Here is a 57,359-nt window from a genome sequence, read left to right on the forward strand (position 1 = left end):
GTACGTGGCCGTGCTCGATTTCTTCGGGCGAGGCCTCGCGGACTTCGACGATCTCGATATCGAACGCCAGGTCCTTGCCGGCCATCGGATGGTTCAGGTCGACGTCGACCACGCTCATGCCGACCTTCTCGATCGTCACCGCGCGCGGGCCGAAGCTGGTGTTGAGCACCACTTGCTGGCCGACGCTGAGCTTCTGGTCACCGAAGTGCTTCTTGGGCACGCGCTGGGTCATGCCCTCGCGGCGCTCGCCATAAGCCTCGGCGGCAGTGACGTCGGCCTTGAAGCTCTCGCCGGCCTCGCGGCCTTCCATCGCCTTCTCCAGGCCCGGGATGATGTTGCCGTGGCCGAACAGGATCGCCAGCGGATCGCGATCGCGCGACGTCTCCACCGGCGCCTGGCCAGCCTCCGCAACGCTGTAGTGGAAACGGACGACGCGGTCTTTCTCGATCTTCATTGGGGATCCCTGGTGGGGCGGCCGCAAGGCCGCTTGAGGACGGTGGCGCACATGCGGCACGATGCCGGGATTGGCAGGTGGAATGACGTATATGCAGGCAAGTCCGCATTATCCCGACTCCGACGCGTTCGCGCCAACCGCACGACGCCGCGGAGGGTGCGTGCTGGCCACGGCAATTGCGCTGCTCGCGCTGGCCGGCTGCGGCGGCCGCGATGTCCGTCCCGCCGCGCCGGCCGCCTCTGCGCCGACCCCGCAACGCACCTGGCACGCGGTGTCGCCGACCGACCCGGCGGCAGCCAACGCCGTGCTGATGCGCGCGATCAGCCTGGTCGGCACGCCCTACCGGTATGGCGGCAATACGCCCGAGGGCGGCTTCGACTGCAGCGGCCTGGTGAACTACGTGTTCCGCGACATGCTCGACGTACGGCTGCCGCGCTCATCGCGCGAGCTCTACGCCTACCAAGGGCCGAAAATCGACGCCGAGCGCCTGGCACCCGGCGACCTGGTGTTTTTCGGCAGCGGCGGCACGGTGTCCCACGTGGGGATCTACGTCGGCGAGGGCCGGTTCGTCCATGCGCCCAGCACAGGCGGCACGGTGCGCCTGGACCACCTGGACGGCAGCTACTGGCGTCGCAACTACACGGGTTCACGACGCATTCTTCACTGAATAGCGAACACAAACAGGCACTTGCGCGCATTCAGTAACTTTCGTTTAACAACTCCTTCGCGCAAACCCGGTAGCTTCCCCCGCTGGTCCGGAAGATGTGAAGCACACGTGACGACGACAGACGCGTCTCTGAATGGCGCTGGCGCCTCCCGCAGCCTTCTCCGCAACACCGCCGCCACGCTGCTCCTGGCGCTGGCCGCCGCTCCGGTTTTCGCAGGTCCTGGCCTGGCCGCCGACTCGGCCGACCAATTCGATCAAACCACATCGGTCGCCAAGGCAATCGTCACACCCGCCGCCCAGTTGCAGCAGCCGCAGATGCTCCTGGCCAGCGATATCAACCAGCTCATCGCGATGGATGTCGACAAGCCGGTGCAAGTCGCCGATGGTCGGGTCGAATCGCTGCTCAAGCGCGCCCTCACCCTGCTTGGCACCCCCTACCGCTGGGGCGGCTCCAGCCCCGACAGCGGGTTCGACTGCAGCGGTCTGGTCGGTTACGTGTTCCGCACCGCGCTGGGCATCGAACTGCCGCGCGTCTCGCGCGAGATGGCCCAGAACGGCGAACGCATCGACCGCACCGCGCTGACCGCCGGCGACCTGGTCTTCTTCGGCCGCCGCGGCAATCGCATCGACCACGTCGGCATCTACCTGGGCGAAGGCCGTTTCGTGCACGCCCCGCGCAGCGGCAAGGACGTCATGGTCTCCGACCTCGACTCCGGCTACTGGGCCACCCGCTTCCAGGTCGCCCGCCGCGTCTCCGGCGTCTGAGCCACCGCCACCCCCACCCCCCCCAAAACGGGGGTCAGAGCCACTTTTCTCCGGAAAGCGACTCTGACCCCGGTTTTTTTGTGGGCGCACGGCCCGCGTCGGAACGACGATCACCTCCAGCCAAACCGGGGTCAGAGTCGAATTTCGATCCATCGACCGGGGCCGTCTGCTCCGACCCCGGCGAAAAATGGACTCTGACCCCGGTTTTGGGGTGGATCAGTATTGGGCGGTACGCACCAGCAGATGCTTGGCGATCGCGCCGTGCAGGCGGCCGATGCCGCGGCACAGGTGCAGGGTGGCGAACAGCAGCAGCACGCCGATGCCCGACAGCAGCGGCAGCAGGAACGGGGCCTGTCGCGGTACGTCGATGCCCCCGATCCAGACGTTCAGGTTCAAGCCGGGCAGCAGCGACAGCGGGGCCGCGATCAGCGGCAAGGACGCGCTGATCAGGGTCACCACCAGCGTGAAGTAAACGATGCCCAGCGGCAGCATCAGCAGCATGTACAGCAGCGTGCTCCAGGTCCGCGCGTCGGTGAACATTTCGCCGATGCGGCTGGTCCAGCTGCGGCCGTGGGCCGCGTACAGCGGTCGGCGCGGCATGCGCTCGCCGAGCATGACCTCGACCAGCCGGCCCTCCACCAGCGACAGCACCCGCACCGAGCCCAGGAACAGGATCAGCAGCGGAATGCCAACCAGCACGATCACCAGGCCGCCGGAGATCGACAGACCCAGCACCACCCACAGGAAGTAGAAGATGCCGGTCGCCAGCGACAGCAGCATGTAGAACAGCGACGACCAGGTCCGCGGGTCGGCAGCGACCCCGAAGAAGCGGCCGGCCAGTGAACTGCGCGGCGCCGGTGCCGGCGGCCGCAGCGCGGTCTGCACCTTGACCTCGGTATCGCGGTAGATGTCGGCCACCTCGTCGGGCGCGCCGTAGCTCGAGGCGACCGCGGCGATCACCTCGGCCTCGCTGCGGCTCGGATGCTCGGCCAGTTCCGAGCGCAGGTATTCCTCGGCGTCGTATAGCGCGTCCTGCACCAGCGCCGGGTCGGCGCCGGCCAGCGCGCGGCGCAGGTGTTCCAGGTACTCGGGGATGCTTTGCGGCAGACCTTGGGTGTTCATTCGATCATCCCCTCCAGGACGGCGTCGACGGAATCGCGGGTGGCGCGCCAGGCGGCGGCCCAGTGGCGCAGGGTCGTCCGCCCTGCCTCGGTGATGCGGTAGTAGCGACGCGGCGGCCCGGCATCGGAGGGCGCGACGTGGCTGTCGAGCAGCCCCGCAGCACCGAGATTGCGCAGCACCGGATACAGCGCGCTCTGCTTGCCGGCGAGTACGCCATCGAACCGTTCGAGCCGCTTGGCGATCTGGTAGCCGTACATCGGCTCCGCACTGGCGGCCAGTACCGCCAGCAGCGCGAGCGAGACCGTGCCTGCGCTCAGCTCCTTCTGGAACTTGCGCAGACCCGCGTCCTCCGCCTCGTCGCTTCCGGTCAATGCCCGCCCTCCACGTGCTCGATCGGGACTCTATTGCGAACTTCGCTATAGCGAATGTGCCGCTAGTCATGCGGGCCGCCACGTCAGCCACAATCGGCGCTCCACTCCAATGGACTTCGCCCATGCGCCTGCCCCCGTCCCGACTGCGCCGTCCCGTCGCCGCCTGCGCTGCGGCACTCGCGCTGCTGATCGCCGGCTGCGCCAGCACGCCCGCGACCGACGTCGCGAACTCGCGCGCAGCCGACCCGCGCTCGACCCAGGACCTGCTCGACGCCTCGACGCCCGCGGACTGGCGCACGCCCGACCCGCAGAACACGCTGTATCTCGATCTGGAGACCGGCCGGGTGATCATCGAGCTGGCGCCGGACTTCGCGCCCGCGCACGTGGCCAACATCCGCACGCTCGCGCGCGAGGGCTTCTGGGACGGGCTGACGCTCTACCGCGCGCAGGACAATTTCGTCGTGCAGTTCGGCGACATCGTCGAGGACGGCGCCCCAGGCAAGCCGATCGGCAGCGCACGCGCGCACTTGCCGGCCGAGTTCGACCGCCCGGCCGCGGGGGTGGCCTTCCACGCCCTGCCCGACCGCGAAGGCTGGGCGGCGCAGACCGGATTCACCGCCGGCTTCCCGGCCGCGCGCGATGCCGATGCGCAGGCCGGCCGCGGGCGGCGCGCCTGGCTCGCGCACTGCTACGGCACGCTCGGCGCCGGCCGCGACACCGCGCCCGACTCGAGCAACGGCACCGAGCTCTACGTCGTCACCGGCCAGTCGCCGCGCCAGCTCGACCGCAACATCACCGTCGTCGGCCGCGTGCTGCAGGGCATGGAATTGCTCAGCGTGCTGCCGCGCGGCACCGGCCCGCTGGGCTTCTACACCGATCCGGCGCAGCGCACGCCGATCCGCGCGGTGCGCCTGGCGTCGGAACTGCCGCCCGCGCAGCGCACCCCGCTCGAGGTGCTGCGCACCGACACGCCGCTGTTCGATGCGGTGGTCGAATCGCGCCGCAACCGCCGCGACGCCTGGTACCTGCATCCGGCCGGGCACATCGACCTGTGCAACATCACGGTGCCGGTGCGGACACCCGTCGCGCAGCCCTGAGCCGCGCAAGGCAGACCACGGAGACCGTTGACAGCGTGGGGAGGCCGCCCGCCCCCCATGCCGAGCGCGTGCATACGAATGCACGATGTTGCACGTTTACACCGACTGATCCAGACTTCGCGCTCTCATGTGACGGGAGTGCCTGATGTCTCAGCGCAGGGAGTTGGAGGGTCACCACGCTTGCCTGGCCGCGTCGATGCGCCGCGACGCGCCCTCGGCGCGTGACGCGAGCGCCCAGGGCGCGCACACAGCCCCTCTCATCGCTGGCGGTCACTTTCGATGACCGCGTCCGGCGATGCGTTGCCGCAGGAGCGCCAGCAGACGATCCTGCGCCGCCTCGCGGCCGAGGGCCGGGTCGTGGCGACCGAACTGGCAGCAGAGTTCGGCGTGTCTGAGGATTCGATTCGGCGCGACCTGCGCGAACTGGCCGCGCGCGGTCTGTGCCGTCGCGTCTACGGCGGCGCGCTGCCCCCCACGCCCGACTTCCCGCCACTGGCGCGACGCCACCACGAGCACGTAGCAGGCAAGCGCGCGCTTGCGATCGCCGCCGTAGCGGCCGCCCGGATCCGCCCCGGCCAGATGCTGCTGCTCGACGCCGGGTCCACGAATAGCGCGATCGCCGCCGCCTTGCCCGAACGCCAGGCGCTGACCGTCGCGACCAACGCCCCCGACATCGCCCAGACGCTGATGGCCCGCGACGGCTTCGAGGTCCTGCTGATCGGCGGTCGGATCGACCCGCGCAGCGGCGCGGCGCTCGGTGCGCAGGCCATGGCACAGCTGCGCGACCTGCGCGCCGACCTGTGCTTTCCCGGTGCCTGCGCGATCGATGCCGACCACGGCCTGTGGAGCGTCGACGGCGAGCAGGCCCGCTTCAAGCGCCTGATGATCGAGGCCAGCGGCGAGGCCGTCGTCGTGGCGACCAACGCCAAGCTCGGCACGCAGGCCGCGCACCGCGTCGCGGCCCTCGAAGCCATCGCCACACTCGTTGTCGAACACGATGCGCCGCCTGCACAACGTGCACGCTTCGTTGCACGCGGTATCGCGGTGCACGTCGCGGCCCCGCCCTGAGCGCCACCGGCCTTCCCCGTCCTCCTCCCACGTCGTCCGCCATGCCCGTCCCCACCTCTTCCCCCCGCGCGCAGCAACATGCAACGCGCGCCGCGTTCTTCATTCCCGGGTTCGCGATCGCCGCCTGGGCGCCGATCGTGCCGTTCGCCAAGGCCCGGACCGGGCTCGACGAGGCCTCGCTCGGTCTGGTGCTGCTGTGCCTGGGCACCGGCTCGCTGCTGGCGATGCCGGCCGCCGGTGCGCTCGCCGCACGCCAAGGCTGCAAGCGCGTCATGGTGGCCGCGCTGCTGCTGATCTGCATCACGTTGCCGATGCTCGCGATGGCCGCAACGCCCTGGCTGCTGGCGGCTGCGCTGGCGGCGTTCGGCGCCGGTATCGGCGCGATGGACTGCGCGATGAACCTGCAGGCAGTGGCGGTCGAACGCGACAGTGCACGCCCGATGATGTCCGGCTTCCATGCGTTCTACAGCGTCGGCGGTTTCGTCGGCGCCGCCGGCACGACCGCATTGCTGAGCGCGGGCCTGGCGCAGTGGCTGGCGACCGGACTGGTCGCGTTGATCGTGCTGGCGCTGTACGTGCCGTCGGCACGGCACTGGCGCAGCGAACGCGTGGCGCGCGACACCGCCGCCTTCGCCTGGCCGCGCGGCGTGGTCGCGTGCATCGGCGTGCTGTGCTTCGCCGCGTTCCTGGTCGAAGGCTCGATGCTCGACTGGAGCGCGGTGTTCCTGCACGAGGTCCGCGGCGTGGACGCCGACCGCGCAGGCTTGGGCTTTGTCGTGTTCTCACTGGCGATGACGGTCGCGCGGCTGTGCGGCGACGGCCTCGTCCGCCGCCTGGGCGATCGCCGCGCGGTCGTGCTCGGTGCGCTATGCGCCTGCGTGGGCCTGGGCATTGCCACACTGGTGCCCAGCGGGGCGATCGCGCTGGCCGGCTATGCGCTGGTGGGCGCGGGCTGCGCCAATGTGGTGCCGGTGATGTTCTCGATGGCCGGACGGCAGACGACCATGCCCGAAGCGCAGGCGATCCCTGCGATCAGCACGATCGGCTATGCCGGCGTGCTCGCAGGTCCGGCGTTGATCGGATTCGCCGCGCAGGCGACCGGACTGGTCGTCGCGTTCCTCGGCGTCGCCGCAGCGATGGTCGGTGTCGCGCTTTCGATGCGTTGGCTGCGCGTCTAGGTCTTGCGCCCGGTGCGTGCAACGCGATCGTGGCGCGCTCGTCACGCAGGCTTGCCCCCGGCTCTCCCAGCCTCACGGTTCCCGCCCGACCGAACACGAAGAGGAACCGCCATGCCCATGCTCCGCATCCGCCTGACCGGCAGCGACGACACCGCCCGCACGGTCATCAACCTTCTGCAGAGCATCGATGGCATCGAGCATGTCGAAGAGATCGACGACCTGATGCCGCACATGGACGACGCCGACTCCAGTTCCGCCGGCCTGAGCGACGTCAACGGCCCGCAGATGCACGAAATCGAGGTCGAGGCCGGCAACGCCGCGACTGCGCGCAAGGTGCGCGAGGCGGTCGAAGCGATGGCGTTCGATCTCGATGCCCTGGTGGAGTTCGAGGAAGAAGAGGAAGGCTGAGCCACAACATCGTCGCTGCGCACGCGCCGGCCGGCCTTCCGGCCGGCGCCGAGGTGGAGACGACAACGCGCAGCCAAGGCTGTCCGCTCGGCTGGCTATCCCGTCCGCAGCGATCGCCGCACAGCCAAGCCGTATCCGATCAGAATCGAGCACCGTCGATCTGCACGATCTTCAGTGATGCCAGGTCCAATCCGTCGATGCAGCGCACGTTGACGCAGGTCATCGGCGCCCCATCGGGAGCGATGCCGCGACTGTAGGGCGCGATGCCGCAGACCGTGCAGAAATGATGGTCGATCCGGTGCGTATTGAAGCGATACGTGCCCGCGCTGCCGGTCCCGGTCTCCCGTAATGCCTCGGCGGGCGCGAACGCCAGCAGACCGCCGCGCCGTTGGCACATCGAGCAATTGCAGTCGTAGACCTCAGCGATCTCGCTGTCCAGTTCGAAGGCCAGACTGCCGCAATGGCAGCGTCCGCGATACGTCATCGCCGTTCCTCCGTCGTCAGGCCGAAAGATTAGGCGATCCTGGCGGGGTCAGCTGTACGCGCCCCAGCCGTGCACGGCCGAGCGCCCAGAGCGCCGCGGTCGCCAACAGCCAGGCCAGCGCCCAGGGCCAGCTCGAACCGGGCGCGGTGGCCTGCGGTGCAGGGTCGCCCGCGGGCGCGCGCACCAGCGCCTGTGTGCGGGCACGCTGCTGCGCGGCCCACAGGCCCGAGGCCTCGTCGCTGGCGCGCACGCGCAGTGGCCAGTGCCGATCGGCATCGACGATCCGATACCAGCCGGCGGCGCGCGGCCACAGGCCGGCGCAGTCACGCGCCGCCGGATCGCGCAACAGCGAGATCGCACGCCCGTCCGGGGCGATCGCCTGCGCGTTTGGAGCGAGTCCGCACAAAACGACACGTTCGCCAGCCCAGGCCGGCCGCTCGACCGCGACTGCGGCCTGGTCGCCAACACGTGCCAGCGTGCCGGCCCAGCCGCTCCACAGCGCCGCGTGCAGGTCGGCGCGGCCGGCCAGCGGCAGGCGCCAACTGTCGGCCAGCGTCACCAGACCGATGCGGCCGCGGCCCCAGGCCTGCCAGCGCATCATGTCCGGCGGGCTGTCCTCGCTGCCCGGCAGTCCTCCGGCCAAAGGCCGGTAGGCCAGCGCCGGTGGCGCCTCGCCCGCCAGCAGCGGATCGAATGGCGCATCGTCGCTGCCGGGGCCGGTCCACGCGCGCAACCGCGCCGCATCGGTCGGACCCGGGTCGGGACGCCAGGTGCGGGCCGGCCCCGCTTCGATCGCCAGGCCGGTACCGCGCAGCCAGTCGCGTAACGCCCTCGACGGTGGCTGCGGTGCATGTACCAGCACGCCAAGGCCATTCGCCACCGCGCTGCGCAGCGCGGCCCGCGCGCCCGCGCTCAAGCCGTCGAATGCGCGCGCTTCGAGCAGCACCAGATCCTGTTCGGCCAAGCTGGCCGCACCGAGCGCCGGCGCGTCGCCGACGCCGGTGCCGCCGCCCAGGGCCACCCGCCAGCGCAGGCGCAGGCCCGTGTCCTCGGCCCAACGTCGCAGCGCGCGCAGGTCCGGGTTCGGCGCGCCGGCCAGCAGCAATAGGCGTATCGGGACCGCGTCCTCGACCACCATCGGCACCTCGACCTGCGACCGCTCGGCGTCGTCGGCATCGCGCACGCGCACGACGAACAGGTCCGCGCCGACACCGCGCGCGGTACCGGCCAGGCGGAACCCATCTGCCTCGTCCAGGGCCGAGGTATCGACGATGCGGCCGGCCGGGTCGACCAATGCGACCTGTGCGCCATCGAGGCCGGCGACACGGCCACGCACCTCGAAACGTGCGCCCGGCGCGACGTCGCGCGGCACCTCGAGGGCGACGATGCCGTCAGGCAGTGCCGCGGGCACGAACGCCAATGCGCGATCGCCGACCGCGTCGCGGTCGCGCGCCGTCAGGCCGGCGCCGACGATCGTCAGCGCCTGCACCTCGGGATGACGCCGCAGCGCGGTCGCCAGATCGGGCATCCGCAGTGCCCCGGCGGGCCCTTCGCCGGCCTCGGGCAATGCGATGACCGGTTGCGACGCGGGCAGCGGCAGGTCGTCCCAACTCGCGGTCAATACCACCAGCGCGCCGCCTGCGGCCGGTACCGGTGGCGGCTGCAACGTGAGCGCCAACAATCCCGCCGAGACCGCTGTCAGCGTGGCGAGCGCGCAGGTGCGCCAAGCGGCGGGCCGGGCCTCGCGCGGCGCGCGCAGGTGCGCGGTCGCCAGTCGCAGGATCGACAGCGCGGCGGCGGCACAGAGCAGCGGGAGCAACCAGCGCTCGGGCGTCATCGGGCATCCTCCCGCAACGCGTCGAGGTAGCGCGTGCCCATCGCGTCGATCGCAGCGCGACGCGGCGGTGCGGGCAGCGGACGCTGCAAGACCTGCCACAGCTGCCCGCGCAGGGCCTGCCGGCACGCGGTACAGGCAGGATCGCGCTGCAGCGTGTCGATCGCGGCCAGCAACGCAAGCGGATCGTCGAGCGCACGCGGCTGCGTCTGTGCCCAGGCGACGAGCGCCGCCGGATCGAAGGCCTCGTTCCAGGCCAGCGCCTGCCAGGCCGCCGTCGGGGCGTCGAGCGCGACCGTCGCCGGACCTGGCACCGCGCGGGGCGCGATGCCGTCGCGGTCGCCCCCCAGCCGCCGGGCGAAATCGACCGGCGGCAGCGCCGTGCCCACCCGCGCCAGATAGATGCGGTCGGCCTGCTGGACTTCCTTGATCAGCACCAGCGCACGGTTCGCAGGTGCCAGCGCCTCGCGCGGCGCGGCCTGGCGCAGGTGCAGCTCGGATTGCCACATTTCGCGCAACGCGCCGCGCAGCAGTTCGCGCGTCTTCGGGTCCAGCAGGGTCGCCGCTTCCGGCAGGTCGTGGGTGTGGCCGAAGGTCTCGAGCACGTCGTCGGCACGGCCGAACGTCGTCGCGTCGCGCGGCGTGTGGTCGTGGTCGTGGTCGTGGTCGTGGTCGTGATCATCGTGCGCCGCGTCGTGCCCCTGTGGCGCCTGCGCCGACACGTCATCGGCAGGCGGATCGCCCTGGCCGAAGTCGTCGATCGGCAAGGGCTTGCGCGGGGGCGCGGGCGGCGTGTCGTCGGCATCGGCAGTCGGCGGCGGCCGCGCATGGCCCTCCGATTCCTCGCCCAGGAACTGCCCGTAGCGCAGCCGCAGCAAGCGCTGATCGACACCCAGCGTGTCGGAGCGCGTCTCGAACGTCTCGCGCGCCAGTCGCGGCTGCTCGGCGATCAGCGCTTCGGCATCGAGGATGATCTGGCGCTGACTGCGGAAGTACGCCGGCAACACGTCGCGCGCCAGGCCCTCGAGTCCGTCGGCATCGGGCGGTATTGGCGGCGGCCAGCGCAGGATCAGGCTGGCGCTGCGGGCGACCTGCGGGGCCGGCACGCGGTGGTCGCGGACCTCCAGTTGGGCGACCAGATCGCCGCCCTCCTCCAGGCCCAGCGCGATCGGGTCGAGCGTCGCCGCAAATGCGCGCGCGCGCGCATCGCCGCTGCCGCGCAGCGTCCGCGTGTGATCCTCGAACGTGATCGCCTCGCCGCTGCCGCGGGTCACGGTGATGCGCAGGCGCGCGTCCGCCGCGACGCCGAAATCATCGGTCGCCTCGAACGCCAGCGCCCAGGCGCGTTGTCCGCGGGTATACGTCGACAGGGTGGTCTCGGGCGCACGCACGCGCACCTCAGGCGGGCGGTCGGGCACGGCCTCGAGCCGCCAGGGCTGCGCACGCGCGAGAATGCCGTCGGTGTCGCCATCGACTGCGATGCGGTACAGCGCCGAGTGGTCGAGCCGCAGCGTGGCCGTCCAATCCTCGCCCTGGCGCACGAACGCCAATTCGCGGCCGTCGTGGAACTGCAGGGCCACGCGCTGCGGCTGCGGCGAAAAGCGCAGTGTCCAGCGCAAGCTCGCGCCGGTCGTGGCCTGCGCGTCGAACTCGGCCTGCGTCCGCGGTGCCAGGCCCGTGTAGGCCGGCGCGTCGATGCGCAGCGCCTGCGATCGCACCACCGGCGCGCCAGCGGCTCCGGCCCGCGTGGACACGCTGTCGCTCGTCCCAGGGGGGGCCCGCGTCGGCCATGCCAGCACGGCGACGGTCAGCAGCGCACCCACCGACCACGCCAAGAGCACCGCGCGCCACGGCCAGGGCGCCGGCGGCGGGTGCCAAGGCTGCGCGGCGAGTCGGGCCTCCAGCCGCGCACGTTGCAGTTGCGCCAGTGGCGCAAGCGCGGCGGGATCGGCGAGCAGCAGTGCGGCGCTGTCCTCCATGTCGCGGCGGTCGGCATCGAGCCGGCGCACGAGCCAGCGGCGGTCGGTACGGCGGACCCGGCGTGCGGCGATGACCGCGGCGAGCGCGCCGACCAACAACGCTGCCACGACCGCCGCCGGTCCGTCGGCCATCTGCCAGGCGAGCGCGGCCAACCCCATCGCCAAGGGCGCGGCCACCAACGCGACGCCGATGACCGCACGCCGACGCGCCGCGGCGCGCACGCGCAGCAGTGCGGACACGACGCTCATGCGGCCGTACTCCGACGCGCGGCGGCAGCCAACCAGCGCTCGAGCGCGAACGCCAGCGCCACCAGCAGCGCCCACCACGGCCGCAGGTCGCGCGGCACTGGCGGATACGCCGTCAGCCCGCTGGCGGGCGCCAGGTCCGCCGCGGCGATGCGCGCCGGCATCGGCCCCGGTCGCAGACGATCGTGCAACCGTGCGGGAAAGCCCGGATCGAGCAGTTCCGGGTCGCGCGCCGGATCGAACGCGCCGCGCCAGCGCACACAGGTCGACGCGCCGCAGGCCGCGCGTTCGAAGGCCGCGTCGTCGGCACTCGGCTGCCAGTCCGTGCCCTCGGGCAGCGGCGCCGCCGGGCCCAGCAGCCAGGTGCGGCCGGCCGTGGCCTCGAGCAGCGCGGGCGGCGGTGCGCTGGCGCTCCACCAGGCGAGCGCGGCTTGCGCGCGCGGCGTCTCGCCGGACGTTACGCGTCGCAGCGCATCGGCATCGTCGGGACGCCAGGCGCGGGCGACTGCGGCCAGGATGCGCAGCGCCGGATCGTCATCGGCGATGCCGAACACATCGAGCTGCGGCCAGGACGCATCGGAAGCCATGCCCGGCGATGACGCCACCGGCACGACCTGCCAGTCGACGGCGCGCGACAAGGTCACCCGCCCGCCATCGGCGCCGTCGACGGTCTCGGGCACGACCACGGTCAGCGCGGTGCCGCGGGGCAGCATCGCGTCCAGTTCGCGCAGCAAGCTGGCGATCGGCGCCGCACCGGTCGGTGCGACGGTGCCGCTCGCTTCGGGGAAGCCCGGCGCCAGCCAACGCACCGGCGCATCGGGATCGGCTGGCGATAGCGCGTCGGCCGCCGCGCCCGGCATCACGACCGTCCAGCGCGCCGGGGCCGCGCCGCCGTGCAACACCGGCCACGCCAGCCACAGCGCGAACACGGCCAGCAGCAACAGGCGGGCCGACAGCAGCGGCCAGTCATCGAAACGCAGGCGCCGATGCGGCTTCGGCCGCTCCCGCAGCCAGCGCAAGGCCGCGAACGGCGTCGGCCGCGTGGCGTCACGACGCGCCAGGTGCAACAGCAGCGGCAGCAACAGCGTCGCCAGCATCGCGAGCGCGGTCGGCGCGAGCAGGCCGAGACTCATCGCGGGCGATCGCCGAACAGCGCGCGCAGCACGCCTTCGGGCGGCGTGTCGACGACGTGGCTCGCGAACGCGACGCCGTCCGCGGCCAGCCGCGCCGCCAGTGCGCGTTGCGCCGCAGCGAAGCGCGCGAGGTAGTCGGCGCGCAGTGCCGGCCCGTCGCCGAGCAGCGCCTCATCGGTCTCCGGATCGACGAACCGGCGCCCATCGCGAAACGGAAAGTCGCGCTCGTCGGCGGTCAGCACCTGCAGCGCGACGACCTCGCGCCCGGCGCGCGCGAGTTGCAGCAGGTCCTCGACCGCGGCCATGTCGAACCAGTCGCCGATCGCGACGACCAGGTCGCCGCGCGCGATGCGGCCCCAGGCCGGCACGAGCGTCGCGGCATCGGGCCAGTCACCGACGGCCCTCGCCTGCGCCAACGCGTGGCGCAGCCCGTCGCGCTGCCGCGGGCCGGTCGCGGGCGCGACCAGCGTCAGGCCGGTGCCGCCGCAGGTCGCCAGCCCGCAGGCATCGCCTTGGCGGTGCGCGATCTCCACCACGCAGGCCGCCAGCAAGCGCGCGACGTCCAGGCGTGTGCGCTGCGGCGCGGCGTCGTCGGCCTGGGCCATCGACGCGGTGGTGTCGAGCAGCACCCAGGCCCGGATCGGGCTCTCGCGCTCGGACTCGCGCACGAAAAAGCGATCGCTGCGTGCGTAGAGCTTCCAGTCGATCTGCCGTGGTTCGTCGCCCGGCTCATAGGCGCGGTACTGGGCGAACTCCAGGCCCGCGCCGCGATTGCGGCTGGCGTGTTGGCCCGGGCCGTCGCGCCCCCGCGCGTAGCGCGGGCGCAGCCGCAGCGTCGCCAGGCAGGCCCGCAGCGCAGGCGTCAGCCCGTCACCGGACGGCGGACCGTCCGGCGACATCGGCGGTGCCGGGCTCGCGGCCACCACGCTGCGCTCAGCGGTCCGGTGCGGGCAGCGCGCGCAGCAGCCCGGCGACCACCGCATCGGCGTCGATCTGCCCAGCCTCGGCCGCGAACGACAGCACCAGCCGGTGACGCAACACCGGCGCGATCAACGCCGCCACATCCTCGCGCGTCGCCGCAAGCCGGCCGCGCAGCAGCGCGCGCGCCTTGGCAGCCAGCACCAGCGACTGCCCGGCACGCGGCCCGGCGCCCCAACGCACGTACTCGCGCACGATCTGCGGCGCCCCGTCGCCCGGTCGGGTCGCGCGCACCAGCGCGGCGATCCAGGCCAGCAGGTCTTCGCCCAGGTGCACCTGGCGCACCAGCGCCTGCAGCGTCAGCACCACGGCGGCGTCCATGACCTGCGGCACCTCGGCCTCGGCAGCGCCGGTCGTGCGCGCGAGGATCGCCTGCTCCTCATCGGCATCGGGATAGCCCAGCGCGACATGCAGCAGGAAGCGGTCGAGCTGCGCCTCGGGCAGCGGATAGGTGCCGGCCTGCTCGATCGGATTCTGCGTGGCCAGCACGAAGAACGGCTGCGGCAGCGCGCGGGTCACGCCGGCATGGCTGACGGTGCGCTCGGCCATCGCCTCGAGCAGCGCGGCCTGGGTCTTGGGCGGTGTGCGATTGAGTTCGTCGGCCAGCAGCAGCTGGGTGAACACCGGCCCTTCCTGAAAACGGAAATGCCGCCGCCCGGTGCCATGGTCCTCCTCGAGCAATTCGGTCCCCAGCAGGTCGCTGGGCATCAGGTCGGGCGTGAACTGCACGCGCCGGAAGTCGAGGTCGAGCGCCCGGCCGAGCGTGCGTACCAGCAGCGTCTTGCCCAGCCCCGGCACGCCTTCGAGCAGCACGTGCCCGCCGGCGAGCAGCGCGACCAGCAGTTGTTCGACGACATCGGCCTGGCCGACGACGGCGCGCGCGATCGCATCGCGCAGCGCATCAAGCTGCGCCAGGCGCGCCTGTAGGTCGGCTTCGGTGGGGGTGGTCGCGGTCATGCGGCGGGTCCTGCGAAAGCGGAAGTCATGCGGTCAGTGCGTACATCACGATATTGACCGCGAACTTGGTGTTGTCCTGCGCCAGGAAGCGCTTGTTGCGCCAGTCGTAGTCCCATTCGCAGCCGTAATCCTTGTTGCTGTAGAGCACCGCCAGCCGGCCATCGATCTCGATGCCCTTGAGGTAGTCGTGCACCAGGTCGTCACCCCAGCCATTGAGCTCGAAGCCGGTCGCCGGCGGACCCTCGGGGAAGCGGAAGAAGCTGTGGTAGAGCGCATGCGAATTCGGCAGCTTGCGCATCGCCGACGCGCCGAAGATCGCGGCCATCTGCGCCTCGAACGACTTGGCGAACAGGCCGTCGATGTCGTGGTTGCAGTCATCGACGAACACGAAACCGCCGCCGCGCACGTAGCGCTCGAAGTTGCGCCGCTCGGCCGGGCTGAACTCGACCAAGCGGTGGCCGGCGAGATAGCAGAACGGCGCGGCGAGCATCTTCGGGTCCGACAGCGCGACCACATGCTCGGTCGGATCGACACGCAGGTCGGTGTAGTCGATCAGCGAGGTGATCACATTGGACGGCATCCGCGCATCGACGTCCCAGTCGCCCGACTCGTAGCGCAGCCGGGTGAACCAGAAATCGTAGCGCGCCGACTGCGCCAGCACCGGCGGCAGGGCCAGCCCGGCCGCCGCGCCCAGCACCCACTGCAACGCGTGACGCCGATTCATCGCCCCGCCCCGCCCCAGCTCGGGCGGGGTCGCGCCTGCGGCACGTCCTGCCCGAGCGGCGGGCGCCGCCCGGGCACCGGCATCACCCGCGATGCGGACGCCTCAGACCGCATCCGACAGCGAAGTGAACGTGAAGTCGCGCAGCCGCATCGGCGGCAGCATCATCACCATCGACGACTCGTCGCCGCCCACGCGCACTGGCCGACCGAGTTCGTCGATGTTGTTGAGCATGATCACCGGCGATTCGTTGAAGCGGAAGTTCTTCAGCGGGTACTTGATCTCGCCGTTCTCGATGTAGAAGGTGCCGTCGCGGGTCAGCCCGGTCAGCAGCACGGTCTGCGGATCGACCATGCGGATGTACCAGGTACGCGTGACCAGGATGCCGCGATCGGTGCCTGCAATCAGGTCGGCGGTCGATTTGTCGCCGCCCGCCATCAACAGGTTGCCCGGCCGGCCGACCGCGCGTTTGCCCTGCTGCTGCGCCCAGAACCGCGAATAGTCGAGATTGGCGACCTTGCCGTTTTCGATGATCGCCATCTTCTCGCGCGGCAGCCCGTCGCCGTCCCACGGCAGCACCGGCGCTTCCGGGTGCCACGGGTCGGCGACGATGTTGACGCGCGGGTCGTAGACCTGTTCGCCGAGCTTGTTGCCGCCGCCACGCTTGGACAGGAAACTGCGGCCCTCGTCGGCGGTACGCGCATCGAAGTAGCGCATCATGAACGAGATCAGCCCGGCCGCCGCGGCCGGCTCCAGGATCACGGTGTACTTGCCCGGCTCCAGCGCCTGGGCCTGCGCCGAATCGCTGGCCTTGCGCATCGCGACCCGCACATCGCGGCCGGCGTCGAATGCGCTGGCGTCCTTGAGGTTGCGCCCCACCCAGCCCGACCCGCGGCCGTCCTCGGTGCGCACGGTGCAGGTGTAGTTGAAGTTGGTCGCCTGCTGGTAGCCGAAGTTGCCATTGCTGTTGGCGAACGCGACGAAGCTGCGACCATCGTCGAGGAAGCCGGCGGCGATCAGCTGCTCGGCCCGGCACGGGGCGATCGAATCGGCTGCGACCTGCGCGCGGAACTCCGGGGTGATCGCCGCGGTGGATTCGCTGAATGTCGGACTGGCGCGGTAGTCCTGCTTATCGATCGCCGGCAGGAACTCGGGGTTCTCGGGCGCCAGGCGGGCGAGGTCTTCGGCGCGCTTGACCACATTGCGCAGCGAGGCCTCGTCGAAGGCGTTGATGCTGGCCGTACCCACGCGCTTGCCGAAGGCGACCTGCACGCTGAGTTCGGCATTGCTGACGATGCCGCTGGTGGACACGTTGTTGAGCGCGAAACGGATGTTGCCGTCGATCGAGCCCGACAGTGTGGCGGTGCACTCGTCGGCGGTCGACAATGCGACGGTCTTCTCGAGCAGTTCGCGGGCCTGGGCTTCGGTGAAGATGGTCATGGTCGGGACTCCTTAGCCGAGCGAACGCGCGGTGTTGATGACGTTGATGCCGTTGAAGCGTGCGGTCGCCGAGCCGTGCGAGACCGCCGAGACCTGGCTGGGCTGGCCCTTGCCGTCGAAGAACGAGCCGCCGAGGCGGTAATCGCGCTCGTCGCAGACCGCGACGCAGGCGTTCCAGAACTCCGGCGTGCGGATCTGGTAGGCGACGTCCTCGATCATGCCGGCAATCTTGCCGTTGCGGATCTCGTAGAACAGCTGGCCGCCGAACTGGGCGTTGTAGCGCTGCTGGTCGATCGAGAACGACCCATCGCCGACAATGTAGATGCCGTTCTCCACGTCGCCGATCATCTGCTCCACGCTCAGCGGCGTGCGGCCGGCGGCCAGCGAGACGTTGGGCATGCGCTGGAACTGCACGCTCGACCAGGCGTCGGCGTAGCTGCAGCCGTCGGACTCGGTCTTGCCCAGGATGTGCGCCTGGTCGCGCGTGGCCTGGTAATCGACCAACTTGCCGGCGTCGATCAGGTTCCAGCGCTTGGTCGCCACGCCTTCGTCGTCGTAGGCCACCGCGCCCAGGCTCCCGGGCTGGGTCTTGTCGGCGAACACGGTCACCTGGTCGCTGCCGTACTGGAAGCGCTGCTCGCGCTTGTCGAGCGTGGCGAAGCTGGTGCCGGCGTAGTTGGCCTCGTAGCCGAGCACGCGGTCGAGCTCGAGCGGGTGGCCGATCGACTCGTGGATGGTCAGCCAGGTGTGCGAGGGGTCGAGCACGAGGTCGTAGCGACCAGGCTTGACCGATGGCGCACGCAGCTTCTCCTGCGCCTGGCGCGCCGCGGCGATCGCATCCTCGCGCATGTCGTAGGAGGTGCTGTAATTGACCACGCCATTGGGCGAGACGATCTTGCCTGCGGCGGCCCCGTCGAGGTACTCGAAGCCCATGCCCATCGGCGCCGACAGGCCCTCGCGGGTGCGGAACTTGCCGCTGGCCTTGTCGATCGCGGTCACCGTCATCGGCGCCCAGATCCGGTGCACGTCCTGGTCGATGTACGAGCCATCGGTGCTGGCGAAGTACTTCTGCTCGTTGACCAGGAACAGCGTGGAATTCACGAAGCTCGCGCCGGCCGACAGCGCCGCGGCGTTGACGCCCAGCAGCAGGTCCACCTTGTCCTTGACCGGCACCTCCATGCCGTTGCGGGCGATCGGGGTGCGCCAGGCGACCTCGCCCACGCCCTTGACCGGCGCCAGCTGCACCGGCGCGGTCTGCACCTTGGCGTTGGCCAGCGCGATCGCGACGGCCTGGCGCGCGGCCTCGGCCACGCCCTGCTCGGTCAGCGTGTTGGTCGCGGCGAAGCCCCAGGCCCCGCCGGCGACGACGCGCACGCCCACGCCGGTCGACTCGGTGCTGACCACGTTCTGGACCTTGTCCTCGCGGGTCATCACGAACTGGCGCAGGTAACGGCCCACACGCACGTCGCAGTAGCTTGCGCCCGCGGCGGTCGCTGCATTCAGGCCGGCATCGGCCAACCGCTTCTTGACGCCCACATCGAGCGCGGACAGCAGTTGCTCGGCGGCAATCACCTTGCCGAAGACGGCGGGCAGCAACAAGCCGCCCGCGCCGACACCAGCGAGGGCGAGGAAATCGCGTCTATGCACAGCAGCTCTCCCGAAAAGCGAGGGTCCGCGGCGGGTGCGGACGTTGGCGATGAGATGGCGACGCGTCCCCTACGCGCCGTCCGGATTGATGACATGCCACGCCGGCCGCGTCCAGTGACGAATGGCACAGACCCGCCAGCGGATTCGGATCCGGCGCGCCGGCGACTCGGTGGTCACGCAGGCCGAACCCAGCACACGACCGATGCCCGCGGCGGGCAGCCACGGCGACCCTGCACGCCCGCATCCGCGACCGGGTGCATCGACATCAGGAGACACCGCAATGCCACTGACCCCGACCCAAGCGAGCGCGGCCGTCGCCGCCCTGCTCGACGCGAGCGCCGAGCTGTTCTACGGCGGCGACCGGCCGACCGTGTTCGGCGAGGCGATGGTGCCGATCGTGATCGAAGTGCCGGGCGCCCAGCCCAATGGCAACCTGGCGCCGGCGCCCGGCGGCTACGGCATCGAGGCCAGCCAGGGCCTGCTCGGCCTGGACGACGACGTCGCGATCAAGTTCGCACTCGCCCACGAAGCCGGACACGGCATGAGCGAACGCATCCTCGCCGACATCGGCCTGCACGGGATCAGCGGGCCGGCCACCGAGGTCATCGCCGATCTCGCTTCCGCCTACCTGCTGACGCGGATCGGACACGGCTGGCCCGAGGTCCTGACCAGCGCACGGGCCTGGCAACAGAACGGGATCTTCGACGAACACGCCAGCGGCGACCACCCCGCCGGTGCCGACCGCGTCCGTCATGTCGAGACGCTTGCGCACGCGATGGCCGGGCAGCCGCCGCCGTCGTTCGGCGCGGCCGCGCTCGCGATCTGCCAGTCGCTGTAGCGGCCCGGCGTCGGGCGATGCAGACCCCGCATCGCCCCGACGCCCCCGCTCGCCGCTACAGCGAGCGTGCGGTGTTGATCACGTTGATGCCGTCGAAGCGCGTCGTCGCCGCGCCGTGCGACACCGCCGAGACCTGGCCGGGCTGGCCCTTGCCGTCGAAGAACGACCCGCCCAGGCGATAGTCGCGTTCATCGCAGATCGCGCTGCAGGCGTTCCAGAACTCCGGCGTGCGGATCTGGTAGGCGGCGTCCTCGACCATGCCGGCGATCTCGCCATTGCGGATCTCGTAATACAGCTGGCCGCCGAACTGGGCGTTGTAGCGCTGCTGGTCGATCGAGTATGAGCCGCGCCCGTGGATGTAGAGGCCACGCTCGACGCCGGCGATCATCTCGCGCACTGTCAGCGGCGACCTGCCCGGCGACAGTGAGACGTTGGGCATGCGCTGGAACTGCACGCTCGACCAGGCATCGGCATAGCTGCAGCCATCGGATTCGGTCTTGCCCAACAGATGCGCCTGGTCGCGTGTGGCTTGGTAGTCGACCAGGATGCCGTCCTTGACCAGGTCCCATTGCTTGCAGCGCACGCCTTCGTCGTCGTAGCCGACCGCGCCCAGGCTCCCGGGCTGGGTCTTGTCGGCGACGAAGTTCACGATCTCGCTGCCCCAGCGGTAGCCCGCATCGCGCTTGTCGAGCGTGGCGAAGCTGGTGCCGGCGTAGTTGGCCTCGTAGCCGAGCACGCGGTCGAGCTCCAGCGGGTGGCCGACGTTCTCGTGGATGGTCAGAAACAGGTTCGACGGATCGAGCACGAGGTCGTAGCGGCCGGGCTGGACCGAGGGCGCACGCAGTTTCTCGCGGGCCTGCCGAGCGGCGGCGATCGCGTCTTCGCGCATGTCGTAGGCGCGGCCGTAGGCGACCACGCCGCCCGGCAGGTCGAAGCGCTGCGCCGGGTCCGGCGTGAGGTATTCGTAGCCCAGCCCCATCGGCGCCGACAGGCCGTCACGGGTGCGGAACTTGCCGCTGGCCTTGTCGATCGCGGTCACCGTGAACGGCGCCCAGATCCGGTGCACGTCCTGGTCGATGTAGGACCCATCGGTGCTGGCGAAGTACTTCTGCTCGTTGACCAGGAACAGCCGCGAGCCGACGAAGTCGGCACCGGCGGCGATCGCGGCGGCATTGACGTCGAGCAGCAGCGCGACCTTGTCCTCGACCGGCACGGCCATGCCGTTGCGCGCGATCGGCGTGCGCCAGGCGACCTCGCCTACGCCCGCAACCGGTGCCAGCTGCACCGGCGTCGTCTGGATGCGGGCATTGGCCTTGGCGATCGCCACCGCCTGGCGCGCGGCCGCGGAAATACTGTCGGGGTCAAGGGCATTGGTCGCCGCGAACCCCCAGGCGCCGTCGGCAAGCACGCGGATGCCCGCGCCGATCGACTCCTCGTTGACCACGTTTTCCACCCGCGCCTCGCGGGTCATCACGTACTGGCGCAGGTAGCGACCGATGCGCACGTCGCAGTAGCCGGCGCCGCCATCGCGCGCGGCCTGCAAGGCGACATCGGCAAGCCGCTTCTTGAAGGCCGGATCGAGCGCGTGCGTCAGTTCCTCGGCCGCGATCGCCCGGCCGATGCCGCCGGGCAACAGCAGGCCGCCCAGCCCGATCCCGCCCAGGGCCATGAAGTCACGACGCCGCATTGCACTCTCCCCCGCGGCGATGGCCGCACAGCGCCTGATTCTTCTGCGCGCAGCGCTGACGCGTCAAATCAACCCCAAAACCGGGGTCAGAGTGCATTTCTTGCCACGTGACTCACACAAGGCCGCGCGACTTGCGAAAAATGCACTCTGCCCCCGGTTTTGGGGCAGTGCGCCGAGCCGACACGATCGGCACATGCGGCGCGGTGGCGGCGCCTCTATGCTTGCGCGCTGTCTCCATGCCTGGAAGTTGCCGCATGCGTCGTTCCCTGCTCGCCGTTGCCGTGCTCACCGCCGCCCTTGCCGGCTGCAACCGGGAGGCGCCGAGTGCCCCCGCCAACGCGCAGGACGGCGCAGTTGCCACGGCGCCCTCGCCCGCCGACGCGGCGTTCGCCGAACTGTCGAAGCGCTACCTCGACGAGGTGATGGCGCTGTCGCCGGTGTCGGCCACGCAGATCGGCGACCACCGTTTCGATGCCGAGGTCGACGATCTGTCGGCGGCGGGTCGGCAAGCGGCCCTGGACTTCAATCGCCGCTACCTGGCCGAGCTCGGCGCGATCGACGTCGACAAGCTCTCGCGCGAGAACCACGTGGACGCGCTGATCCTGCGCAACCAGCTCGAATACGGCATCTGGGACACCGAGGTCATGCAGAGCTGGGCCTGGGATCCGCAGACCTACAGCGGACTGGCCGGTGGCGCGATCTACGGATTGATGGCACGCGAGTTCGCGCCGATGCCCGAGCGCCTGAAGTCGGCGACGCAGCGCATGGAGAAGATCCCGGCGATCCTCGCCCAGGCGCGCGAGAACCTGGATCCGGCGCGGGTGCCGCCGACCCACGCGCGCACGGTCGCGGCGCAGAACAAAGGCGTCCTGGCGCTGATCGAGACGTTCATTACGCCCAATGCCGACCAGTTGCAGGGACAGGATCGCGCGCGTCTGGATGCGGCGGTCGAGACGCTGCGCGCCGCGGTCGAGGAACACCAGACCTGGCTCGATGGCACGCTGGTGCCCAATGCCAAGGGCGAGTTCCGCATTGGCGCGGAGAAGTACGACCAGAAGCTCAAGTTCGCGCTCAACTCTTCGCTCTCGCGCCAGGACATCCGCCAGCGTGCCGAAGCCGAGCTGGCCCGCATCCGCGACGAGATGTATGCCGTCGCGCAGACGGTGCTCGAAGGCCGCGACGGCGCGCCCGAGACGCCCGCGCAGCCGACCGAAGACCAGCGCCAGGCGGCGATCGAGGCGGCGATGGAAGTCGCCTATGCCGATCGCCCCGGCCGCGACGAGGTGGTCGAGTACGCCCGCCACACGCTGGACGTGGCCACCGAGTTCGTCCGCAAGCACGACCTGGTGACGGTGCCCAACGACCCGGTCAAGATCATCCTGATGCCGGAGTTCCAGCGCGGCGTCGCGGCGGCGTATTGCGATTCGCCCGGTCCGCTCGACAAGGGCCTGGACACCTACTACGCGATCTCGCCGATTCCCGAAGACTGGAACGACGCCCAAGTCGATTCGTTCCTGCGCGAGTACAACAAGCACATGCTGCATGTGCTGACGATCCACGAAGCGATGCCCGGCCACTACCTGGAAGGCGCGCATTCGGTGAATCACCCCTCGACGCTGCGCGCTGTGTTCCGCTCCGGGCCGTTCGCCGAAGGCTGGGCGGTGTACACCGAGCGGATGATGGCCGACGCCGGCTACGCCGACAGCGACCCGCTGTTTCGACTGATGCAACTCAAGTTCTATGCGCGCGCGGTCGCCAACGCGATCCTCGACCAAGGCATCCACGTCGACAACTGGACCAAGGAGCAGGCGCTGGACCTGATGGTGCGCCAGACGTTCCAGCAGCAGAGCGAGGCCGAGGGCAAGTGGACGCGCGCGCAGCTGTCGTCGACCCAGTTGGCGACCTACTTCGTCGGCGCGCAGGAGCACTTCGACGCCCGCAAGGCGGCCGAGGCCGCACGCGGCGAGGCGTTCAACCTCAAGCAGTACCACGACGACATGCTCGCCCAGGGCGCACCGCCGGTCCGCTTCGCGCGCCAGCTGATGCTCAACGAAGACATCCAGTAACCCGCAAAACCGGGGTCAGAGTGCAATTTCGAATGCAGGATCGACATGCAGCGCGATCCCTCGAAATTGCACTCTGACCCCATTTTCTAGACCCCATTTCTATTGACCCCATTTTTTTATTGCACTCTGACCCCTGTTTTCAGACCCCGATGTTCAGGGGCGGGCGGCGGCGAAGGCCTCGGGCAGGGTCTGCACCTGGCCGCAGCGGCTCGGGTCGTAGCCGGGCAACAGGCCGAGTTCGCGGCCGAAGCCGTCGCTGCGCAGCAGGGCGAGCAGCCCGCGCAGGCGGCCGGACTCGAGTACGTCGTTGTGGCACAGGAAGAAGTAGTGCTCGGTGACCAACGGGTGGAAGTCCAGCCCGTAGCGCCGCGCCGGGGGCTCGAGCGCGAAGCCGACATCGGCCAGGCCGCTGGCGACGTACGCAGCGACCGCGGCATGGGTCAGTTCCTCGACGTCGCAGGCGCGGATGCGGTCGAAGGCGATGCCGTGATTGGCCAGCATCGTCTCGAACAGCAGCCGCGTACCCGAGCCGGGCTGGCGGTGGATCACACGGATGTCGGGACGCTCCAGGTCCTGCAGCGTGCCGATGCCCAGCGGGTTGCCGGCCGCCAGCACCAAGCCCTGGCGCCGCATCGCCAGGTGGATCACCCGATCGGCGTCGAGGTCGAGGCGCGGACGGTAGTGCGCGAACAACGGCGCCTCGAGCATGCCGATCGGCAGGTGCAGGCCGGCGATGTCGCAGGCGCCGGTCCGTAGCGCGGTCAGCGCGTCGTCCGGGCTGCGGTATTTGAGGTCCAGCGCCACGTCCGCTGCCGCCATTTCACGGCGCAGCGTCTCCACGCCGAAGCCGTGCGAGGCGTGCACGCGCAGCGGCCGCGCATGTGCGCCCACGGTGCGCTCCAGTTCGGCCTCCAGTTCGGTCGCCAGGCTGTCGAGCAGCGGCGACAGGCGCGCGGCGATGCGGCTGTCGGCCCAGACCAGGCGCTCGCCGATCGCCGTCAGCGACGCCCCTCGCCCCCGGCTCATCCGCAGCAGCGGTTGCCCGAATACCGCTTGGGCGTCCTGCAACCGTCCCCAGGCGTAGCGATAGGAGACGCCGGCCTGGCGGGCCGCCGCCGCGAGCGAGCCGGTCGCCCGGACGGCCAGCAGCAGCTCGACCAACTGCGACGATAGCGCGACACCGTCGGTGTTCTCGAGTGTCCACTGCGGTCGGATCCGGACCTTGTACATCGCGACTCCCGCCCGCGCAGGCGGGCCATATAGGCTCTTGGAAGCCGATTATTAGACCAATGGCGCTTCACTGACAGCCCCGATGCGGCTACCGTTGCGACACTTTGTCGCAGCCAATATGCATTTCACAGCATATTTGCCGGCGGCGCCGCATCCGGCTGACCGATTCGGGAGGATCCATGGCCAACAGCACCTCAGTTCCGCTTCCTGCCGCCGCGGCGCCATCGGGCGGCCTGCTGTCGAAGGAACGCATCATTGCCAGACCCGGCTTCAACCGCTGGCTGGTCCCGCCGGCCGCGCTGGCGATCCACCTGTGCATCGGCATGGCCTACGGCTTCAGCGTGTTCTGGCTGCCGCTGTCGATGGCCGTGGGCATCCATGCGCCGGTCGCCTGCGGGCCGGAGATGGGCTTCTTCGCACGCATCACCTCGGCCAGCTGCGACTGGCAGATCAGCGAACTGCAGTGGATGTACACGCTGTTCTTCGTGCTGCTGGGCTGCTCGGCCGCGATCTGGGGCGGCTGGCTCGAACGCGTCGGCCCGCGCAAGGCCGGTTTCGTGGCCGCGCTGTGCTGGTGCGGTGGCTTGCTGATCTCCGCGCTGGGCGTCCACCTGCATCAGATCTGGATGCTGTGGCTGGGCTCGGGCGTGATCGGCGGCGTCGGGCTGGGCCTGGGCTATATCTCCCCGGTGTCGACGCTGATCAAGTGGTTCCCCGACCGCCGCGGCATGGCGACCGGCATGGCGATCATGGGCTTCGGCGGCGGCGCGCTGATCGGCAGTCCGCTGGCCGACATGCTGATGCGCCACTTCGCGACCCCGACCTCGGTCGGCGTCAAGGAGACCTTCCTGGTGATGGCGGTGGTCTATTTCGTCTTCATGATGGCCGGCGCCTTCGGCTACCGCGTGCCGCCGACCGGCTGGAAACCCAAGGGCTGGACGCCACCGCCGGCGTCGAACAACGCGATGATCACCCAGGGCCACGTGCACGTGAAAAAGGTCTGGGGCATTCCGCAGTTCTGGCTGGTGTGGGCGGTGCTGTGCCTGAACGTCTCGGCGGGCATCGGCGTGCTGGGACTGGCCTCGCCGATGCTGCAGGAGATGTTCGGCGGCCGGCTGATCGGCGTCGACGCCGGCTTCGGCGACCTCACCGCCGAGCAACTGTCGGCGATCGCCGCGATCGCGGCCGGCTTCGTCGGCATGCTGAGCCTGGCCAATATCGTCGGCCGGTTCTTCTGGGCGTCGATGTCCGACAAGTTCGGCCGCAAGCTCACCTACTCGATCTTCTTCGTGCTCGGCATCGCGCTGTACGCCGCCGCACCCACCCTCGGCAACGCCGGCTCGATCGCACTGTTCGTCATCGCGTTCTGCGTGATCCTGTCGATGTACGGCGGCGGTTTCGCCACCGTGCCGGCGTACCTGGCCGATCTGTTCGGCACCCAGCACGTCGGCGCGATCCACGGCCGTCTGCTCACCGCATGGGCGGCGGCCGGCATCCTCGGCCCGCTGGTGATCGGCTACATGCGCGAGTACCAGCTCGGCCTGGGCATGCCGCCCTCGCAGGTCTACAACACCACGATGTACATCCTGGCCGGCATGCTGGCGCTGGGCCTGGTGTGCAACCTGCTGGTGCGCCCGGTGAACGCGAAGCACTTCATGACGCCCGAGGAACTGGCGCACGAGAAGCAGCTGGCGCACGAGAAGGTCGACGCCAGCGGCAAGTCGCTGATCTCCCAGGAGGACATGGACCGTATCGGTGCGGGCGGCAACCCGCTGCTGGTCGCGTTCTGCTGGGCCGCGGTCGGTATTCCGCTCGCCTTCGGCATCTGGAAGACGCTGGAGAAGGCACTGGTGCTGTTCTCCTGATCCCTCGCCGGCGGGCGCGCATGCGCCCGCCCTCACCTCGAGCGCCATGACCCAGCCCTCCGATCCCGATCTGCCTCAAGGCGCCGTGCTGCGTCCGGTCGAACGCTGGCGTGGCGGCGCGGGGCGCCAGCTCGACGACGCCATCGCCGAGGAAGTCCCGGTGGCGTTCGTCTACAACGATGCGCCGTTCGCGGTGATGATGGCCACGCCAGCCGATCTGGAGGATTTCGCGCGCGGCTTCGCCTTGAGCGAAGGCATCGTCGAACATCCCGACGATGTCGCGATCGAGCGTATCGAGCACCTGCTCGAGGGCATCGAGATCCGCCTGCGCATTCCAGACGCGCGCGCCGAGGCGCTGGCCGCGCGCCGGCGCAGCATGAGCGGCCGCAGTGGCTGCGGCGTCTGCGGCAGCGAACTGCTGGAAGCCGCGCTGCGCGTGCCGCCACCGGTCGCGGCCGATGTCCGCATCGAGGTCCATGCGCTGCAACGCGCACTGCAGCAGTTGCGCGACAGCCAGTCGATCAATGCACTGACCGGCGCCACCCATGCCGCCGGATGGGCCGCGACCGACGGCACCCTGCTGCTGGTGCGCGAGGACATCGGCCGGCACAACGCGCTCGACAAGTTGATCGGCGCACTGCATGGCGCCGGTCTTGCGCTGGACGCGGGCTTTCTGGTGGTCACCAGCCGCGCCAGTTACGAAATGGCGATGAAGGCCGCCAGCGCGGGCATCGCGCTGATGGCCGCGATTTCCGCTCCCACTGCGCTGGCGATCTCACTCGCCCAGCACGCCGACCTCACCCTGATCGGCTTCGCCCGCGACGACGGGCACGCCGTCTACACCCACGCGCAACGGCTGCTGCCCGAGTCGGCCCCGTCGCCGCCCGCAGCCCCGCGCCCCGGCAGGAGTTCCACGCCATGAGCAAGCATCCGATCCGCAAGTACGACGCCCCCGCCGGTGGCTGGGGCGCCCTGAAGAGCGTCGCCAAGGCGCTGATGGACCAGAACATCGCGGTCGACGGCGCCAAGACGCTGCTGCGCGCCAACCAGCCCGATGGCTTCGACTGTCCCGGCTGCGCCTGGCCCGATCGCGACCACACCTCGACGTTCGAGTTCTGCGAGAACGGCGCCAAGGCCGTCGCGGCCGAAGCCACCAAGTTCCGCGCCGGGCCCGACCTGTTCGCGCGTTACAGCGTCGCCGAACTGCGCAGCTACAGCGACCACTGGCTCGAGGGTCAGGGCCGGCTGACCACGCCGATGCGCTACGACGCGGCCACCGACCATTACGTGCCAGTGAGCTGGGACGAGGCCTTCGCGCTGATCGCCCGCCACCTCAATGCCCTGCCCTCACCCGACGAGGCGATCTTCTACACCTCCGGGCGCACCTCCAACGAGGCCGCGTTCCTCTACCAATTGTTCGTGCGCGAGTACGGCACCAACAACTTTCCCGACTGCTCGAACATGTGCCACGAGTCGTCGGGCACGGCGCTCAAGAAGCAGATCGGCGTGGGCAAGGGCACGGTGTCGCTGCACGACTTCGAGCTGGCCGATGCGATCTTCATCTTCGGCCAGAACCCGGGCACCAACCATCCGCGCATGCTCGGCGAACTGCGCGAGGCGGCGCGGCGCGGTTGCGCGATCGCCTCGTTCAACCCGCTGCGCGAGCGCGGCCTGGAACGCTTCGCCGATCCGCAGGACAAGGTCGCGATGCTGACCAACGGCTCGACGCAGATCTCGTCGGACTACTTCCAGCTCAAGATCGGCGGCGATCTGGCGGCGATCAAGGGCATGATCAAGCACGTGCTCGAGCGCGACGTCGAGGTCACCGGCCAGGGCGGCGACTCGCTGCTCGACCAGGCCTTCATCGCCGAACACACCTCCGGCTTCGACGCGTTCGCCGCCGACGTGATGGCCGAACCCTGGGAGATCATCATCGAGGAATCGGGCCTCGACGAAGCGCAGATCCGCCGCGCCGGCGAGCTGTACCTCAAGTCCGAGCGGGTCATCGCCTGCTGGGGCATGGGCATCACCCAGCACAAGCATTCGGTCGCGACGATCAACATGCTGACCAACCTGCTGCTGCTGCGCGGCAACCTCGGGCGCCCCGGTGCCGGCGCCTGCCCGGTGCGCGGCCACAGCAACGTGCAGGGCGACCGCACGATGATGATCTACGAAAAGCCGCCCGCCGCCTTCCTCGACCGGCTGCGCGACGTGTTCGGCTTCGAGCCGCCGCGCGAGGATGGATACGACACCGTGGGCGCGATCGAGGCGATGATCGACGGCCGCGCGAAGGTGTTCTTCGGCATGGGCGGCAACTTCGCGATCGCGACCCCCGACACCGAGGCCACTGCACGCGGACTGCGCAACTGCGCGCTGACCGTCAACGTCACCACCAAGCTCAACCGCACCCACCTCACCCACGGCCGCGAGGCGCTGATCCTGCCGTGCCTGGGCCGGACCGAGATCGACATCCAGGCCCGCGGCGCGCAAGGCGTGACCGTCGAGGACTCGATGAGCATGGTGCACCTGTCGTCGGGCATCAATCCGCCGGCCTCCGACACCCTGCTGTCGGAGCCGGCGATCGTCGCCCACCTGGCCCACGCCACGCTCGGCGAACGCAGCCGGGTGCCGTGGCTGGCGCTGATCGAGGACTACGACCGCATCCGCGACCTGATCGCCCGCACCTTCGACGATTTCCACGACTTCAACGCCCGGGTCCGCGTGCCCGGCGGCTTCCGGCTGTCGAACACCGCGCGCGACCGCCGCTGGCTCACCGAGACCGGGAAGGCCCACTTCGTGCCGGCCCGGGTGCCGACCGACAATCCGATCCACCGCGCGCGCCGCATGCATGGCGACCGGCCGGTGTTCACGCTGGCGACCACCCGCTCGCACGACCAGTACAACACCACCGTCTACGGGCTGGACGACCGCTACCGCGGCGTGTTCGGCGAGCGCCGCGTACTGTTCATCGCCGCCGAGGACATCGCCGCGCTCGGCATGCGCGCCGGCGACTGGGTGGACCTGGAAAGCCTCAGCGAGGACGGCGTGCGCCGGCAGGCCAAGCGCTTCCTGCTGGTCGAGTACGCGATTCCGCGTGGCTGCCTGGCCGCCTACTACCCCGAGACCAATCCGCTGGTGCCGCTGTCGAGCTACGCCGACGAATCGCGCACCCCGACATCGAAGTCGGTGCCGGTGATCGTCACCCCGCACGTGCCCGACACCGACGCCGCGGCCCCGCGCCAGCGCGACATCCCCGCTGCCGTTGTCCGCTGACACCGCCCTGCTCGAGGCGCTGCTGCACGCACTCGCCGACGCGCCCGACGGGGTCTCGCTGCCGCGGCTGTGCAAGCGCCTGGGGCTGCGCATGAGCGTGCTGCTGCGCATGCTGGCCTACCTGGGCGAGGACACGATCGGCGGCACCCAGGGCCTGGGCTGGGTCCGCACCGTCGATGACGGCGCGCGGACCCTGGCGATGCTGACCGACACGGGCCGCCAGGCGCTGGAACGCAGCGACGGCTGATCCACGCCGCGCCGCGGGCAGACGCCACCACGCGATGCACCACCTCCCCCGCACCGCGGACGATGCACCACCTCCCCCGCACCGCGGGGGAGGTCGGCCCGCGCCCGCGGGCCGGGTGGGGGCACGGGCCTGCCCAGAAGACCACCTCCCCGACAGACCCGCCGCCCCCCGCGAGCGGCCACTTGCCCTCGATCGGCTTGCCCCCGGCTCACCCCGTCGCGCGAACGTGCGCCTACTGACAGCCCGCGGGCGCCGCAGCGACGATCGCGGCGAACCCCGGTGTCGCCGGCGACACGTACGGCGTCAGCCCACCCTTGCCGGCGGTCGCGAACACGTAGCGCGCCAGGTCCATGTCGGCTGGCAACCAGTTGTCTTCCAACAGGGCCAGCGAGCGCGCATCGTAGAGCGCCAGCATGTCCGGGACCGCGCCGACCGAGCGGGTCAGGTCGCCCGGCACGCCGTGCGCCTGGCAGTGGGCGTCCGCGTACCGGACCACGCTGCCTTCCACCCGCAGCCCCGAGGTGTCGCGCACGTCGCGCAGCAGCGCGGCGATCCAGTCGTCGAGGTCGTCGCCCTTGCTGTTGACACTGTTGTTGAGCAGCAGGTTGTCCTCGAACGCCAGGCGCCCGCCCACGCGCACGCTCAGCACGTCCTTGCGATAGCCGTAGAACACGTTATTGAACAGGTGCGAGCGCCCGCGTCGCAGCAGCGGCACCCGGCGCAGTCCGTTGTAGGCGCTGGCCCCGAACACGTCGTCGGTGGTCACGTACAGGTTGTTGTGCACGGTGCTGGTGATCTGCGCGTCGATCGTATGGCTGTCGCTCGCACCGTGCAGCGCGGCCCGCTTGACGTTGTGCAGCCGGTTGAACGACACGGTGATGTCGTACGCACCGACCTTGACGTCGTAGGCCGAATCGCCGGTGTTCTCGAACGTGTTCTGGTGGATCCAGATGTCGTGCGAGGCGCCGGTCGAGCGCACCATGTCCGGGTCGAGGTTGTGGTCCTCGGTATGGCCGACACCGACGAAGCGGTTGTTGGTGACGATCACGTTGCGCGTGCTGTGCGTGGGACTGCCCCTGCTGTCGGCGCCGATCTTGAAGCCGCTGAAGATGAAGCGCGCGTTTGCGCCGCGGCCGTCGATCGTGGTGTTGGAGCGCACCATCGGCAGCTTGAGCGCATCGAGGCTCGAATCGTTGAGCCGCGCGCTGAAGAACGTGTCCTCGCACGCGGCGGCCTGCACGCCGCGGTTGCTGCACCACAGCCGGTGATCGCGGCACTCGGCGGCGCTGGCATTGCCCAGCGCCGTGCGCACCTTCGGGTCTTCGCAGCCGTTGCGGTACATGCCGATCTCCGTGGGCGCAGCGAAATCGACTTTGTCGAAGACGATCCAGGTCGGCGTGTCGGTCCCGATCGCCTCGAGGATCTGCTGTTCGGGCGATACCGCGCCGCTGTTGCTGATCACGACCAGGGTGCTGCCGCCGGTCGGCGCGTAGCCGCCGGTGGTGCGATACCCGAAGCCGACCGGGCTGCCCAGCGAATCGGCCAGGCACTGGACGATCGCCTGATCGCTGGTCAGCACCGGCGACTGCCGCCAGTTCATCGATGGGGTCTCCAGCAGTTGCCGGCAGGCCGCCGCAATCCCGCTTCCCGGTCCGCCACCGCCGCCGCTGCCCGGCGCGACCGTCACCGCGACCGGCGCTGACTCGTAAGCGGTGCCGCTGCCGTCGAGCACGCGGACCCAATAGTGATAAGTGCCCGGAGCCAGGCCCGCATCCGCATAGCTGCCGCCGACCACATGGTCGGCCACGAGCGTGCGTCCGGCTGGATTCGCGTCAGCGTCGCGGTACACCTGCTGCCGTGTCGGCGTGCCGCTGCCGACCGACCAGGCCAGCTGCGCGGTCGTGCCCGACGCGGTCGCCGACAGGCTCACCGTCCACGGTGTGCCCGGCGGGTTGGCGGGCCCGCCATTGGCATAGGTCTCGAACTCGGCCACCGTCGGTGTGCCGTTGGCGCTGAGGATTTCGAAGTTGAGCTTGCGCAGCGAAACCGGTGCGAATGCGATCGTGCCCGCCCCATTGCCGGTCGCCAGCACCTGCCCAGTGCCGTTGTCGACCAAGCGCCAGGCACTGATGCGTCCCTGCTGACCGACCGCCTCCCGGATCACCGCCGCGTCCACGGTTCGCGGCTCATTCCACTTGACCGAGATCCGGCCGGTGGCCCCGCTCGGCGACCACCACGTGCCAGGATCGCCATCGATGGCGTTGCCGTAGCTCGTTCCGCCGCCCTTGCGCGAGCCGTCGGCGCTCGCGCCCAGGCTCAGATTGGGTCCTACCTGGCCCTGGACGCCGCCCACGGCGCACATGCCCAGCGCCACCGCCAACAGCCACTGCCTTGTCGCGCGCATCTCCGTCACCTCCTGCGAAAGGGGGCAAGCCCCGGAATTCGATCCACGAAACCGGATGCCGACGGGGGGACCTGAAGTATGCACACCAGAGCGCGAAATGACCACCGGGAGACAATCAATCGAATCAATGTCTTGCGGACATCTCGCCGGGACCTGTGGCGCATGCCCCCAGGCCGTAGCGCAGCCATTGCGACGCGACAGCCGATCGCGCGCTTGCAGGTCACGGCCGGCTCACGGCACAGCCGCGACGCTTGCGCGGTCGTAATCAACCACGGAGATCGACGATGGGTATATTCAGATGGCTGGCGCTCGGCGCCGCAGGGGCGGTCGCCTACAACGCCTGGCAGAAACGCCAGGCCGCCGCCGGCACGTCGGCGTCGGGGGCGCTCGACGATGGCAGGATCACACCGCCGCATGGCGATGCGATCACGGTCGGCGGGCCCGATCGCGAAGTGCCGGATGCGCCGTCCACGCGCCCTGCGCATTCGAGCCGGAGCTTCGGCGAAGAAGATTGAGTCGGATCGGCCATCTCGTCGCATTGCCTCCACCGGCATTGCGATGCGACGGCCTGTCGTTACCGCGACCTCGCGTCTGCGCGGTCGCCACGTCCAGTCACGCGTGGCAGGACGTACCGACAGCCCTGCCACCGACGATCATTCCCATGCCAGCTCGAACCACCGCGTCAGCCGTTCGCCGGGCGCCAGTCGGCGCGGTGCGAGGTTGAAGGCATCGGGCGGACCGCTTTGCGGCTCGACGCAGGTGGCATGCGGGGCGGCGTCGTACACGACCCGGTGGTCGCAGTCCGAACGCAGCCGTAGCCGTTGATCGCCGCGATGCAACACGATGTCATCGCCTCCGGGAAAGCAATCATCCCAGGGGCTGGGCGCTACAGGCGCGAGCGGCAGCGTCGCGATGCCGTCGTCGTCGCGCGGATAGACCTGCGCCGGCGCGAAGGCCACGCGTTCGGGTTTGCGGAACCAGGGATGCCAGCCGATCTCGGCTGGCATCGCGTGCTCGCCAGCGGCGAGCGACAGTGTCAGCATGATCCGCCCCGGTGCGACCTCGATCCGCTGCGCCGCGGTACCGCCGAATGGCCAATCCGCGTCGAGCGGCAGCGCCAGCGACAGCGCGACCGCATCACACGTCTGTGCCTCGACCTGCCACGGCAGCGCGAAGCCAAAGCCGTGGATCGCATGCGCACCGAAGTTCGCCGGCAGCACGTACTGCCGGCCATCGAACCGGAACCTGCCGCGGCGAATCCGGCCGACCCACGGCAGCATCGGATAGCAGCCCCAGGCGATCGTCGCCGGCAAGACGTCTTCGGGGCCGACCAGTTGCGCGACGCCGTCGTGCACGATCTGCGCGATGCGCCCGCCCGCGTCCGGCGCGACGACGATCTGGGTCGCACCGCTGCCGATGCGCAGCACCGACCCCGGCGGCAGCGGCGCGGTCGCATCGTCCCGGGCGCGCGGACGCTCGCTCTCAGCCGCCATAGGGCGCGATCGTGCGGATGCGGCCCTGTGCGTCGTGTTGCAGTTCGGTGACCTTGACGTCGCGCAGGTGGGTCACGCCGCCCGAACGCAACGCATCGTGGTAGTACAGCCACCAGCGCCCCTCGAACTCGACGATCGAGTGCTGCGTCGTCCAGCCCACGACCGGCTCGAGCAGCACGCCCTGATGGACGAACGGCCCATAGGGGCTGTCGCCGACCGCGTAGCACAGCAGGTGCGTGTTGCCGGTCGAGTACGACAGGTAGTAGCGACCGCCGTGGCGATGCAGCCAGGGGCCTTCGAAGAAGCGACGCGCGTGGTCGTCGGCGCGCAGCGGCCGGCCGTCCGCGTCGAGGATCGCCACCTCGCGCGTGGGCTCGGCGAGCACGCGCATGTCGGCGCGCAGCCGCGCCACGCGCGGCCCCAAAGCAGGCGCCGCACCGGTCGGTTCCTCATGGGCCGCATCGAAGACGTCGTCGCGATACTTCTGCAACTGCCCACCCCAGATCCCGCCGAAGTACAGATACTGCTCGCCATCGTCGTCGGCGAACACCGCCGGATCGATCGAGTACGTGCCGGCGATCGGTTCGGGATCGGGCACGAACGGGCCTTCCGGCCGGTCGCCGACCGCCACGCCGATGCGGAACAGGCCGTCGGCGCGCTTGGCCGGGAAGTAGAAGTAGTAGCGGCCATCGCGACAAGCGGCATCGGGTGCCCACATCTGCCGCGCCGCCCACGGCACGTCGCGCACATGCAGTGCGCGACCGCAGTCCACGGCCTCGCCGCCGGGATGGTCCTGGCGCAGCACGTGGTAATCCTCCATGCCGAAATGCCCGCCCTCGTCGTCGAAGGGCGCGCCGGCATCGATGTCGTGCGAGGGATAGATGTAGAGCTTGCCCTCGAACACGTGCGCCGATGGATCGGCGGTATGGATATGGGTCACCAGCGGCGACGAAATCGCCCGGTCGGCCAGCGCCTGCAGGTCCGGCGCGGGCGCCGCATCGGCGTTCGGCGCGCCGGACTGGGATGCGCCCTGGGCGGGCGCGGTCATGCCGCCGCTCCGGCAGCGCGCGCACGACGCGCACCGAGCTCGTGTTCGATCCGGGTTTCCATCGGTTTGTCGATCTCGTAGAGGAACAGCAGGGCCACGCCTGCCAGGAACGGCAACGAGCAGTACACGCTCACCGCCAGCCGGATGCCGTCGATCGCGGCCATCGGTTGCGCACTTGCGCCGGCCTCGTAGCCATAGCGCGCCAGCACCGCGGCCACCAACGCGCCGCCGATACTCAGGCCGACCTTCAGGCCGCACAGCATCGCCGAGAAGATGATCGCGGTCGCGCGGCGATCGTTCTTCCATTCCGACCAGTCGGCGACGTCGGCGATCATCGCCCACAACAGCGGGATGGTGATGCCGTAGAAGAAGCCGTGCAGGATCTGCGAGCCGAACACCAGACCGATCGCATCGGGTGGGTAGAGATAGAACGCCAGCAGGAACACGGTGGAGACCGTCAGCGCGCCGCCGAACACATTGCGCTTGCCGAAGCGGTTGGCCAGCGGACGCGACAGCCCGATCCCGAGGATCATGCAGAGGATGCCGCCGGCATTGAACAGGCTGAAGGCCGAGGTCGGCGCGTCCTCCGGCCACAGGAAGCCGGCCATGCCCGCACCGGTCAGCAAGCCGTTGAGACCGCCGATCGCGCGTTCGAAGCCGGTGCGCTCCAGGAAGCCCGCCAACGCCGTGGGTTCGAGGTAATACTGGAAGTAGTAGATGGTCATGCCGCCCTTGAGGGCGAGCGCGACGAACACCAGGATCGTCAACAGCAGCATCACCTGCCACGGCCGGTTGCGGGCCAGGTCGACCAGGTCCTGGCGCACGCCCGACGACTGCGCGGGCGTCGGCACGATGCGCTCGCGGGTGGTCGCGAAGGTGATCAGAAAGAACACCGTGCCCACGACCGCAAACAGCGTCATCACGCTCTCGAAGCCGCGCACCCGGTCGCCATCGCCCAGGATCAGCACCAGCGGCAGCAACAGCACCTGGATCACGAACTGGGCGATCATCACCGCCACGAAGCGGTACGCCGACAGGCTGTTGCGCTGGGCCATGTTGCCGGTCAGCACGCCGCTGAGCGCGGCGTAAGGCAGATTGTTGGCACCGTAGACCAGCACCAGCAGCGTATAGGTCACCAGCGCATAGGCCACCTTGCCGCCCTCACCCAGGTCGGGCGTACTGAAGGCCAGCAGCGACAGCGCGCCGAATGGCACCGCCGTCCACAGGATCCACGGCCGGAACTTGCCCCAGCGCGTGCGTGTCCGGTCGGCCAGCAGGCCGATCATCGGCGTGAACACGAACGCGCCCAGCAACCCGACGACGAAGATGATCGTCGCCGCGGTCGCCGCCGGCAACGCATAGACATCGGTGTAGAAGAACGCCAGATAGGTGATCAGCGTCTGGAAGATCAGGTTCGCGGCGAGGTCGCCGAGGCTGTAGCCGATCTTCTCCCTGACCGAGAGGATCTGCGATGTGTCGCTCATTGGTTCGGTCTTCCCCACTGCCCCCCCCCGACGGCACCGGCGCGGTGCCCGCATCGCGACATCGGGTTGCCTGCGCACCGGCGTCGGGGAGGACGACGCCGGCGCGCAGGGCCCGCCCTGCGTCAGAACGTACCGCGGATACCGACGGTGAAGGTGGTGCCCGGATCGTAGAAATCGTTGACCGCATTCGGATAGGCGAAGTACGAACGCCGCTCCTCACCGGTGATATTGAGCACGTTGAAGGTCAACTGCGGCTCCGAGCGCACGCCCTTGAGCGTGTAGCTGGCCGACAGATCGAGCTGGCCGCGGTCCTCACCGTGGATCTGCGCGAACGGGATGCCCTGCTGGTTCGGCCCCGACCCCACCGCGGCTTCCGACCAGGTATACGACAGGCGCACCGAGGCGACCTCGTTCTCCCAGTAGGTGGTCGCATTCCACATCGACGGCGCCACGCCATAGACATTGCCCGACAGCGCGCGGGCATCATTGCCCAGCGCCTTGATGTCGAGCTTGGTGTAGTTGGCCATGAAGCCGAGCCCTTCGAGCACCACGCTCAGCGGCTGGACCCAGATCGCCTCCCAGCCGCGCACCTCGAGCTCGGCGTCGGCATTGACCTGCTGGTTGACGTTGACCGTGGCCACGTCGGGACCGCCGCGCGAGTTGATCGCCTGCTGCTGGGCATCGACCAACGTCTCGAACGGAATGCCGAGCTGGCGGAACGGCATCGTGGTCACGCCCTGGTAGGTGTAGCCCTCGATCCGCTTGTTGAACAGCGTCAGGCCCACAAAGCCCTCACCGCCTGTGTACCACTCGCCACCGATGTCGAAGTTGGTCGAGGTGTAGGGCGTGAGGTTGGGGTTGCCCTGGTTGGCGACCTGCGCCGAAATGTCGGTCAGCGTCGTGGCCGGCAGCATCGAGCTGGGGTTGGGCCGGGTCATGGTGCGCGATGCGGACGTGCGCAGCACCACGTTCGGCGCGACGTCCCAGGCCGCGCTCAACGACGGCAGCCACTCGGCGTAGTCGCCGGTCAGCGTCTGCCATTGCCGCACTTCGCCCAGCGTCACCGGCCCACTGATCTCCTGGTCGGTGGTCGCGTAGCGCACGCCCATGTTGAAGCGCAGGTTGCGGTTCCAGATCTCCGACTCGCCGTTGACCATCACGTAGGCGGCCTTCGTGGTCTCGTCGAAGCCGCCGGTGGCACCACCGGTATTGGGACCGGCGGTTTCGGGCGCGCGGTCGCGATACTGCGCGTAGTGGGTGTCGCGCATGAAGCGGTCGAAGTCCACCGTCACAAAGCCGCTCGGCCCGGGCAGGATGTAGTTCGCCAGTTGGGCGTCGCTGATCTGCGACAACGCATAGGGCTGCCAGTCGGCCCCCGTGTCGCCGAAGCCCTGGATGCGGCGCTGGTTGTTGTCCCAGGACAGCCCGACTGTCACATTGTTGCGGTCGTCGCCCAGTTGCAGGTCCGCACGCAGTCCGCGCGTCTCGGTCACGCGCTTCTCGTTCTGCGCCCACACGCGCCCGCCCTCCCACGTCCAGCCCAGGGCCGGATCGTTGAGATCGAGCGCGCTGTCCCAGGTCGGCAGGCCGCCGCCGTTGGCATACTGCAACGTCGTCAATGGCGAGTTGAAGCCGATCGTCGGCGAGTCGCGAAACATCCAACTGCGGCTCAGGTTGCCTTGCACGTCCAGCTTGACCGACTGGGTGTCGCCGAACCAGAAGGTCCCGCCCGGCGTCACGTGCCAGTACTGCACATCCTCGGTGTACGGGCGTGCTTCCATGAAGAACTGTGCATTGGCAAACGTGGCGCTGGTGACGACGTTGTTCGCGTCGAGCTGCATGTCCAGCGGGATGATGTTGCCGTTGCGACCGATCAGATTGATGTCGATGCGGTCGTTGGTGCGCTTGGCCTTGGTATAGAGCACATCGAGGTAGAGCTCGACATTGTCGCTGGGCCGCAACTGCACCGAGCCCAGGAATGCATCGCGGTCGCGATCGCCGCTCATGTGCACCGGTCGGCCCAGGCGCGGGATCAATGCCTCGCCGATCTGCTCGGGCGTCAGGCCGGGATTGTGCGCCCGCAGCCAGTCGGCATCGATGACCTGACCGGGCACCAGGCCGGCCGCAATGGTGGATGCGTTGCCGGGCACCACGTCGGGAATCCGCCAGCCGTTGCCGCCGGTCACGTTGCAGGGACTGCCCAGCGACGGGAAGCCGCCGGGGGCGCCGCCGTTGCCGCACTGCGCGTTGGTGAGGTTGGGATTGGTCCAGCCGATGGTCTCGTACCCTTCCACGCCCATTTTGCCGCGCTGCGAGGTCACGCCGGCGAGCACGCCGAACGTGCCGGCATCGTTGGTCCAGCTGCCGATCACCGTGCCGCGCGGACTGGTCTTCTCGCTGATGTCGTTGTAGTCGGCCTGCAGCGAGTACGTCAGCTGGCTGCCGTTGACGTCGAACGGCCGCATGTTGCGCATGTCGACCACGCCCGACGCGCCGCCTTCGGACAGGCGCGCGGTGGGCGACTTGTAGACCGTGAGCTGGTTGAAGAACTCGGTCGGGAAGATGTTCAGATCGACCTCGCGGTTCTGGTTGGTCGCATCCAGGCCGATCGACGCGGTCGCCACCGATGCGCCGTTGATCGTGGTCTTGGTGAAGCTGCTGGGCAGGCCGCGGATCGCGATGTTCAGCCCTTCGCCGTTGACGTCGCGATTGAGCTGGATGCCCGGAATGCGACTGAGCGATTCGGCGATGTTGGTATCGGGAAACTTGCCGATGTCCTCGGCGAAGATCGAATCGGTGAACCCGGTCGAATCGCGCTTGGCCTCGGTCGCGAACTGCAGACTCTGGCGATAGCCACGCACGACGACCGCATCGAGATCGGTGGCCGAAGGCGACGCCGGCGGCACGTCCTGCGCGAGCGCCTGGGCGCCCGCCGCCCCCAACAACGCCAGACCCAGCGCCCGCGACAACGCATTCTTCGAGACTTGCTTCTGCACCGTACTCCCCTCCCGTTTCTGGTGACCGGCACATGGCGCGCCCTGCGTCGCCCATGCCATGGCGTGATGTTCGTGCTGCCCCTGCCCGTCCGGACGACCATCCAGGACCGCGCTCGAAATGATGGTAGCGCTATCAAAATTGACACGCACGCTGCGCAGCAGCATGAACGCAGCACAGGTAGAAACCTCGGCATTTGACGGTCAATTCTTCGCTCTCGCCACTGTTGGATGCGAGTTGATGCAGTGCAGAACGCATTCGTCCACATGCTGTGATAATGATAGCGCTACCAATTCTTGACGACACGGACGACGCCTGGAGGGAGGCGATGGCACCGATTCGGGGAGCGCGGCCACATGCGGTCGCAAATGAGATTACCGGGGCACGTGGATGAGCGGCGCCGACCGGGCCGCATCCGCTACGCCGGCAGCGAAGATCGGCATGTACCGCTGGCGCGTCTGCGCAATGCTGCTGGCCGCCACGACCATCAACTACATCGACCGCCAGGTGCTCGGCGTACTCGCGCCATTCCTGCAAGAGGAGATCGGCTGGAGCGAGATGCAGTACGGTGCCATCGTCACCGCGTTCCAGGCGGCCTACGCGATCGGGCTGCTGTGCGCCGGCGCCATCATCGACCGGCTGGGCACCAAGGCCGGCTACGCGATCGCGATCTGCGTATGGAGCATCGCGGCGATGAGCCATTCGCTGGCCGCGAGTGTGGCCGGTTTCGTGGTCGCGCGCTTCCTGCTGGGCCTGGGCGAGGCCGGCAACTTCCCGGCCGCGATCAAGACGGTCGCCGAGTGGTTTCCGCGGCGCGAACGCGCGTTCGCGACCGGCATCTTCAACTCCGGCTCCAACATCGGCGCGATCGTGGCCCCGCTGTTGGTGCCGGTCGTGGCGGTGACCTGGGGCTGGCAGGCGGCGTTCCTGTTCACCGGCGCGCTCAGTGCCGCCTGGCTGGCCGTCTGGCTGCTGACCTATCGCACCCCCGAGCAACAACCTGCGCTGTCGCCGGCCGAACTGGCGCACATTCGCAGCGATCCGCCCGAGCCGGCAACGAAGGTGCCCTGGCGGCACATCCTGCGCCATCGCCAGGCCTGGGCCTTCGTCGCTGCCAAGTTCATCACCGATCCGATCTGGTGGTTCTTCCTGTTCTGGCTGCCGAAGTTCCTCAACGCCGAGTACGGTCTGACTCTGCTGGCGCTGGGATTGCCGCTGGTGGCGATCTTCCTGCTGGCCGACGTGGGCAGCATCCTCGGCGGTTGGTTGGCTGGACGCTTCCTGCGCCTGGGCTGGAGCGTCAATCGTGCGCGCAAGGGGGCCATGCTGGTCTGCGCGCTGTGCGTGGTGCCGATCATGTTCGCCGCCCAGGCCGACAACCTGTGGTTGGCGGTGGCGCTGATCGGCCTGGCCACCGCCGGCCACCAGGGCTGGTCCGCGAACGTGTTCACGCTGACCTCGGACATGTTTCCGCGCCATGCGGTGGCCTCGGTCGTGGGCATCGGCGGCTTTGCCGGTGCGATCGGCGGCATGATGATCGCCACGTTCACCGGCTGGCTGCTGCAGACCACCGGCAGCTACCTGCCGGTGTTCCTGATGGCCGGTTCGGCCTATCTATTGGCGCTGTTGGTCGTACACCTGCTCGCCCCGCGCCTGGAACCGGCGCAATTGGACGGCCGGCGTGCCTGATGCTGCACCGGTCCACGGCGCCGCGGCCCGCGAGCGCCCAACCAACGGTTGCGATGTTCTGTTCGAATTCGGGAGCCTGATGCAATGAAGACCGCTTGCCTGCCTTTGATCGGCGCGCTTGCCCTCGCCCTCGCCGCCTGTGGCGAGCGGCCGACAGCACCGCCGACCGATGCCGCCGCCCCTGCTCCTGCGTCCACGGCGCTGGCGCACGGTCACGACAAGTTCCTCGGCGGCGCCTACAGCCCGCCGCAGGCCAAGGGCTTCACCGACTACTGGAACAAAGTGACCCCGGAGAACGGCGGCAAGTGGGGCGAGGTCGAGGCCGAGCGCGACGTGATGGTCTGGGACGACCTCGACGCGGCCTGGCAGGTTGCCAAGGCCCATGGCTTGCCGTTCCAGATGCATGTGATGGTCTGGGGCAACCAGCAACCCGAATGGATCAAAACGCTGTCGCCCGACGAGCAGCGCGCCGAGATCGAGCAGTGGTTCGCGGCCGTGGCTGCGCGCTACCCGGGCATCGACTTCGTCGAGGTCGTGAACGAGCCGCTGCACGACCCGCCGTCCAAGGACGACGAAGGCGGCGGCCACTACATCGAGGCGCTGGGCGGCGACGGCGAGAGCGGCTGGGACTGGATCCTCGAGTCGTTCCGGCTCGCACGCCGGCACTTCCCCGATTCCAAGTTGATGATCAACGAGTACAGCGTGACCAACGATCCCCAGGCCACCGGACGCTATCTCGAGATCGTCCGCCTGCTGCAGGCCGAGCACCTGGTCGATGCGATCGGCGTGCAGGGCCATGCGTTCTCGACGACGACCGACACCGCGATGGACGTGCACCGCAGCAATCTCGATGCGCTCGGCGCGACCGGGCTGCCGGTCTATGTCACCGAACTCGACATCGACGGGCCCGACGACGCGACCCAGTTGCGCGACATGCAGCGCATCTTCCCGATGTTCTGGGAGCACCCTGCAATCAAGGGGGTGACCATGTGGGGGTTCCGACGCGGCCTGTGGCGCGACGAGCAAGGCGCCTACCTGATCCGCGAGGACGGCAGCGAGCGGCCGGCGCTGACGTGGCTGCGCCGCTACCTGCGGGGCGAGGCGCAGTGATGGCGTCATTGGCGTTCACCACGCACACCGCCGGCGCCCGGATCAAACGGCGATTGGCTGCAGCCGCGCTGCCGCTGATCGCCGCCGCATGCCCGGCCCTGGCTGTCGTCCCGACCGGAAACGCGTCCGACTGCGCGCGGCCCGCGGCAGTCTGCGAGACCGCCGTCCCTGGCGCCTTGCCGCTGATCGTCGATGGCCGGCCGGTGCCGGTGCTGATCGACACGGCCGACGATCCGGGCGTCCTGCGCGCGGCGGGCGATCTGCGCGACGACCTGGCCGCGGTCGCCGGCGCCGAGGCGCGCCAGGCTCCGACGCCACTGGCGATCATCGCCGGCACCCTCGGCCACAGCCCGCGCATCGACCGCATCGTGCGCGAGCGCGGCCTCGACGTCTCCGGCGTCGCCGGCAGCTGGGAAGGCCACCTGCTGCAGGTCGTCGACGCCCCGGAACCGGGTATCGACCGGGCGCTGGTGATCGCGGGCGCCGACAGGCGCGGCACGATCTTCGGCCTCTACGAACTCTCGCGCCGCATCGGCGTGTCGCCGTGGACCTGGTGGGCCGACGTGCCGGCCCCTCGCCACGCCGCGCTGCACGTCGCGCCCGGCCGCTTCGTCGATGCGCCCGTGGTGCGCTACCGCGGCATCTTCATCAACGACGAGGACCCCGCGCTCGGCGGCTGGATGCAGGCGACCTACGGCGGCCCGAACCATCGCTTCTACGAGCGGGTGTTCACGCTGATCCTGCGCCACAAGGGCAACTTCCTGTGGCCGGCGATGTGGGGCCGCGCGTTCTATGACGACGATCCGCGCAATGCCGCACTCGCCGACGAGATGGGCGTGGTCGTGGGCACCAGCCACCACGAGCCGATGATGCGCGCGCACGTCGAATGGTCGCGCCATGGCGCCGGGCCCTGGGACTACGCCAAGAACGCCGATCGGCTGCGCGATTTCTGGCGCACCGGCATCGCGCGCATGGGCGACCACGAGAGCGTCGTGACCCTGGGCATGCGCGGCGACGGCGACGAGCCGATGGCCGAGGGCACGGCGATCCCATTGCTGGAGGGCATCGTCGCCGACCAGCGGCGAATCCTCGCCGACGTCACCGGCCGGCCGCCGCAGGACACGCCACAGGTCTGGGCGCTGTACAAGGAGGTGCAGGACTACTTCGATGCCGGCATGCAGGTGCCCGACGATGTCACGCTGCTGTTCGCCGACGACAACTGGGGCAACCTGCGCCGGCTGCCAGCGCCCGGCGACCGCCGCGCCGGTGGTTACGGCGTCTACTACCACTTCGACTACGTCGGCGGTCCGCGCAACTACAAGTGGCTCAACACCACCCAGATCGAGCGCGTCTGGGAGCAGATGCGCCTGGCCTATGCGCATGGCGTCGATCGGCTGTGGGTGGTCAACGTCGGCGACATCAAGCCGATGGAGCTGCCGATCGGCTTCTTCCTCGACCAGGCCTGGAATCCCGACGCGATGACCCGCGACGCGTTGGCGGCCTACCCCGCCGCCTGGGCCGCGCAGCAGTTCGGTGCCGCCCATGCCGCGGAGATCGGCGAGATCCTGACCCGCTACACCCAGTACAACGCGCGCCGCAAGCCCGAGTTGGTGTCCGCCGACACCTGGAGCCTGTTGCATTTCGGCGAAGCCGACCGCGTGCTGGCCGAATGGGATGCCCTGGTCGAGAAGACCGAGCGCGTCGGCGCCGCGCTGCCCGCCGCGCAGCGCGACGCCTGGTACCAGTTGGTCGCCTACCCGGTGCTGGCGAGTGCCAACCTCAACCGGTTCCATATCGCAGTCGCGCGCAACCGGCTGTATGCCGACCAGGGCCGCGCGTCGACGAACGCCTGGGCGGACGAAGCCCAGCGCCTGTTCGCGCGCGATGCCGAACTGGCGCGCATCTACGAGCAGGACATCGCCGGCGGCAAATGGGTGCACATGATGTCGCAGCCGCGCATCGGCTACACCCATTGGCAGATGCCCGACCGCAACGTGCTGCCGGCGCTGGCGCGCATCGACGTGCGCGAGCGCGGCACGATGGGCGTCGCGGTCGAGGGCGATCCGCGCGGCTGGCCGGTGCCGGCCGAGATCGCACGGCTGCCGGTGCTCGACCCGCAGGCCGCGCGCGCCCCGGAGGTCGTCGTATTCAACCGCGGCGCGGCGCCGTTCCGCTACACCGCCACCTCATCGGCGGCCTGGCTGCAGGTGACGCCAGCCGCTGCCGAGGTCACCGACGCCCAGCCGCTGCGCATCGAGATCGACTGGCAGGCGGTGCCTGTGGGCACCGAGGTCGCCTACATCGACCTGTTGGGCAGCGACCGCACCGAAGTGCGCGTGGCGGTGCCGGTGACCCGGCCGGCCTCGACCGGGCCGATGACAGGCTTCGTCGAGAGTGGCGGGGTCATCGCGATCGAGGCTGGCGACTACGCGCGCGCCGTGGCGCCCGACGGCCTGGCCTGGGAGACCATTCCGCACCTGGGCCGCACCCGCGCGGGCGTGACCACGGTGCCGATCACCGCCGCATCCAGCGAGCCCGGACCCGATGGCGCCTGGCTGGAGTATCCGGTGCATCTGCAGACCGCCGGCGAGGTGGAGGTCCGCGTCGTGCTGTCGCCCACACTCGACTACGCGCATCGCGGCGGCCAGCGCCTCGCGGTGTCGTTCGACACCGCCGCGCCGCAGGTGCTGACCCTGCGCCTGGACCCGACGCCCGGCCATCCGGACTTCCCGGCCTGGCAACGCGCGGTCGCCGACAGCGTGCACGTTGCCACCTCGCGCCACCGCGTCGAGGCCGGTGCGCAGACGCTGCGTCTGTGGCGCATCGATCCGGCCGTGGTCGTGCAGCGCATCGAGATCGTCCGCGACGGCGGACCCGCGACCCTGCTCGGACCGCCGGCGAGTGTGCCGCGTTGAGCGCCTTCAAGAACGCACACGTGGACGACTGACGCAGTCCTCAAACCCCCGATCGCCCGCAGACGCGCGGTTGCACCGCCTCGAAGAAGACCCTCCATGACCGCCCACGCCCCACTCGCCCTTCATCCCGATCGCCTGTTCTCGCCCGAGCCGAGCCAGCGTGCGATCGCGCGTCGGTTGTACGCACAGATCGCCGGGCTGCCGATCGTCAGCCCGCACGGCCACACCGATCCGGCGTGGTTTGCGACCGATGCGCCGTTCGACAATGCGACCGAACTGCTGCTGGTGCCCGACCACTACGTGTTCCGGATGCTCCACAGCCAGGGCGTGGACCTGGACGCACTCGGCATTCCACGTGCCGATGGCTCGCGCGCAGCGGTCGAGCCGCGCGCGGCCTGGCGCCTGCTCGCCGAGCGCTTCCACCTGTTCCGCGGCACGCCGTCCTCGCTGTGGCTCGACCATGTCTTCTTCGAGGTCTTCGGCCTGCGCGTGCGGCTATCCGGGGCGACCGCCGATCTCTACTACGACACCATCACCGACGCGCTGGCGACGCCGGCGTTTCGGCCGCGCGCGCTGTTCGAGCGCTTCGGCATCGAGGTCATCGCGACCACCGAGTCGCCGCTCGACCCGCTCGACCATCACGCCACGATTCGCGCCAGTGGCTGGTCCGGCCGCGTGATCACCGCCTATCGCCCGGACGCGGTGATCGATCCGGAGCACGAACAGTTCCCCGAGGCGCTCGCGCGCTTCGGGGAACTGACCGGCGAGGACGTGCACGATTGGGCCGGTTACCTGCGCGCCCACCGCACGCGCCGGGCGTTCTTCGCCCAGATGGGGGCGACCTCGACCGACCACGGCCACCCGACCTGCGCGACCGCCGACCTGCCGCTGGGCGAGGCGCGCCGACTGTTCGAGACCGTCGTACGCGGCGATGCCACGCCGGTACAGGCCGAACTGTTTCGCGCGCAGATGCTAACCGAGATGGCGCGCATGAGCCTGGACGACGGCCTGGTCATGCAGATCCATCCGGGGTGCTTCCGTAACCACAACCGCGCCTTGTTCGAGCACTACGGCCGCGACAAGGGCGCCGACATTCCCTTGCGCACCGAATACGTGCGCGCGCTCAAGCCGCTGCTCGACGTCGCCGGCAACGCGCCCGACTTCCGGCTGATCCTGTTCACGCTCGACGAGAGCACCTATGCACGCGAGCTCGCACCGCTGGCCGGACACTGGCCGTGCCTGTCGCTCGGGCCGGCATGGTGGTTCCACGATGCCCCGGAGGGGATGTGGCGCTTCCGCGAACAGACGCTCAGCAGCGCAGGCTTCTACAACACCGTCGGCTTCAACGACGACACCCGCGCATTTCTGTCGATCCCAGCACGCCACGATGTCGCCCGACGCGTGGACTGCGCGTTCCTGGCCAAACTGGTCGCCGAGCACCGCCTGGACGAAGACGCGGCGGCCGAGGTCGCCGTCGATCTCGCCTATCGCCTGCCCAAACAGGCGTATCGGCTGTGACGCGCCGCGCCACGTCCGCCCACCCTGCCGGAGATCGCATGCCCGCACCCACGCTCAGCCGCTTGCTCCTGACGACCGCGCTGCTCGCGTTGTCCGCTGCCGCCCATGCCGCGCCGCCATCCGCCGCCCTGGATGCGGCCGCCGCGCCGCGGCAGGCGCAGCCGCCGAGCACGCTCAAACGCGCCTACGCCAGTGCGTTCCGGATCGGCACCGCGGTCAACGATGACATCGTCGCCGGCCGCGACGCGCGCTCGCAGGCACTGGTCCCGCGGCACTTCGATGCGATCACCGCCGAGAACGTCATGAAGGCCGAGGTGCTGCATCCCGCGCCCGACACCTGGGAGTTCGACGCCGCCGACGCCTTCGTCGACTTCGGCCAGCGCCAGGGCCAGTTCATCGTCGGCCACACCCTGGTCTGGCACAACCAGACGCCCGACTGGTTCTTCCACGACGCCGCCGGCGCCCCGCTCGCGCCCGACGCGATGGCATCGCGCCTGCGCGACTACGTCGCCACCGTCGCCGGCCGCTATGTGGGGCGCGTGCACGCCTGGGATGTCGTCAACGAGATCGTCGGCGAGGACGGTGCGTATCGCGACACTGTCTGGACACGTGCGCTTGGCGACGGCGACACCGTCGTGCGCGACGCCTTCGCTGCCGCCGCGCGCGCAGCCCCCGACGCCGAGCTCTACTACAACGACTTCAACACCTGGCGCCCGGCCAAGCGCGCCGGCATCGTGCGCCTGGTGACGATGCTGCAAGACGCCGGCATCCGCATCGACGGCGTCGGCATGCAAGCGCACTGGGGCCTGCACTACCCGTCGCTGGATGACATCGAAGCCTCGATCGACGCCTACGCCGCGCTCGGGGTCAAGGTCATGATCACCGAGCTCGACATCGACGTGCTGCCGCTCACGCGCGAGGGCCAGGTGATCGGCACCGGGCTGGCGCACCCCCAGTTCCAGCTCGAGGAGTTCGAGCGCTACCTCGACCCCTACCCCGACGGCCTGCCTGCCGATGTCGAGCGTCAGCTCGCGCAACGCTACGCCGAACTGTTCGCGCTGTTCTATCGCAAGCGCGACGTCATCGACCGCGTCACCGTCTGGGGCGTGCACGACGGCATGTCGTGGAAGAACGATTACCCCGTCCCCAACCGCACCAACTATCCGCTGTTGTTCGACCGCGATCGCCAGCCGAAACCCGCACTGGACGCGGTGCTGGCGATGCCGGAGACGACGACGCGCTAGCATCGGGCGCCCAGCTCTTGCAACGTCGGCCATGGATCGCACGACCACCTTCACGCTCGACGAGCGCGACCACCGGCGCGGTGCGCGCGTCCAACTGCTGCGCGCGATGCGCGACCGGCGTACGCGCCGGCGCCTGACGCTGCTGTGGCTAGTCGGAACGCTCGTGGTGAGCGGGCTTGCGCTGATCCTCGGCGTCCCGTGGTCCGAGCTCGCCGGCAATCTGCCGTGGATCGCGCTCGTCGCAGCGGCAACGATCGTGGTGTTCGCGTTCGGCCTGCCGCTGCTGCTGACCCCACTGATCGTGCGCCAGCGCTTCGGGCGCGAGGCGCTGGTGCGCGAGCCGGTCGTCGCGCACTGGGACGAGGCCGCCTATCGGGCGCGCCAGGGCGGTGTCGAGAGCCGGGTGGCGTGGGGCACCTATGTGGCCTGGCAGGAAAGCCCGGACCTGTTCGTGCTGTTTCTCACCGACCACAATTTTCAGTTGATTCCCAAGCGGGCACTCGACGCGGCCCAGGTCGAAGACCTGCGCATGCGGCTGGCGGCGCGCTAGACGGCGCGTGTCGCCTTCGGACGTGCCTGCTGCGTCGGGCGCGGCCAAGGCCAGTCCGCGGCGCACCGCCCGCTACACTGCCCGGCCCCGATCCCGACACCCACCATGCCTGATCCCGTCCGTCTCGCTCATCGCGTCGCCGAGCTGTTCACGCTGTCCCGCAACGAGGCCGAGCAGGTCATCCGCAACGGCTGGGTGTCGGTGGACGGCGTCGTGGTCGAGGCGCCGCAACATCGCGTCACCGTCGAGCAGGTCGCGCTCGACCCGGCGGCCCGCGTGGAAGCGGTGGAGCCTGCCACACTGCTGCTGCACAAGCCGGCCAGCATCGATGCGATCGATGGACCACGACCGGCCGTCGCGCTGGCGACGCCGGACGCGCGCTGGGCCGACGACCCGAGCGGTGTACGCCTGCTGCAGCGCCATTTCCATCGTCTGACGCCCTTGGTGCCGCTCGACACCGAGGCCAGCGGGCTGATGGTGCTGACCCAGGATGGCCGCGTCTGGCGCCGGCTGACCGAGGATGCCGACCAGATCGAGCACGAGTACATCGTCGAGGTCGCCGGCACGCTGGGGCCTTACGGCCTGGGCCAGCTCGCGCACGGCATCCAGATCGACGGTCGCACACTGCCTGCGTGCAAGGTCAGCTGGCAGAACGAGACCCGGCTGCGCTTTGCGATCAAGGGCGCGCGCGACGGCCAGCTGCGCGCGATGTGCGCGCAGGTCGGCCTGGACGTGGTGTCGATTCGCCGCCTGCGCATCGGACGCATCGCGCTGGGCAAAGGCCCAGACGGCGCGATGCCGCCCGGCGCCTGGCGCTACCTGCCGGTCGGCGAGAAGTTCTGAGGCTGCAGCCTAATCCTCCGCGTCCGCCGCCTCACGGCCCTGCTGGCGGATCAGCGCCTCCTGCCGTGCGTCCTCGATCGCATCGCGCACGCCGTCGACATCCACCACACCGGCTTCGGGGGTGAAGCGGCCGGTCAGCACGGTATCGGGGGCCAACGCACCGGCCTCGAACAGTGCCCACATCTCCTCGCCGTACCAGGTGTCGAGCAACTCCGGCGCCGAGCGCCCCAGGTACGCGGTGAGGTTGTTGACGTCGCGCAGCAGCATCGTGCGCGCGGCGTTGTTGCCCGCCGCGCTGACCACCTGCGGGAAATCGATCACCACCGGACCGTGCGCGTCGACCAGCACGTTGTACGGCGACAGATCGCCATGGATCAGGCCACAGCACAGCATCCGCACCACCTCGCGCACCAGCGCGCGGTGATAGTCGCGGGCCTGGTCGGCGTCGAGCGCGACCTCACCCAGCCTGGGCGCCGAGAAGCCGTCGGCATCGGTCACCAGTTCCATCACCAGCACGCCGTGCACGTAACCGAACGGCTCGGGCACGCGCACGCCGGCGGCGCGCAGTTGGTACAGCGCGTCGACCTCGGTGTTCTTCCAGGCGGTTTCCTGCTGCTTGCGCCCGTACTTGCTGGCCTTGCCGATCGCGCGCGCCTCGCGGCTACCGCGCACCTTGCGGCCTTCCTGGTATTGCACGCGCTGCTGGAAACTGCGCTGCGCCATGTCCTTGTAGACCTTCGCGCAGCGCACTTCGTCGCCGCTGCGCACGACGTACACCGCCGCTTCCTTGCCGCTCTTGAGCGGACGCACGACGGCGTCGATCACGCCGTCGTCGATCAGTGCCTGCAGGCCTTGGGGGGTCTTCACACGGATCCTGTGGGGTGGTCGGCACGGCGGGGGCCGGCCACGAGCGGGGAAGCTTCGCATGTCCGTTCCAGGGCTGCCATCGCCTGCCGGCGCGCAGCAAGCTGCGGGCAGGCCTGGCTTCCTCCTGCATGCGAACGTCCATCTGCGCCGCGCGCGCATCGGCGATTCGCCACTGCGCGCCGGACGTTGCATCCTGTGCGGCCCCGAACCGGAAACCGCACGCCCATGCGATGGCCCGCGCTGCTGCTCGCCCTGCCCCTGCTCGCCGCCTGCGCGGCGCCGACGTCGTCCACCGATGCCGACGCCGATGCCGATGCCGCGTCGACACTCGGCCGCCTGACCCGCTGGCACGCCGGTTTCGACGCGGTCGTCGCGCCGGATGCGCGCATCGAACGCCTCGCCGACGGATTCACCTGGTCCGAGGGGCCGGCGTGGATCGCCGACGGCGGCTACTTGCTGTTCACCGATGTGCCCGAGAACCGCATGCACCGCTGGTCCGAGGCCGACGGGGTCTCGGTGTTCCTCGAGCCGTCCGGCTACGACGGCCCCGACACCGGCGAACTGCGCGAGGCCGGCGCCAACGGCTTGCTCGCCGAACCCGCCGGCAGCGTGCTGCTGGCCGATTCGGGCAATCGGCTGGTCGCGCGCCTCGATCTGGCGACCCGGCACAAGACCCCGCTTGCCGAGCGCTTCGACGGCAAGCGCCTGAACAGCCCGAACGACATCGCCCGGCGCGGCGACGGCAGCGTGTTCTTCACCGACCCGCCGTACGGTCTGGTGGGCATGAACGACTCGCCGGCCAAGGAACTCGATGTCAACGGCGTCTACCGCATCGCGCCCGACGGCGGCCTGCATCTGCTCGACGCCACCGTCCCCTTCCCCAACGGCATTGCGCTGTCGCCCGACGAACGCACGCTCTATGTCGCCAGCTCCGACCCCGAGGCGCCGCTCTGGTACGCCTACGCGCTGGCCGAGGACGGCACAGTGTCCGGGCGCCGTGTGTTCGCCGACGCCAGCGACCTGATGACCGACGACGCGCCCGGGTTGCCCGATGGCATGGCCGTCGCGAGCGATGGCACCGTCTTCGCGACCGGCCCCGGCGGCGTGCTGGTGTTCGCGCCCGACGGCACGCGACTGGGCCGCATCGAGACCGGCGGCGCGATCTCCAACTGCGCCTTCGGCGACGACGGCCGCACGCTGTACATGACGTCCGACGACATCCTCGCGCGCGTACGCGTGCAAACGACCGGGCTGGGGTTCACGCGCTAGGCATGCGGCGCTGCGGGCGTTTCCACACAGGCCCGCCCCCACCCAACCCTCCCCCGCACGCGGGGGAGGGCTTCTCCACGCGAGGGCGGGCTCTTCGCATCGTGCTCCCTCCCCCGGATGGGGGGAGGGCTGGGGTGGGAGCGGACGCGCGCCGGAGATCACACTGCAAGACACCGTGACTTGAACACGCAGGCGCAGCGAACGCTGATGCCAAGATCGAGGACGATACGCGCCTGTCCCAACAAGCGCCTCAGCCCAGCCGTTCCGAGCCCACGACGTGCAGACCTGGTGAGGCGTCGACCGCGGCGTTCAACAGCGCAGCGGCGATCCGCGGCGCCGGGTTGATGCGCCAGCGTGGCGGCAGCAGCGGACCGAGTGCGCCGAGCACGACGCCGGCAACCCGCTCGCCCAAACGTAACTCGTCGCGCGCCCCACCGATCAGCCCAGGCCGCACGAAGGTCAGCGAGTCGAAACCGACTGCGGCGAGGTCGCGTTCCAGTTCGCCCTTGACCCGGTTGTAGAACACCCGCGATGCCGCGTCCGCACCCAGCGCCGAATTCAGTGCGAATGCACGCGCACCGTGCGCCTGCACGCGGCGTGCGATGTCGAGCGGATAGTCATGATCCACGCGGCGGAACGCAGCCTGTGAACCGGCCGCACGGATCGTGGTGCCGAGCGTGCAGATCACCGCATCGACATGCCACCAGGGCGCATCGTCGGGCAGGCGATCGAAGTCCACCTGCGGCGACTGCAGTTTCCGGTGCCCGGGCACGTTACGCCGCGCCGGCGCGATTACCGCCGCCACGCGCGGATCAGCCAAGGCTTGCGTCAGCACGTGGCGACCCACCAGGCCCGTCGCACCGACCAGCAACAAACGCAGGCCCGCGCTCATGGCGCCTGCGCCCGCTGCCGCGCCGCGTCGGTCTCGCGCACCGGCGGTTGGCCGAACATCCGCGCGTACTCCCGCGTGAACTGCGGCACGCTCGCATAGCCCACGCCGTACGCGGCGATGCCTGCGGGAATGCCATCGACCAGCATCCGGCGTCGCGCTTCGATCAGCCGCAGCCGCTTCTGGAACTGCAACGGCGTGAGCGAGGTCGCCGCGCGAAAATGCGCATGAAACGCCGACACGCTCATATCGGACATCGCCGCCAGTTGCTCTACCGGCAACGGCCGGTCGTAGCCGGCGCGCAGGGCCGCGACCGCACGCGCCACCCGCTGTGCGCTGCCGCTGGGCCACGCCAGCCGCCGGATCGCCGGCCCATGCCGCCCGGCCAGCAACCAGTAATGCATCTCGCGCACATGCTGGGCCTGCAGCACCGGCAGTGCCGACGGCCGTGCGAGCAGCCGCATCAACTGCAGCGCCGCCTCGGCGAGCTCGGCGTCGGTCGGCTCCACGCCGATCGGCGCGGCAACCAGGTCCGGTGCGGCGTCCATGTCGGCGACCAGATCGGCCACGATCGCCGGATCGATCTCCATCACCAGCGAGCAGTACGGCGCCGCGGCGCTGGCCTGCACGATCCGGCTCTGGGTCGGCAGATCGGCCGCGATCACCAGCGTGTCGCCGGCGGCGAACGCGAACGTGCGCGCCCCCATCGTCACCTCCTTGGCGCCCTGCAGCACCAGGCAGGCCAGCGGACGCTGCATGTCGTGGGCCAGCCCGCTCGGCGCGAGCGCGTGCACCGCCGCCAAGCCGGGGATCGGGGTCGCGGCGATGCCGCCGCCCGGCGCATGGGTGTGCGCGTGGTGGCGAACCAGATCGAGCAACGCGGTCATGGCACAAGCCTACGCCTCCCGGGCCCGGGACGGACCGCCGACTGGAGGATCAGGCAAGCATCGCCGAGCTTCCGGCAACCTCTGTGATCGACGCGGCGCGATAGTGAGTTCCCCGCCACGCACCCCGGATCTCCCATGACCCGCATCACTCTGATCACCGGCGCCAGCCGCGGCCTCGGCCGCAACACCGCCCTCGCCGTCGCCCGTGCCGGTGGCGACGTCGTGCTGACCTACCGCAGCGGCGAGGCCGACGCCCAGTCCGTCGTCGCCGAGATCGAGGCACTCGGCCGCAAAGCCCGCGCGTTCCCGCTCGACGTCGGCGACGCCGCCAGCTTCCCGGCCTTCGCGGACGTCCTGCGCACCGCGCTGCGCGAGACCTGGCAGCGCGAGACCGTCGACCACCTGGTCAACAATGCCGGCCACGGCGACACCGCGCCGTTCGGCGAGACCACTCAGGCGCAGTTCGACCGCCTCGTCGACGTGCACTTCAAGGGCGCGTTCTTTCTGACCCAGACGCTGCTGCCGCTGATCGCCGACGGCGGCCGGATCGTCAATCTGTCCAGTGGCCTGACCCGCTTCGCCTTTCCCGGCTACGCCGCCTACGCGGCGGCCAAGGGCGCGGTCGAAGTGCTGAGCCGCTACCTGGCCAAGGAACTGGGCCCACGCGGTATCGCCGTCAACACCGTGGCGCCCGGCGCCATCGAGACCGATTTCGGCGGCGGCCTCGTGCGCGACAACCCGCAGGTCAACGAGCAGCTCGCCGGCATCACCGCGCTCGGCCGCGTCGGCGTGCCCGACGACATCGGCCCGATGATCGCCAGCCTGCTCGGCGACGCCAACCGCTGGGTCACCGGCCAGCGCATCGAGGTCTCGGGCGGTCAGGCGCTCTGACCTCGGCCGGGGGCACCGAGCGTGCTCCCCTGCTCGCGCTGGCGCTACTCCTGCCCCGTGCCGCATCGGCCGACAATGCCGACGCCCAGGCACTCCGCGCGCAACTGGACACCAACCGGCAGCGCTACGGCATCGCCGACCAGGCCGTGCTGGTGGCGCGCAACGGCCAGGTCGTGTTTCGCGGCGCAGATGGCGAGGCCGACATCACCCCCCACGCCCCGGTCACCGAGGCCACCGTACTTCCCGTCTACTCACTAGCCAAGCTGTTCGCCAGCACGCTGGCAATGCAGCGTATCGAACAGGGCGCACTGGACCTGGACGGCCCGATCGGCGCGACCCTGCCCGGCCTGCCGGCACACTGGCAGCGCATCCGCCTGCGCGACCTCCTGGACCACACCTCCGGCCTGCCCGAGTACTCCGAGGCACCGCAGGACGGCACCCCGGCTGCGCTTCCGGCGGATGCACGCGCCGTCTTCGCCGCCCTCGCGCAGACCCCGCTCCAGTTCGCGCCGGGCACCCGGACGCGCTACACGCAGACCAACTACCTCGTCCTGGCGGCGCTGCTCGCCGCAGACGGCGGCAAGCCCTACCCGCAACTCGTCGAAGACCGCATCCTGCGCCCACTGCGACTGCGCCACACCTGGCTCGGGCCGCCAGGTCGGCCACGATGGCGGCCCCCGGGTCCGGGTGCGCGTGCTGTTCGCGGGCAGCCTCGACGGCGACGTCGACACGGTCGTCTACCTGACCAACGGCAGCGCACGCAACGTCTGGTCGCGCACGCTGCTGGACAGCATCCTGGCCGCGATGACCCCCAAACGCTTCCCGGCCGAAGCCCTGGCCGAGACGTTACGCAGCCTCGCTCTCGACACGGGTCAAGACGACGACCTGCGCGCACGCGCGCGCGCGATCCGCGCAGCCAGCCTGCTCGACGACATCGCGTTCGAGCGCACCGTCAATGCCACCGGCTATCCCGTCCGCGAGAACTTCGGTGCCGACCCCGCACTGCGCGTGTTCGCACTGAGCGCCGACCTGTTCCCGATGTCGGCCAATGCCTGGGACAGCCTCGCCGAGGCGTACGCGGCCAAGGGCGACGACGCGCACGCCAACGCGCTGTATGAGAAGGCGCGTCGGCTGGCGCGCGAGGCGACACGGGGCGGGGCGAGCAGTGACGCCAGGTGGTAGGGCCTCGGAACATCCCGAAGAACACCCGGTATCTCGACCCTGCTACAACACCGCCCGCACCAGCGCCATTCCCGCGAACAATCCACCGATCGACAGCGTGACCGACGCCAGCACATAGGCGACCGCCAGACCCAACTGCCCGCGCTCATAAAGCAGCGCTGCCTCCAGCGAGAACGCCGAGAACGTCGTGAAACCGCCCAGCACGCCGGTCATCAGGAACAACCGCAGCGACGGCGACAGGCCACTGCGCGCAGCGAACCACCCCACGACCACCCCCATCAGCAGCGAGCCGACGACGTTGATGCACAGCGTGCCGTAGGGGAACGTCGTGCCGGCGCGCAGCGCCAGCAGGTTGACGCCGTGACGCAATGCCGCGCCGAGGCCGCCGCCAAGGAACACCAGCAGGAACGGGATCATTGCGCCTCTCCTGGCCCACCGACTGACGGCAACAGTCTGCTGTGAGCGGGTGCCTGCCGCGCCTCGATCAACGGCCATGCGAGAAAGACATCGCTGCCGCGCCCCGGTGCTGGGCGACATCCTGCGTGCCCGCCATGCGCGACCGCGATCGTTCGCACGACCGCCAGTCCGAGTCCCGACCCGCCGCCTGCGCGCGATCGCGATGGATCGCCACGCCGGAATGCGTCGAACACGTGCTGCCGCAGCGCCTTCGGCACCCCGGGGCCGGTATCCACGACGCCGACGCAGGTCTCGCCGCCAACGACGCGGGCATACAGCAGCAGCGGGCCGGGCGTCGCATGCTTGAGTGCGTTGTCCAGCAGCGCAGTGAGCGCCTGACGGATGCGTGCCGCATCGCAGGTCACCCGCGGCGGCACGCTGGTCTCGACGCGCAACTCGAAGCCGGCCGCGGCGAGGGGGTCGGAGAACGACTCGGCGACGCCCTGCAACTCCAAGGCGAGATCGACCGCCACCAGCTCGATCTCGAAGTGCCCACTGTCCTGCAAGCTCAGCACACGCAGATCCTCGACCAGCCGCGACAGACTCTCGGCCTGCTTGAGCAGGCCCGCGAATACGGCCGGCTCGGGCGCGAACACCCCATCGACCAGGCCTTGCAGGCGTCCGCGCAGGATCGTGACCGGCGTGCGCAGTTCGTGCGCGACCGCGGCATTCCAGAACGTCTGCTCCTGCACGGCGGCCTGTAACCGCTCGGCCAGCGCATTGACGTCCTGCGCCAGCTGCGCCGTCTCCCCGGTCGCGTGTGCACCGAGCGCGACCCGGGCGTGGAGGTTGCCCCGCGCAATATCGCGCAGGCCGTGGGCCGCTGCGTTCAAGGGGTTGAGAATGCGCCGCGAGAGCCGGATCGCGACCCAGACCGAAATGACCACGGCCGCGACCACGGTCATCACGATCCAGGCCAGCTCGGCACCGGACGGAACCCAGCTCTGCGAGAGCATCGTCGGCGCATAGGCCGACGCCCAAGCGTAGAAGGCATAGGACCCGGCAATGGACAGCACCATCAAGCCGAGCGACATCACCGCCAGCGATACCGCGATCTGGGACCGCAGCCCCGAAGCGCGTGTCATGCGGACCGGCCGGCGCGATAGCCGACGCCACGTACGCTCTCCGGCACGCCGCCCAGGCCCGCGTCCTCGAGCTTGCGCCGCAGCTTGCTGACATGACTGTCCACGGTCCGTTCCAGCGTATCGCCTTCCGGCAGGCACGCAGCCAGCAGTTCGGCGCGGCTGCAGACCCGTTCGGGCGTCCGCACCAGATGCGCGAGCAGCCTGAACTCGGTCAGGGTGAGATCGATGGCACGCGGGCCATCGTCGAGGTGCAACGTGACCGCATGGCGATCCGCATCGATCTCGATCGGACCCCACCGCAACGTCGGCGCGCCGTCCGCCATCGGCACCCGAGTCCGCCGCAGCACCGCCTCCACCCGCGCGACCACCTCGGCCGGATTGAACGGCTTGACCACGTAGTCGTCCGCACCGATCCGAAGCCCGGTAAGCTTGTCCACGTCCTGGTCCATCGCGGTGAGCATGATCACCGGCGTCGTGCCCCGGTGGCGGATCTCCCGGAGCACCTGCCAGCCATCGATCACCGGCATCTGCACATCGAGCAGCACGAGGTCGGGCCGGTGGGTCCGATGCTTGGCCAGCGCATCGGCGCCGTCGACGGCGCGCACGCTGCGCAGGCCGCTCCGCCGCAGATAGGCGGCCAGGATCTCGCCGATGTCCGGCTCGTCCTCGGCGATCAGCACGAGGGATTCGGCCAGGGTGCACGAATCGCGGGAGGGCATCGGGTTTCCAGGGACTGAACGGAGCGCGGCCTCCATCTTATCTCCACACAGTTCGCACTCAATCCCG

At 69.8% G+C, this 57,359-nt stretch carries 48 protein-coding genes and 1 pseudogene (1 of these 49 only partly in view); 24 read left to right on the plus strand and 25 right to left on the minus strand.

What is annotated here, in order from left to right:
• A protein-coding gene (locus ABE505_RS04215) for a peptidylprolyl isomerase (protein ID WP_346443730.1) crosses the window boundary here: on the minus strand, window positions 1-454 show its 5' portion. The gene continues 26 nt to the left of window position 1, outside the view; the window shows 454 of its 480 coding nt (coding positions 1-454); it begins with the start codon at window positions 452-454; its stop codon lies off the left edge, out of view.
• 160 nt (window positions 455-614) lie between these two features.
• Here ABE505_RS04215 and ABE505_RS04220 point away from each other — a divergent pair, with 160 nt between their 5' ends.
• A complete protein-coding gene (locus ABE505_RS04220; RefSeq protein WP_346443732.1) occupies window positions 615-1,121 on the plus strand; it encodes a C40 family peptidase in 507 nt (168 codons plus the stop codon).
• Window positions 1,122-1,250: 129 nt separating this feature from the next.
• Window positions 1,251-1,886, plus strand: a complete 636-nt coding sequence (locus ABE505_RS04225) for a C40 family peptidase (RefSeq protein ID WP_346443829.1) — start codon at window positions 1,251-1,253, stop codon at window positions 1,884-1,886.
• A gap of 216 nt (window positions 1,887-2,102) precedes the next feature.
• Here the strand turns inward: ABE505_RS04225 and ABE505_RS04230 are convergent, their stop codons facing one another.
• The gene (locus ABE505_RS04230; RefSeq protein ID WP_346443734.1) at window positions 2,103-3,008 is read right to left on the minus strand and encodes a sensor domain-containing protein; all 906 of its coding nucleotides are present in this window, start codon (window positions 3,006-3,008) and stop codon (window positions 2,103-2,105) included.
• On the minus strand, window positions 3,005-3,379 hold the full coding sequence (locus tag ABE505_RS04235; RefSeq protein ID WP_346443735.1) for a PadR family transcriptional regulator: 375 nt from the start codon (window positions 3,377-3,379) through the stop codon (window positions 3,005-3,007). The genes ABE505_RS04230 and ABE505_RS04235 overlap by 4 nt, the downstream gene beginning before the upstream one ends.
• Window positions 3,380-3,501: 122 nt before the next feature.
• Here ABE505_RS04235 and ABE505_RS04240 point away from each other — a divergent pair, with 122 nt between their 5' ends.
• The 4 genes from ABE505_RS04240 (at window position 3,502) to ABE505_RS04255 (ending at window position 7,130) form a co-directional block, all read left to right on the plus strand.
• A complete protein-coding gene (locus ABE505_RS04240; RefSeq protein ID WP_346443737.1) occupies window positions 3,502-4,476 on the plus strand; it encodes a peptidylprolyl isomerase in 975 nt (324 codons plus the stop codon).
• Window positions 4,477-4,755: 279 nt separating this feature from the next.
• Entirely contained in the window at window positions 4,756-5,544 is a 789-nt protein-coding gene (locus ABE505_RS04245) for a DeoR/GlpR family DNA-binding transcription regulator (protein WP_346443738.1), read from the plus strand.
• 41 nt (window positions 5,545-5,585) lie between these two features.
• Window positions 5,586-6,722: an MFS transporter gene (locus ABE505_RS04250; protein WP_346443740.1), complete on the plus strand. Its 1,137-nt coding sequence runs from the start codon at window positions 5,586-5,588 to the stop codon at window positions 6,720-6,722.
• Window positions 6,723-6,833: 111 nt separating this feature from the next.
• Window positions 6,834-7,130 (plus strand): hypothetical protein, encoded by a 297-nt coding sequence (locus tag ABE505_RS04255; protein WP_346443742.1) that lies wholly within the window; start codon window positions 6,834-6,836, stop codon window positions 7,128-7,130.
• A 139-nt stretch (window positions 7,131-7,269) separates the two neighbouring features.
• Here the strand turns inward: ABE505_RS04255 and ABE505_RS04260 are convergent, their stop codons facing one another.
• The 9 genes from ABE505_RS04260 to ABE505_RS04300 all read right to left on the minus strand — a co-directional run bounded on the left by ABE505_RS04260 (window position 7,270) and on the right by ABE505_RS04300 (window position 18,549).
• Window positions 7,270-7,614, minus strand: a complete 345-nt coding sequence (locus tag ABE505_RS04260; RefSeq protein WP_346443743.1) for a GFA family protein — start codon at window positions 7,612-7,614, stop codon at window positions 7,270-7,272.
• A 16-nt stretch (window positions 7,615-7,630) separates the two neighbouring features.
• On the minus strand, window positions 7,631-9,451 hold the full coding sequence (locus ABE505_RS04265) for a carboxypeptidase regulatory-like domain-containing protein (RefSeq protein WP_346443744.1): 1,821 nt from the start codon (window positions 9,449-9,451) through the stop codon (window positions 7,631-7,633).
• A complete protein-coding gene (locus tag ABE505_RS04270) occupies window positions 9,448-11,676 on the minus strand; it encodes a hypothetical protein (protein ID WP_346443746.1) in 2,229 nt (742 codons plus the stop codon). Before ABE505_RS04270 ends, ABE505_RS04265 begins: the two co-directional genes overlap by 4 nt.
• Window positions 11,673-12,806 carry a BatA domain-containing protein gene (locus tag ABE505_RS04275; RefSeq protein WP_346443747.1) on the minus strand — a complete coding sequence of 378 codons (1,134 nt, stop codon included), beginning with the start codon at window positions 12,804-12,806 and terminating at the stop codon, window positions 11,673-11,675. Before ABE505_RS04275 ends, ABE505_RS04270 begins: the two co-directional genes overlap by 4 nt.
• Window positions 12,803-13,705 (minus strand): DUF58 domain-containing protein, encoded by a 903-nt coding sequence (locus ABE505_RS04280; RefSeq protein WP_346443749.1) that lies wholly within the window; start codon window positions 13,703-13,705, stop codon window positions 12,803-12,805. The genes ABE505_RS04275 and ABE505_RS04280 overlap by 4 nt, the downstream gene beginning before the upstream one ends.
• Before the next feature lie 34 nt (window positions 13,706-13,739).
• Entirely contained in the window at window positions 13,740-14,741 is a 1,002-nt protein-coding gene (locus ABE505_RS04285; protein ID WP_346443750.1) for a MoxR family ATPase, read from the minus strand.
• Window positions 14,742-14,766: 25 nt separating this feature from the next.
• A complete protein-coding gene (locus tag ABE505_RS04290; protein ID WP_346443751.1) occupies window positions 14,767-15,465 on the minus strand; it encodes a DUF4159 domain-containing protein in 699 nt (232 codons plus the stop codon).
• A 102-nt stretch (window positions 15,466-15,567) separates the two neighbouring features.
• Complete coding sequence (locus ABE505_RS04295) at window positions 15,568-16,902, minus strand: TldD/PmbA family protein (protein WP_346443752.1); 1,335 nt, start codon at window positions 16,900-16,902, stop codon at window positions 15,568-15,570.
• Window positions 16,903-16,914: 12 nt separating this feature from the next.
• The gene (locus ABE505_RS04300; RefSeq protein WP_346443753.1) at window positions 16,915-18,549 is read right to left on the minus strand and encodes a TldD/PmbA family protein; all 1,635 of its coding nucleotides are present in this window, start codon (window positions 18,547-18,549) and stop codon (window positions 16,915-16,917) included.
• A gap of 280 nt (window positions 18,550-18,829) precedes the next feature.
• Here ABE505_RS04300 and ABE505_RS04305 point away from each other — a divergent pair, with 280 nt between their 5' ends.
• Window positions 18,830-19,387, plus strand: coding sequence for a hypothetical protein (locus ABE505_RS04305; protein WP_346443755.1), 558 nt, complete (start codon window positions 18,830-18,832; stop codon window positions 19,385-19,387).
• A gap of 55 nt (window positions 19,388-19,442) precedes the next feature.
• On the opposite strand, the gene ABE505_RS04310 is transcribed toward ABE505_RS04305, so the two are convergent.
• A complete protein-coding gene (locus ABE505_RS04310) occupies window positions 19,443-21,074 on the minus strand; it encodes a TldD/PmbA family protein (RefSeq protein WP_346443756.1) in 1,632 nt (543 codons plus the stop codon).
• A 254-nt stretch (window positions 21,075-21,328) separates the two neighbouring features.
• Between ABE505_RS04310 and ABE505_RS04315 the strand changes: the two genes are divergently transcribed.
• Window positions 21,329-23,140: a DUF885 domain-containing protein gene (locus tag ABE505_RS04315; RefSeq protein WP_346443757.1), complete on the plus strand. Its 1,812-nt coding sequence runs from the start codon at window positions 21,329-21,331 to the stop codon at window positions 23,138-23,140.
• A 153-nt stretch (window positions 23,141-23,293) separates the two neighbouring features.
• Here the strand turns inward: ABE505_RS04315 and ABE505_RS04320 are convergent, their stop codons facing one another.
• Window positions 23,294-24,370 (minus strand): substrate-binding domain-containing protein, encoded by a 1,077-nt coding sequence (locus ABE505_RS04320; RefSeq protein ID WP_346443758.1) that lies wholly within the window; start codon window positions 24,368-24,370, stop codon window positions 23,294-23,296.
• A gap of 179 nt (window positions 24,371-24,549) precedes the next feature.
• On the opposite strand from ABE505_RS04320, the gene ABE505_RS04325 reads away from it, so the two are divergent.
• Genes ABE505_RS04325 through ABE505_RS04340 form a run of 4 tightly spaced genes read left to right on the plus strand, consistent with a single transcriptional unit; the run spans window position 24,550 to window position 29,755 of the window.
• Entirely contained in the window at window positions 24,550-26,235 is a 1,686-nt protein-coding gene (locus ABE505_RS04325; RefSeq protein ID WP_346443760.1) for an OFA family MFS transporter, read from the plus strand.
• 46 nt (window positions 26,236-26,281) lie between these two features.
• Window positions 26,282-27,157 carry a formate dehydrogenase accessory sulfurtransferase FdhD gene (gene fdhD, locus ABE505_RS04330; RefSeq protein ID WP_346443761.1) on the plus strand — a complete coding sequence of 292 codons (876 nt, stop codon included), beginning with the start codon at window positions 26,282-26,284 and terminating at the stop codon, window positions 27,155-27,157.
• Complete coding sequence (locus ABE505_RS04335; RefSeq protein ID WP_346443763.1) at window positions 27,154-29,508, plus strand: FdhF/YdeP family oxidoreductase; 2,355 nt, start codon at window positions 27,154-27,156, stop codon at window positions 29,506-29,508. The genes fdhD and ABE505_RS04335 overlap by 4 nt, the downstream gene beginning before the upstream one ends.
• Complete coding sequence (locus ABE505_RS04340) at window positions 29,498-29,755, plus strand: hypothetical protein (RefSeq protein WP_346443764.1); 258 nt, start codon at window positions 29,498-29,500, stop codon at window positions 29,753-29,755. The genes ABE505_RS04335 and ABE505_RS04340 overlap by 11 nt, the downstream gene beginning before the upstream one ends.
• Window positions 29,756-29,987: 232 nt before the next feature.
• Here the strand turns inward: ABE505_RS04340 and ABE505_RS04345 are convergent, their stop codons facing one another.
• Entirely contained in the window at window positions 29,988-32,159 is a 2,172-nt protein-coding gene (locus tag ABE505_RS04345) for a hypothetical protein (RefSeq protein ID WP_346443766.1), read from the minus strand.
• 284 nt (window positions 32,160-32,443) lie between these two features.
• Here ABE505_RS04345 and ABE505_RS04350 point away from each other — a divergent pair, with 284 nt between their 5' ends.
• Window positions 32,444-32,674, plus strand: coding sequence for a hypothetical protein (locus tag ABE505_RS04350; RefSeq protein ID WP_346443767.1), 231 nt, complete (start codon window positions 32,444-32,446; stop codon window positions 32,672-32,674).
• A 138-nt stretch (window positions 32,675-32,812) separates the two neighbouring features.
• Here ABE505_RS04350 and ABE505_RS04355 read toward each other — a convergent pair whose 3' ends face one another.
• The 4 genes from ABE505_RS04355 to ABE505_RS04370 all read right to left on the minus strand — a co-directional run bounded on the left by ABE505_RS04355 (window position 32,813) and on the right by ABE505_RS04370 (window position 39,180).
• The gene (locus ABE505_RS04355) at window positions 32,813-33,652 is read right to left on the minus strand and encodes an aldose epimerase (protein WP_346443768.1); all 840 of its coding nucleotides are present in this window, start codon (window positions 33,650-33,652) and stop codon (window positions 32,813-32,815) included.
• A complete protein-coding gene (locus ABE505_RS04360; RefSeq protein ID WP_346443769.1) occupies window positions 33,642-34,700 on the minus strand; it encodes a glycoside hydrolase family 43 protein in 1,059 nt (352 codons plus the stop codon). Before ABE505_RS04360 ends, ABE505_RS04355 begins: the two co-directional genes overlap by 11 nt.
• Entirely contained in the window at window positions 34,697-36,184 is a 1,488-nt protein-coding gene (locus ABE505_RS04365) for an MFS transporter (RefSeq protein WP_346443771.1), read from the minus strand. Before ABE505_RS04365 ends, ABE505_RS04360 begins: the two co-directional genes overlap by 4 nt.
• 122 nt (window positions 36,185-36,306) lie before the next feature.
• Window positions 36,307-39,180 carry a TonB-dependent receptor gene (locus ABE505_RS04370; protein WP_346443773.1) on the minus strand — a complete coding sequence of 958 codons (2,874 nt, stop codon included), beginning with the start codon at window positions 39,178-39,180 and terminating at the stop codon, window positions 36,307-36,309.
• Window positions 39,181-39,568: 388 nt separating this feature from the next.
• On the opposite strand from ABE505_RS04370, the gene ABE505_RS04375 reads away from it, so the two are divergent.
• The 7 genes from ABE505_RS04375 (at window position 39,569) to ABE505_RS04405 (ending at window position 49,047) form a co-directional block, all read left to right on the plus strand.
• Window positions 39,569-40,867, plus strand: a complete 1,299-nt coding sequence (locus ABE505_RS04375; protein WP_346443774.1) for an MFS transporter — start codon at window positions 39,569-39,571, stop codon at window positions 40,865-40,867.
• An 84-nt stretch (window positions 40,868-40,951) separates the two neighbouring features.
• Window positions 40,952-41,977 carry an endo-1,4-beta-xylanase gene (locus ABE505_RS04380; protein ID WP_346443775.1) on the plus strand — a complete coding sequence of 342 codons (1,026 nt, stop codon included), beginning with the start codon at window positions 40,952-40,954 and terminating at the stop codon, window positions 41,975-41,977.
• Window positions 41,977-44,892, plus strand: a complete 2,916-nt coding sequence (locus ABE505_RS04385) for a glycosyl hydrolase 115 family protein (RefSeq protein WP_346443776.1) — start codon at window positions 41,977-41,979, stop codon at window positions 44,890-44,892. The genes ABE505_RS04380 and ABE505_RS04385 overlap by 1 nt, the downstream gene beginning before the upstream one ends.
• Before the next feature lie 96 nt (window positions 44,893-44,988).
• Window positions 44,989-46,410, plus strand: a complete 1,422-nt coding sequence (gene uxaC / locus ABE505_RS04390; RefSeq protein ID WP_346443778.1) for a glucuronate isomerase — start codon at window positions 44,989-44,991, stop codon at window positions 46,408-46,410.
• 38 nt (window positions 46,411-46,448) lie between these two features.
• Window positions 46,449-47,654 carry an endo-1,4-beta-xylanase gene (locus ABE505_RS04395; RefSeq protein ID WP_346443779.1) on the plus strand — a complete coding sequence of 402 codons (1,206 nt, stop codon included), beginning with the start codon at window positions 46,449-46,451 and terminating at the stop codon, window positions 47,652-47,654.
• Between the two features lie 31 nt (window positions 47,655-47,685).
• Entirely contained in the window at window positions 47,686-48,204 is a 519-nt protein-coding gene (locus ABE505_RS04400; RefSeq protein ID WP_346443780.1) for a YcxB family protein, read from the plus strand.
• Window positions 48,205-48,309: 105 nt separating this feature from the next.
• A complete protein-coding gene (locus ABE505_RS04405) occupies window positions 48,310-49,047 on the plus strand; it encodes an rRNA pseudouridine synthase (protein ID WP_346443782.1) in 738 nt (245 codons plus the stop codon).
• A gap of 9 nt (window positions 49,048-49,056) precedes the next feature.
• Here ABE505_RS04405 and ABE505_RS04410 read toward each other — a convergent pair whose 3' ends face one another.
• The gene (locus ABE505_RS04410) at window positions 49,057-49,914 is read right to left on the minus strand and encodes a PA4780 family RIO1-like protein kinase (RefSeq protein WP_346443783.1); all 858 of its coding nucleotides are present in this window, start codon (window positions 49,912-49,914) and stop codon (window positions 49,057-49,059) included.
• Between the two features lie 225 nt (window positions 49,915-50,139).
• Here ABE505_RS04410 and ABE505_RS04415 point away from each other — a divergent pair, with 225 nt between their 5' ends.
• Window positions 50,140-51,183: an SMP-30/gluconolactonase/LRE family protein gene (locus ABE505_RS04415; RefSeq protein ID WP_346443784.1), complete on the plus strand. Its 1,044-nt coding sequence runs from the start codon at window positions 50,140-50,142 to the stop codon at window positions 51,181-51,183.
• A 250-nt stretch (window positions 51,184-51,433) separates the two neighbouring features.
• Here ABE505_RS04415 and ABE505_RS04420 read toward each other — a convergent pair whose 3' ends face one another.
• Together ABE505_RS04420 and ABE505_RS04425 are read right to left on the minus strand one after the other, a co-directional pair.
• On the minus strand, window positions 51,434-52,075 hold the full coding sequence (locus tag ABE505_RS04420; RefSeq protein WP_346443786.1) for an NAD-dependent dehydratase: 642 nt from the start codon (window positions 52,073-52,075) through the stop codon (window positions 51,434-51,436).
• Window positions 52,072-52,959 carry an AraC family transcriptional regulator gene (locus ABE505_RS04425; RefSeq protein ID WP_346443787.1) on the minus strand — a complete coding sequence of 296 codons (888 nt, stop codon included), beginning with the start codon at window positions 52,957-52,959 and terminating at the stop codon, window positions 52,072-52,074. Before ABE505_RS04425 ends, ABE505_RS04420 begins: the two co-directional genes overlap by 4 nt.
• A gap of 135 nt (window positions 52,960-53,094) precedes the next feature.
• On the opposite strand from ABE505_RS04425, the gene ABE505_RS04430 reads away from it, so the two are divergent.
• From ABE505_RS04430 to ABE505_RS04440, 3 genes and pseudogenes are all read left to right on the plus strand, one after another.
• Window positions 53,095-53,850 carry an SDR family oxidoreductase gene (locus tag ABE505_RS04430; protein WP_346443789.1) on the plus strand — a complete coding sequence of 252 codons (756 nt, stop codon included), beginning with the start codon at window positions 53,095-53,097 and terminating at the stop codon, window positions 53,848-53,850.
• Between the two features lie 152 nt (window positions 53,851-54,002).
• A pseudogene (locus tag ABE505_RS04435) lies at window positions 54,003-54,458 on the plus strand (serine hydrolase domain-containing protein); the annotation flags it as partial.
• Between the two features lie 79 nt (window positions 54,459-54,537).
• The gene (locus ABE505_RS04440) at window positions 54,538-55,032 is read left to right on the plus strand and encodes a hypothetical protein (protein ID WP_346443839.1); all 495 of its coding nucleotides are present in this window, start codon (window positions 54,538-54,540) and stop codon (window positions 55,030-55,032) included.
• Window positions 55,033-55,074: 42 nt separating this feature from the next.
• Here the strand turns inward: ABE505_RS04440 and crcB are convergent, their stop codons facing one another.
• Genes crcB through ABE505_RS04455 form a run of 3 tightly spaced genes read right to left on the minus strand, consistent with a single transcriptional unit; the run spans window position 55,075 to window position 57,292 of the window.
• The gene (gene crcB / locus ABE505_RS04445) at window positions 55,075-55,449 is read right to left on the minus strand and encodes a fluoride efflux transporter CrcB (RefSeq protein ID WP_346443790.1); all 375 of its coding nucleotides are present in this window, start codon (window positions 55,447-55,449) and stop codon (window positions 55,075-55,077) included.
• Window positions 55,446-56,573: an ATP-binding protein gene (locus ABE505_RS04450; RefSeq protein ID WP_346443791.1), complete on the minus strand. Its 1,128-nt coding sequence runs from the start codon at window positions 56,571-56,573 to the stop codon at window positions 55,446-55,448. Before ABE505_RS04450 ends, crcB begins: the two co-directional genes overlap by 4 nt.
• Window positions 56,570-57,292: a response regulator gene (locus ABE505_RS04455; protein WP_346443830.1), complete on the minus strand. Its 723-nt coding sequence runs from the start codon at window positions 57,290-57,292 to the stop codon at window positions 56,570-56,572. The genes ABE505_RS04450 and ABE505_RS04455 overlap by 4 nt, the downstream gene beginning before the upstream one ends.
• Between the last annotated feature and the right edge of the window lie 67 nt (window positions 57,293-57,359).

This window comes from Luteimonas sp. TWI382, assembly GCF_039674545.1.
Classification (GTDB): Bacteria; Pseudomonadota; Gammaproteobacteria; order Xanthomonadales; family Xanthomonadaceae; genus Luteimonas.

Excerpts from the sequence above, each read along its gene's own strand:
- ABE505_RS04230 (WP_346443734.1), bottom strand. The coding sequence starts at position 3,008 with ATGAACACCCAAGGTCTGCCGCAAAGCATCCCCGAGTACCTGGAACAC.
- ABE505_RS04240 (WP_346443737.1), top strand. The coding sequence starts at position 3,502 with ATGCGCCTGCCCCCGTCCCGACTGCGCCGTCCCGTCGCCGCCTGCGCT.
- ABE505_RS04245 (WP_346443738.1), top strand. The coding sequence starts at position 4,756 with ATGACCGCGTCCGGCGATGCGTTGCCGCAGGAGCGCCAGCAGACGATC.
- ABE505_RS04250 (WP_346443740.1), top strand. The coding sequence starts at position 5,586 with ATGCCCGTCCCCACCTCTTCCCCCCGCGCGCAGCAACATGCAACGCGC.
- ABE505_RS04255 (WP_346443742.1), top strand. The coding sequence starts at position 6,834 with ATGCCCATGCTCCGCATCCGCCTGACCGGCAGCGACGACACCGCCCGC.
- ABE505_RS04260 (WP_346443743.1), bottom strand. The coding sequence starts at position 7,614 with ATGACGTATCGCGGACGCTGCCATTGCGGCAGTCTGGCCTTCGAACTG.
- ABE505_RS04265 (WP_346443744.1), bottom strand. The coding sequence starts at position 9,451 with ATGACGCCCGAGCGCTGGTTGCTCCCGCTGCTCTGTGCCGCCGCCGCG.
- ABE505_RS04270 (WP_346443746.1), bottom strand. The coding sequence starts at position 11,676 with ATGAGCGTCGTGTCCGCACTGCTGCGCGTGCGCGCCGCGGCGCGTCGG.
- ABE505_RS04275 (WP_346443747.1), bottom strand. The coding sequence starts at position 12,806 with ATGAGTCTCGGCCTGCTCGCGCCGACCGCGCTCGCGATGCTGGCGACG.
- ABE505_RS04280 (WP_346443749.1), bottom strand. The coding sequence starts at position 13,705 with ATGTCGCCGGACGGTCCGCCGTCCGGTGACGGGCTGACGCCTGCGCTG.
- ABE505_RS04285 (WP_346443750.1), bottom strand. The coding sequence starts at position 14,741 with ATGACCGCGACCACCCCCACCGAAGCCGACCTACAGGCGCGCCTGGCG.
- ABE505_RS04290 (WP_346443751.1), bottom strand. The coding sequence starts at position 15,465 with ATGAATCGGCGTCACGCGTTGCAGTGGGTGCTGGGCGCGGCGGCCGGG.
- ABE505_RS04295 (WP_346443752.1), bottom strand. The coding sequence starts at position 16,902 with ATGACCATCTTCACCGAAGCCCAGGCCCGCGAACTGCTCGAGAAGACC.
- ABE505_RS04305 (WP_346443755.1), top strand. The coding sequence starts at position 18,830 with ATGCCACTGACCCCGACCCAAGCGAGCGCGGCCGTCGCCGCCCTGCTC.
- ABE505_RS04310 (WP_346443756.1), bottom strand. The coding sequence starts at position 21,074 with ATGCGGCGTCGTGACTTCATGGCCCTGGGCGGGATCGGGCTGGGCGGC.
- ABE505_RS04315 (WP_346443757.1), top strand. The coding sequence starts at position 21,329 with ATGCGTCGTTCCCTGCTCGCCGTTGCCGTGCTCACCGCCGCCCTTGCC.
- ABE505_RS04320 (WP_346443758.1), bottom strand. The coding sequence starts at position 24,370 with ATGTACAAGGTCCGGATCCGACCGCAGTGGACACTCGAGAACACCGAC.
- ABE505_RS04325 (WP_346443760.1), top strand. The coding sequence starts at position 24,550 with ATGGCCAACAGCACCTCAGTTCCGCTTCCTGCCGCCGCGGCGCCATCG.
- fdhD (WP_346443761.1), top strand. The coding sequence starts at position 26,282 with ATGACCCAGCCCTCCGATCCCGATCTGCCTCAAGGCGCCGTGCTGCGT.
- ABE505_RS04335 (WP_346443763.1), top strand. The coding sequence starts at position 27,154 with ATGAGCAAGCATCCGATCCGCAAGTACGACGCCCCCGCCGGTGGCTGG.
- ABE505_RS04345 (WP_346443766.1), bottom strand. The coding sequence starts at position 32,159 with ATGCGCGCGACAAGGCAGTGGCTGTTGGCGGTGGCGCTGGGCATGTGC.
- ABE505_RS04350 (WP_346443767.1), top strand. The coding sequence starts at position 32,444 with ATGGGTATATTCAGATGGCTGGCGCTCGGCGCCGCAGGGGCGGTCGCC.
- ABE505_RS04355 (WP_346443768.1), bottom strand. The coding sequence starts at position 33,652 with ATGGCGGCTGAGAGCGAGCGTCCGCGCGCCCGGGACGATGCGACCGCG.
- ABE505_RS04360 (WP_346443769.1), bottom strand. The coding sequence starts at position 34,700 with ATGACCGCGCCCGCCCAGGGCGCATCCCAGTCCGGCGCGCCGAACGCC.
- ABE505_RS04365 (WP_346443771.1), bottom strand. The coding sequence starts at position 36,184 with ATGAGCGACACATCGCAGATCCTCTCGGTCAGGGAGAAGATCGGCTAC.
- ABE505_RS04375 (WP_346443774.1), top strand. The coding sequence starts at position 39,569 with ATGAGCGGCGCCGACCGGGCCGCATCCGCTACGCCGGCAGCGAAGATC.
- ABE505_RS04380 (WP_346443775.1), top strand. The coding sequence starts at position 40,952 with ATGAAGACCGCTTGCCTGCCTTTGATCGGCGCGCTTGCCCTCGCCCTC.
- ABE505_RS04385 (WP_346443776.1), top strand. The coding sequence starts at position 41,977 with ATGGCGTCATTGGCGTTCACCACGCACACCGCCGGCGCCCGGATCAAA.
- uxaC (WP_346443778.1), top strand. The coding sequence starts at position 44,989 with ATGACCGCCCACGCCCCACTCGCCCTTCATCCCGATCGCCTGTTCTCG.
- ABE505_RS04395 (WP_346443779.1), top strand. The coding sequence starts at position 46,449 with ATGCCCGCACCCACGCTCAGCCGCTTGCTCCTGACGACCGCGCTGCTC.
- ABE505_RS04400 (WP_346443780.1), top strand. The coding sequence starts at position 47,686 with ATGGATCGCACGACCACCTTCACGCTCGACGAGCGCGACCACCGGCGC.
- ABE505_RS04405 (WP_346443782.1), top strand. The coding sequence starts at position 48,310 with ATGCCTGATCCCGTCCGTCTCGCTCATCGCGTCGCCGAGCTGTTCACG.
- ABE505_RS04415 (WP_346443784.1), top strand. The coding sequence starts at position 50,140 with ATGCGATGGCCCGCGCTGCTGCTCGCCCTGCCCCTGCTCGCCGCCTGC.
- ABE505_RS04420 (WP_346443786.1), bottom strand. The coding sequence starts at position 52,075 with ATGAGCGCGGGCCTGCGTTTGTTGCTGGTCGGTGCGACGGGCCTGGTG.
- ABE505_RS04425 (WP_346443787.1), bottom strand. The coding sequence starts at position 52,959 with ATGACCGCGTTGCTCGATCTGGTTCGCCACCACGCGCACACCCATGCG.
- ABE505_RS04430 (WP_346443789.1), top strand. The coding sequence starts at position 53,095 with ATGACCCGCATCACTCTGATCACCGGCGCCAGCCGCGGCCTCGGCCGC.
- crcB (WP_346443790.1), bottom strand. The coding sequence starts at position 55,449 with ATGATCCCGTTCCTGCTGGTGTTCCTTGGCGGCGGCCTCGGCGCGGCA.
- ABE505_RS04450 (WP_346443791.1), bottom strand. The coding sequence starts at position 56,573 with ATGACACGCGCTTCGGGGCTGCGGTCCCAGATCGCGGTATCGCTGGCG.
- ABE505_RS04455 (WP_346443830.1), bottom strand. The coding sequence starts at position 57,292 with ATGCCCTCCCGCGATTCGTGCACCCTGGCCGAATCCCTCGTGCTGATC.